A 55,082-nucleotide genomic window follows, 5' to 3' on the forward strand; every position below is an offset into this window, starting at 1 on the left:
TCGCCGCCGACCTCTCCGCCCACGACCGCCTGCGCCGCACCCTGGAGCAGACCCTGGTCTTCGCCCGTGCCTGCGCCGCCGCCCTCTACACCGTGAGCGAGGGCGAGGGCGAGGGCGAGGGCGGGGACGGCGCCCTCGCCCTCGCCGAGTCGGTCGGCGTGCCCCGCACCCTGTACGGCCTGCGCGACGCCTATCCCCTCACCACCTCCTCGCCCCTCGCCGAGGCCCACGCCGACGGCCACCCGCGGTGGCTCACCGCCGCCGACCTCGCCCGCCGCGCCGACCCGCGCTCCCTGCCGCCCCTCGGTGACTTCTTCCTCGGCGTCCTGCCGCTGCGCGACGGCGGCTGCCTCGTCGCCGTGCGCGAGGCACCCGAGGGCTTCGAGGCCGAGGACCGAGCCTGCCTGACCGCGATCGCCGAGGCCCTCACCACCCGCCCGCCGGCCCCCGGACCACCCGCCGAGAGCGGTCGGGACACCCCGCGCGCGGCCTCCTTCAGCCTCGCCATGGACACCGGCCGCATCGAGGTCGACGACGCCGTGCTCGACCTCTTCGGCCTGAGCCGGGACGCCTTCGACGGCCGGGTGGAGACCCTGCTCGCCTCCACCGTCCCCGAGGACCTGCCCTCCCTGATGTCCCTGGTCGAGCCCGACCACGTGTCGCTGGGCGAGCGCGAACTGGAGTTCCGCATCCTCCAGCCCTCCGGGGAGCCGCGCTGGCTGCGGATGCGCGGCCGGATGCTGCCCGCCGAGGAGACGGGCGGGGACGCGTCCCGCCCACCGCCCCGCCCCTCCCGTCTCGTCGGCACCGTCGCCGACGCCTCCACCCTGCGCCCCGGCGTCAGCGACGTCACCCGCATCCAGCGCCTCGCCGCTGCCCTCGCCACCGCCGGAACCGTCCGCGGTGTCGGCGAGGCGGTCGCGACGGCGCTGCGCGTCCCGCTCCGCGCCGACCGCCTCGCCCTCGCCGAACTGGAGGGCGACCGCCTCGTCGTCACCGTCCTCGACCCGCCGGAACCCGGGGCCTGGCCCGCCCTGTGGCGCTCCGAGTGGCGCTCGGAATGGCCCGACGCCCCCGTCCGCGCCATGCCGACACTCGCCGCCGCCCTCCGCGAGGGCCGCATCACCATCCGGCCCGCCGGCGCCGTCCTCGAACCCGCCCTCGCCGAGGTCGGCCCGGGCGGGCTCGCCGTGCTGCCGCTGCCCGCCGGCGGCCGGCTGGCCGGTGCCTGCCTCCTCGGCTGGGACGCCCCGCACGACTTCGCCCCCGACGAGCGGGCCCTGCTCACCGCCGCCGCAGGCCTTGCCGGACAGGCGCTGCTGCGCGCCCACGCCTTCGACGCCGAGCACGAACTGATCGGCATGCTCCAGCGGACCCTGCTGCCGCGCCGGCTGCCCCGGCTTCCCGGCGCCGAGGCCGTCGCCCGCTACCTGCCGACGACCGCGGGCCTGGAGGTGGGGGGCGACTGGTACGACGTGATCCCGCTGCCCGACAACCACGTCGGCCTCGTCATCGGCGACGTCCAGGGCCACAACGCCTCCGCCGCGACGGTCATGGGACAGATGCGCACCGCGCTGCGCGCCTACGCCGTCGAGGGCCACCCCCCGGACGTCGTCGTCTCGCACGCGAACCGGCTGCTGGTGGGCCTGGAGAGCGATCTGTTCGCGACATGCTGCTACATCGACATCGACCTGGAGGAGGGGGCCGCCTGGTGCGCACGGGCCGGCCACCTCCCACCGGTGCTGCGGCTGCCCGACGGACGGACCGAGACGGTGGAGTTCGAGGGCGGTCCGCCGCTCGGCGTGGTCGCCCAGGCGGACTACCCCATGTCACCGCTGCGGTTCCAGCCGGGCACGGTGCTCGCGCTGACCACCGACGGCCTGGTCGAGTCCGCCGAGGTCGACCTCGACACCGGACTCGAACGGCTGGCCGCGCGGCTCGCCGCCGGGGACCCCGCCCGGCTCGATCAGGCGGCCGACGCCCTGCTGACCGACGCCAACCGCAGCGACGACGTCGCCCTGCTCCTGCTGCGCTACGACGGCATGGCCCAGCGGCCGCTGCGCGAGAGCTGGTCGGTGTGGCGGGTGCCCGAGGCGGTGCGGCACGCCCGCCGGTTCGCCCGGCGCGTGCTGCGCGCCTGGGGCGTGGGGGAGGAGGCCGACGCCGCGATGCTGGTGGTCTCGGAACTGGTCACCAACGGGCTGGTGCACACCGACGGCCCCGTCCGCCTCGACCTCATCCTGATCAACCACCGGCTGCGGATCGCCGTCGCCGACTCCTCGCCGCGCACCCCGATCAAGCCGACGGGCCTGGGCTGGGAGGCGACGGGCGGCCGCGGCATCCTCCTGGTCGAGGCGATGTCGGCGGCATGGGGCTCGGTCCCGGCGAGCGGCGGCAAGCAGGTGTGGGCGGAACTGGCCCTGGAGCCGGAGCTCCAGGGCCCGGCGTCCGACTGAGAGCGCCGCCCCCGGCTGCTGCTGCCGCTCCCCCTCGCGCCCGCGTGGGACGCTGGAGGCGTGCGCCTGCTGCTGATGTCCGACACCCACCTGCCCAAGCGGGCCCGGGAGCTCCCGGCCGCGCTGCTCGCCGAGCTGCCGCGCGCCGACGTCGTGATCCACGCCGGTGACTGGGTCGACGAGGCCACGCTGGACCTGCTGGAGAGCCGCAGCGCCCGGCTGCTCGGGGTGTACGGCAACAACGACGGGCCCGGACTGCGGGCCCGGCTGCCCGAGGTGGCCCGGGCCGAGCTGGAGGGGCTGCGGTTCGGCGTCGTGCACGAGACCGGCGAGGCGCGGGGACGGGAACGCCGGTGCGCCGCGCGCTTCCCCGACCTCGACGTCCTGGTCTTCGGGCACAGCCACATCCCCTGGGACACCACGGCACCGGGCGGGCCGCGCCTGCTCAACCCCGGTTCGCCCACCGACCGCCGCCGCCGGCCGCACTGCACGTACATGACGGCGAGGGTCACCGCCCGCGACGGGCTGACGGAGGTGGAACTCCACCGCCTCCCGCCGCGGACGGGGACGGGCGCGGCCCGCGGCTGACCGCGGGCCGTGCCCCTCACCGCCTCACCTCAGCCGCCGGACACCCCCGTCCAACCCTGCGGCACATGGGCCAGCCGGACCCGCTGCGGGTGGTCGCCGACCGGGACCGACAGGCGCTTTTGGCCCGTGGCGAAGTCGATCGCCGTGACCTGGTCCGCGCCGCTCTCGGAGATGACGCAGTCCTTGCCGTCCCCGCCGACCGTCGCCCAGTACGGTTTGGACGCCGTCACCAGGGGGCCCTCCTGGAGCGTGGCGCGGTCGACGACCGTGGCGTAGTCGTCCATCGTCCCGGCGACGCACAGCTTGTCGCCCGAGGGACTCATCGACAGCCCGTGGTGACGAGAGTCGTTGACCATGGTCGTGCGGTCGTCGCTGGTCGAGGAGTTCTTCGGCAGGGTCTTCATCCGGGTGATCCGGTCGGTGGCGACGTCGTACTCGAAGAGGCCGTTGAAGAAGGACACCTGGAAGTAGAACTTCGACTCGTCCGGGGAGAACACCGCCGGGCGGACCGCGTCCGAATAGTCCTTGAGACCGAAGGCGTCCAGCCGCTGCCGCATGTCGATGACCTTGACCTGCTTGAACGTGGTGGCGTCGACGACCGTGATGTGGCGGTCGCCCTTCGTCCAGTCCCAGATGGGGTCGTCCAGCGCCGTGTTGACGTCGCCGATCGACATGTTCCAGATGTACTTGCCGTCCTTGGTGAAGATGTTCTCGTGCGGCTTGTCGCCGGTGGCGAACTGGCCGAGCTGCTTCCCGGTGGTGATGTCCAGGACGTGCACCTTGTTGGCGGTGGAGGCGGACACCGCGACGCGGGTGCCGTCGGCGGAGACGGCCATGTGGTCCGCGCGGTAACCCTCCACAGGGAAGCGCCAGTTGATCCTGCCGGTGGTCAGGTCGAGGGAGACGACGTCGGCGAAGCTGGGGCGGGAGACCACCATCGACTTCCCGTCGGGGGTGGCGTACATGTCGTCGACGAACTGGTCGTGGCCCTCGCCGACGCTGTTGCGGATCGCCTGGAAGTAGATCCACTTGATCGGGTCGGCGTTGATCTCGGCCATGCGCTGTGCCTTGTCGGGCACGACGTTGACGCTGCCGATCTTCGCGTAGGTGCCGGAGGAGTGGATGACGTCGGCGGTGCCGTCCCAGTTGTTGCCGACGAACATGACCTCCTGGAGCAGCCCGGCGTCGGCCGCGGTGGCGCTGCCGACGGCGGGCCCGAGGGCGGTCAGGGAGAGGGCGGCGGCGAGGGTGAGGAGGAGGCGGGGTCTGCGGGCGCGTGTGGACATGGGGGGTCCTGTCGTTGGGGAGAACATGACAACGGACTTCGGACTTACTGGAAAGTAAGGAAGAGGGGGGTGCGACACAAGGGTCCGCGCACGACAAATCGGCGGCCGTCCGCGCGGCGTGGCCGCCCACGCCGCACCTGATTGACATGCGGGGCCGTCCGCTCCAGCCTGACCTGGCGGTTCGGATCGGTTCGCAGCAGTCGAAGGGGCACGCAATGGTGGAGTCGCTCGGGGTTGCCGTCGTCGGGTTCGGGTGGATGGGACGGGTGCACAGCCAGGCCTACGCCCGGGTGCGGCACCACTTCCCGGACCTGCCCCTGCGCCCCCGGCTGGTCGCCGTCGCCGACGAGGTGCCGGGACGCGCCGAACAGGCCGCCGAGCAGTACGGGTTCGCCACCGCCACCCGCGACTGGCGCGAAATCGTCGGCGACCCCCGCGTCGGGGCGGTGAGCATCGCCGCGCCCAACTTCCTGCACCGCGAGATCGGCACCGCGATGGCGAAGGCGGGCAAGCACCTCTGGATCGAGAAGCCGGTCGGGCTCACCGCCGCCGACGCCCGCGCCGTCGCCGATGCCGTGGCGGGCGCCGGCGTCCAGGGCACCGTCGGCTTCAACTACCGCAACGCCCCTGCGGTCCGGCACGCCCGTGAGCTGATCGCGGAGGGCGCGGTCGGGAGGGTGACCCATGTCCGCATCCGGCTGTTCAGCGACTACGCCGCCCACCCCGACGCGGCACTGACCTGGCGTTACGAGCGGGAGCGCGGTGGCAGCGGGGTGCTGGGCGACCTCGCCTCGCACGGCGTGGACCTGGCCCGTTTCCTCCTCGGCGAGATCGAGGCACTCGTCGCCGACACCGCCGTCTTCCTGACCGAGCGGCCCCGGCCCACCGGGGCCACCACCGGGCACCAGCGGGTGGCGGGCGGGGGGCGGGGCCCGGCCGGGGACGCCGAGACCGTCACGGCCGTCGGGGTCGTCGGGACCGTCGGAGCCGTCGGGACCGTCGAGAATGAGGACTACGTCAACTGCCTGCTGCGCTTCGCCTCCGGCGCGCGCGGCGTCCTGGAGGCCTGCCGCGTCTCGGTCGGCGAGCAGAACGCCTACGGCTTCGAGGTGCACGGCACCAGGGGCGCGCTGTTCTGGGACTTCCGCCGGATGGGGGAGCTGGGGGTGAGCTCCGGGACGGCGTACCAGGACCAGCCGGTGAGCACCGTGCACGTAGGCCCCGGCCACGGCGAGTACGCGGCCTTCCAGCCGGGCGCGGCGAACGCCATGGGCTACGACGACCTCAAGGTGATCGAGGCCCACGGTTTCCTGCGGTCGATCGCGGAAGGGCGCGCTCACGGGCCGACCCTCGCGGACGCCGTACGCAGCGGGGAGGCGCTGGACGCGATGGCACGGTCCGCGGAGCGGGGAGGCTGGGTGGCCCTGTGAGCGCACACCCGGTGGGGTGGCACCGAACCTGTGCGGCCCGGTGCCACCCGTGCGGGGGTGACTCCATGCTCGGCGCCAACCACCGCGCGGATCAAGCGACTTGAGGAGCTTCTGAGCTGTACCGCACGGTACGGTGCGCGCTCACCCGTCCTGGGTCACATGGGCGGTGAGGAGGCGCAGCAACCGCTTCGCCGTGGCGTCCTCCTCCGCCGTCAGCCCCATCGCGTCGCCCATCGCCGTGGGCACGGCGGCCGCGCGCTCGCGCAGGGCCGTGCCCGCCTCGGTGAGGTGCAGGGCGACCGAACGCTCGTCGTCCGGGCGCCGCTCCCGGCGCAGCAGCCCCGCCGCCTCCAGCCGCTTCAGCAGCGGGGAGAGGGTGCTGGACTCCAGCTGCAGGGCCTTGCCCAGTTCGCTCACGGTGCTGCCGTCCCGGTCCCACAGCACCAGCATCACCAGGTACTGCGGGTAGGTCAGTTCCAGCTCCTCCAGCAGCGGCCGGTAGCGCGCGGTGACGGCGCGCGAGGCGGCGTAGAGGGCGAAGCAGAGCTGGTCGTCCAGGAGCAGGGAGCCCGGCGCCGGGGGTGTCTCCCGCGGCTCCTCGTCGTGCGTGTCTCTCGCCGTCATCGCCTCATCGCCTCGTCGTCCTCCTCGCGGCGGTCCGGCCGCCGGGTCCGGTCCCTGTGCCTGCCGTCCCTGTGCCTGCCGTTTCCGTCTGTCCGATTGTATCGCTCACAAGAACGTCGACCACGAATCAGTTGCGCACGACTTAATCGAGCGCTACTGTCATGTCTGTGCCGCCGCCCCGGCGAAAGCAGACCGGCGGGGCGTGCCCGCGGCACCCGACCCGAGGAGAACGACATGAGCGACACCACCGGAACCCGTCCCGTCCTGGAGCCCGCCGCGCAGGCGTTCGTCGAGGCCACGGCCAATCCGCCCTACCTCTTCGACCTCGGCCCGGTGGAGGGCCGCAAGACCGTCGACGAGGTGCAGTCCGGCGAGATCGAGAAGCCGGCCGTCGACGAGGAGTGGATCACCGTCGCCGGCGGCCCCACGGGCAGCGTGCGGGCCCGCCTCGTCCGCCCGGCGGGCGCCGAGGGCACCCTCCCCGTCATCCTCTACATCCACGGCGCCGGCTGGGTGTTCGGCAATGCCCACACCCACGACCGCCTGGTCCGTGAACTCGCCGTCGGCGCCGGCGCCGCCGTCGTCTTCCCCGAGTACGACCTCTCACCCGAGGCGCGCTACCCGGTCGCCATCGAGCAGAACTACGCCGTGGCCCGGTGGATCGTGAGCGAGGGCGCCGCCCACGGCCTGGACGCCGGCCGGATCGCCGTCGTGGGCGACTCCGTCGGCGGCAACATGAGCGCCGCGCTGACCCTCATGGCCAAGCAGCGGGGCGACGTGCCCCTGGTCCAGCAGGTGCTGTTCTACCCGGTGACCGACGCGTCCTTCGACACCGCCTCCTACCACCAGTTCGCCGAGGGCTACTTCCTGCGCCGGGACGGCATGCAGTGGTTCTGGGACCAGTACACGGCCGACGAGGCCGAGCGCGCTCAGATCACCGCCTCGCCGCTGCGCGCCACCACCGAGCAGCTCACCGGTCTCCCGCCGGCCCTCGTCGTCACCGGCGAGGCGGACGTGCTGCGCGACGAGGGCGAGGCCTACGCGAACAAGCTGCGCGAGGCGGGCGTCCCGGTCACCGCGGTGCGCTACCAGGGCATCATCCACGACTTCGTCATGCTGAACGCCCTGCGCGGCACCCAGGCCGCGGGCGCGGCGATCGCCCAGGCGATCGGCACGCTGCGGACGGCCTTCGCCGCGGTGTGAACCGGTCGGCCGACAGGGGTGGGGCGCCTTCCCGCGGGAAGGCGCCCCACCCCTGTCGGCCGCGCGGATGGCGGGCGCGGAACGCACCGGCGGCTGGACGGCCGGTCGGGACGGTCAGTCGCCGGCCGGGGACCTCTCCTCGGCGCCGAGAACGCGCAGGATGTCGACCAGTGTCGTCATCTGCTCCTCGCTGAGCGGGCTGAACAGCTCCTCCGCCGCCACCTCGTAGCCGCTCGTCCAGTCCTGGGCCAGCGCGGCCCCCTGTTCCGTCACGCGCAGCCGTACCGAGCGGCGGTCCCGCGGGCTGGTCTGCCGTTCGAGCAGGCCGTCCCGGACCAGCGCGTCGACCAGGGTGGAGGCGGTCCCCTGGGCGATGCCGACCGCGAGCGCGAGCTCGGTCAGCCGCACGGGCTGCGACCGTGCCACCTCCACCACCAGGCGGGACCTCGGTGTCGACACCCCGTGCTCGCCGAGCCGTTCGTTGAAGTGGCGTACGAGGACCTTCGCCGTACGGCTGAACTCGTCGGCCACCTGAGCCGCGGTCGGGTTCCTTCTCGCCTCCGGCACCGCCCACCTCCTGCCTGCCCGCGCTTGACGCGCCCATCCTACGGCGGTTACATAGGCGTAGATGCATCGACGCCGAACTATTAGTCGTCGAAGCATCCGGTGTGGCGCTCGAAGCCGCCCGCCGGACGCCCTGCGGTGCGCCGCACGGAACCGGGCGACGACCGACGTCCCCGGGCCGACCACGAGGAGTGGGAAACATGAAGATCTTCGTCACCGGCGGCAGCGGTTTCGTCGGCAGCGCGCTCGTCCGCCGCCTTCTCGTCGAGGGACACCAGGTCCTGGCACTGGCCAGATCAGGTTCGAGCATCCAGCGGGTGAGGGCGGCCGGGGCCGAGCCCGTTCCCGGCGACCTCGCAGAGCTCGGCCGGGACGACTCCCCGGCGCCGGAGTGGCTCGCCCGGCTGCGGGAGACCGACGCGGTCGTGCACGTCGCCGCCCACATGGAGTTCTGGGGGCCCGACGCGCTCTTCGAACGCGCCAATCAGGTGCCGACCGTCGCCCTGCACGCCGCCGCCGTGGCGGCCGGCGTACGTCGCTTCGTGCTCGTCAGCGCCGCCTCGGTGTCCACCGGAAGCCAACGCCGCCCCGTGGTCGACGAGTCGACACCCGAAGGCCGGCCCAACATCGCCTACAGCCGGGTCAAACTGGCCACCGAACGCGCCCTCCTGCGCGCCCCCGCGGGAAACACCGAACTGGTCGTCCTGCGCCCCCCGTTCATCTGGGGCCCGGGCATGGCGGCACTCGAGGACATGGCCGAGGCCGTCGCGGCCGGACGCTTCGCCTGGATCGACCGGGGCACCCACACCATCGACTTCGTGCACGTCGAGAACCTGGTCGGCGCCGTGGTCCGCGCCCTCACCCAGGGGCGCCACCAGGGGATCTACTACGTCACCGACGGCACGCCGATGTCCGTCCGGGACTTCCTCACCCCCCTGCTGGCGACCCGCGGCGCGGACCTCTCCTCGATCCGCAGCGTCCCGCTGGCCGTGGCCGCTCCGATGGCGGCGGTGATGGACCGCACGGCGCGGCTGCTCCGCCGCAGCTCGGCACCCCCGCTCACGAACTGGCTCGTGAGCTTCGCCGGCCGTGACCGCAGCTACGACATCACGGCCGCACGGACGGAGCTGGGCTACGAGCCCGGGACGACGCTGGAGAAGGGGCTGGCGGAGATGGCCGGCGCGTGAGCCGGGCGGGACGGCCGGGTGCCCGGCAGGGGCGAGATCCGCACGGGCCGTCGTGCCGGCGCCCGGCTCCCTCAGGAGCGCGCCAGGAGGTGGAAGTCGAACGAGTAGCAGGACGCCCGGTACTGGTGGCAGCCGTACTCCAGGGCCCGGCCGGTGTGGTCGTAGGCCGTGCGGCGCATGGTCAGCAGGGCGGCGCCCTCGGGTTCCTCCAGGCGGGCCGCCTCCTCGGCGCCGGCCGAGGCCGCGCCGACGGACTGCCGGGCGCTGTGCAGGGTGAGGCCGGCCGCCCGCAGCAGCCGGTACAGACCGGTCGCCTCCAGCCGTCCGGTGTCCAGCTCGAGCAGCCCCTGGGGGAGGAAGTTGGTCAGGTGCGCCACCGGCCGGCCGCGGGTGAACCTGAGCCGTTCCAGGTGGTGCGCCGGGGCCCCCTCGGCGAGGCCCAGCGCGGCGGCCGCCGCCGCCGGAGCCGGAGCGACCTCGTTGCGCAGCACCCGGGTGGTGGGGGACTGCCCCGCGGTCTCCAGGTCGTCGTACAGACTGCTCAGCTCCAGCGGGCGCCGCACACGGGTGTGCACCACCTGGGTGCCCACACCCCGGCGGCGCACCAGCAGCCCTTTGTCGACCAGCGACTGCAGGGCCTGGCGCACCGTCGGCCGGGACAGCCCCAGCCGGCCGGCCAGGTCCACCTCGTTGCCGAGCAGGCTGCCCGGGGCGAGCGCCCCCCCTTCGATCGCCGCCGTGAGCTGCTGGGCGAGCTGGTGGTAGAGCGGGACGGGGCTGGCGCGGTCCAGGACGAGACCGAGGTCGCCGGGGGGCGCGGAGGGCCGCGTCCCGGGTGCCGCCGGGGTCATGAGTGGCTCGGGAAGCCGAGGTTGATGCCGCCGTCGGCCGGGTCCGGCCAGCGGGTGGTGACGGTCTTGCCCCGGGTGTAGAAGGCGACGCCGTCGCTGCCGTAGATGTGCAGGTCGCCGAAGAGGGAGTCCTTCCAGCCGCCGAAGGAGTGGTGGCCGACGGGCACCGGGATCGGCACGTTGACGCCCACCATGCCCGCCTCGACCTCCAGCTGGAAGCGGCGGGCGGCCCCGCCGTCGCGGGTGAAGATCGCGGTGCCGTTGCCCCAGCGGGAGCTGTTGATCAGCTCGACCGCCTCCTCGTACGTCTTGGCGCGGACCACGCACAGCACCGGCCCGAAGATCTCCTCGCGGTAGGCGTCCGCCGTCACCGGCACCCGGTCGAGCAGCGAGACGCCGGTGAAGAACCCGTCCTCGTGGCCGGGGACGGTGCAGCCGGTGCCGTCGACGACGACCTCGGCGCCCTGCGCGGCGGCGCCCGCCACGTAGGCGGCCACCTTGTCGCGGTGCTCGCGGGTGATCAGCGGGCCCATCTCGCTGGCCGGGTCGTCGCCGGGTCCGATGCGCAGCGCCTTGGCCCGTTCGGCGATCCGGGCGACCAGCTCGTCGCCGACGCCGCCGACGGCGACCACCACCGACACCGCCATGCACCGCTCGCCCGCCGAACCGTAGGCCGCGTTGATCGCCTGGTCGGCGGCGAGGTCTAGGTCGGCGTCGGGCAGCACCAGCATGTGGTTCTTGGCGCCGCCGAGGGCCTGCACCCGCTTGCCGTGCTCGACCGCCTTGAGCTGCACGTACCTGGCGATCGGGGTGGAGCCGACGAAGGACACGGCGGCGATGTCGGGGTGTTCCAGGAGCCGGTCGACGGCCGGCTTGTCGCCCTGCACCACGTTGAACACGCCGTCCGGCAGCCCCGCCTCGGACAGCAGCGCGGCGAGCCGCAGCGAGGCGGAGGGGTCCTTCTCGCTCGGCTTGAGCACGAAGGTGTTCCCGCAGGCGATCGCGACGGGGAACATCCACATCGGCACCATCGCCGGGAAGTTGAACGGGGTGATCCCGGCGACCACGCCCAGCGGCTGCCGCAGGGTGGCCACGTCGACCCGGGTGGACACCTCGGTGGACAGCTCGCCCTTGAGGTGCGCGGGGATGCCGCAGGCCAGTTCGACGATCTCCATGCCGCGCGCGATCTCGCCGAGTGCGTCGGAGTGCACCTTGCCGTGCTCCGCGGTGATCAGGGCGGCGATCTCGTCGCGGTGGGCGTCGAGCAGCTCGCGGAACCTGAACAGGATCGTCGTGCGCCGGGCGAGCGAGGTGCGGCTCCAGCCGGCGTAGGCGGCCTTCGCGGCGGCGACGGCGGTGTCCACCTCCTCCACCGAGGCGAAGGCGACCCGCCTGGCCTCGGCCCCGGTGGCCGGGTTGTAGACGGGGCCGGACCGGCCCGAGGCGGACTCGACGGGCCGGCCGTCGATCCAGTGGCTCACGGTGCCGGTGTGCGGGGCGGTGTGTACGGGGGCGTTCACGGGCGGGGCCTTTCCGTGCGGAGGAGACGGAGGAGAAGCGCGGGGAGGGGACGGGGCGCGGTCAGAGGTGGTGTCGGCGGGCGGTCACCCGGCGGTCGTAGCGTTCCCGGGCGGCGAGGGCGGCCTCGCGGCCCGAGACCGCGGCGACCGGTACGTCCCACCATGCCTCGGCCGGGGGCGCCGTCGCCGCGGGATCGGTCTCGACATACACGCAGGTCGGCCGGTCGGAGGCACGGGCCGCCGTCAGGGCCTCGCGCAGCTCCCGCACGGTCTTGGCGCGCAGGACGTCCATGCCGAGGCTCGCGGCGTTGGCGGCGAGGTCCACGGGCAGCGGGTCGCCGGTGAAGGAACCGTCGGCGGCGCGGTAGCGGTAGGCGGTGCCGAAGCGTTCGCCGCCGGTCTCCTCGGACAGGCCGCCGATGGAGGCGTAGCCGTGGTTCTGCAGCAGCACCAGGTTGACCGGCAGCCCCTCCTGGACGGCGGTGACGATCTCGGTCGGCATCATCAGGTACGTGCCGTCGCCGACCAGCGACCACACCACCACCTCCGGGGCCGCCTGCTGCACGCCGACGGCGGCCGGGATCTCGTAGCCCATGCAGGAGTAGCCGTACTCCAGGTGGTACTGGCGCGGCGAGCGGGCCCGCCACAGTTTGTGCAGGTCACCGGGGAGCGAACCGGCCGCGTTGATCACCACGTCGGTGTCGCCGACGACGGCGTCCAGGGCGCCGAGCACCTGCGTCTGGGTGGGCACCGCGTCGTCCTCGGCGTCGAACGCGGCGGCCACGACCCGCTCCCAGCGCTCCTTGCCCGCCCGGTACTCCGCCTCGTACGCGGCGTCGACACGATGGTCGGCCAGTGCCGCCGTGAGCGCCGTCAGGCCGCTGCGGGCGTCGGCGAGGAGCGGGCGCGCGGCGAGCTTGTGGGCGTCGAAGGCGGTGATGTTGAGGTTGACGAACCGGACGTCCGGGTGCTGGAAGAGGGTCCCGGAGGCGGTGGTGAAGTCGGAGTAACGGGTGCCGACGCCGAGGACCAGGTCGGCCTCGCGGGCCAGCGCGTCGGCCACCGCGGTCCCGGTGTGGCCGATGCCGCCGAGGTCGGCGGCGTGGTCGTGGCGCAGTGACCCTTTGCCCGCCTGGGTGGACGCGACCGGGATGCCGGTCACGTCCACCAGTGCCTTCAGTGCCTCCTCGGCCTCGCTGTGGTGGACCCCGCCACCCGCCACGAGCAGGGGCCGGCGCGCGCCCCTGAGGAGCCGCACCGCCTCGGCGAGTTCCGCCGGGTCGGGCTCGGGCCGCCGTACGTGCCACACCCGCTCGGCGAAGAACTCCTCGGGCCAGTCGTACGCCTCGGCCTGCACGTCCTGCGGGAGGGCGAGGGTGACGGCGCCGGTCTCGGCGGGATCGGTGAGCACGCGCATCGCCTGGAGCGCGGAGGCGAGCAGTGCCTCCGGGCGGGTGATCCGGTCGAAGAAGCGGGAGACCGGACGCAGGGCGTCGTTGACGGTGATGTCCGCGCCCGAGGGGTGCTCCAGTTGCTGCAGCAGCGGGTCGGCGGGCCGGGTGGCGAAGTGGTCGCCGGGCAGCAGGAGCACGGGCAGCCGGTTGATGGTCGCGAGGGCGGCGCCGGTGACCAGGTTGGTGGCGCCGGGCCCGATGGAGGTGGTGACGGCCTGCGCGGAGAGCCGGTTGAGCTGCCGGGCGTACCCGACGGCCGCGTGCACCATCGCCTGCTCGTTGCGGCCCTGGTGGTAGGGCATCGCGTCCGCGTACTCGAGGAGCGCCTGGCCCACCCCCGCGACGTTGCCGTGGCCGAAGACGCCCCAGGTGCCGGCGATCAGCCGGTGGCGGGCCCCGTCGCGTTCGGTGTACTGCGCGGACAGGAACCGCACCAGTGCCTGGGCGACGGTCAGACGGACGCGCGGGGATGGGCTCATCGAAACCTCACCGGGGAGTTGAAGGAACCGACGGGAGCGAGTGCGGACGCGGCGGGAACCGCTGGAGGGACGGGAACCGCGGCAGAGACGGCGGGAGGGACGGGAACCGCGGCAGAGACGGCGGGAGGGACGGGAACCGCGGCAGAGACGGCGGGAGTGGCGGGAAGAGCGGCAGTGGCGGGAGCGGTGGACATCGGGTGCGCGGTGCCGGCGGTCACAGCAGTCCCACCGCCGTGTCCACCGCCGCCTCCACACTGCCCGAGGCCGGGTAGAGCAGCGAGCGGCCGACGACCAGCCCCTGCACGGTCGGCAGGCGCAGCGCCTTGCGCCATCTCTCGTAGGCGGCGTCCTGGTCCGGGCCGACGTCGCCGCCGAGGAGCACCACGGGCAGCGTGGACGTCGCCAGGACCCCCTCCATGTCGTCCGGGTCCTCGGTGACGGGCAGCTTGAGCCAGGTGTAGGCGGAGGTGCCGCCGAGCCCGGAGGCGATGGCCAGGGAGCGGGTCACGGCCTCGGCGCCCAGGTCGTTGCGGACGCCGCCGTCCACCCGGCGGGAGAGGAACGGCTCGACGAACACCGGCAGCCGCCGGGCGGCCATGGCGTCGACCGCGCGGGCGGCGGACTCCAGGGTGCGCAGCGAGCCGGGGTCCTCGTAGTCGATGCGCAGCAGCAGCTTGCCCGCGTCCAGTCCGAACCGCTCGATGTCCTCGGCGCGGTACCCGGTGAAGCGGTCGTCCATCTCGAAGGCGGCGCCCGCCAGACCACCGCGGTTCATCGAGCCCATGACGACCTTGTTCTCCAGGGCCCCGAGCAGCAGCAGGTCCTCCAGGACGTCGGCGCTGGCCAGGACGCCGTCCACGCCCGGCCGGGACAGCGCGAGGCACAGCCGGTGCAGCAGGTCGGCGCGGTTGGCCATGGCCAGGCGGTCGCCGCCGACGCCGAGGGCACCCCGGGCGGGATGGTCGGCGGCGACGATCATCAGTCGGCCGCTGTCGCCGACCAGCGGCCGCCGGGCGCGCCGGGCCGCAGCCTCGGCTATCGCCTCGGGACGGCGGGCGCGCACCGCGACCAGGTCGGGGATGCTGATGCTCAAGGGGGTGACTCCGTTTCGGGCCGGCGCCGGTGGGCCGGGGTGGGGGAGCGGCACGGGCCGCGGGCGGGGCGGGGACGGGGCGGCGTCGGCCGGCCGCGCGGGGGAGGATGCCTCCCCGTTACGGCCCCTCCCGGCCGGTGAGGAGGTGCTCGATCTCGGCGGCGGTCGGCATCGCGGCGGAACAGGCGAGCCGGGAGGCGACGAGCGCGCCGGCCGCGTTGGCGCGGCGCATGGTCTCCTCCAGCGGCAGGCCGGACAGCAGGCCGTGGCAGAGCGCCCCGCCGAACGCGTCGCCCGCGCCGAGACCGTTGACGACCTCCACGGGCACCGGCGGCACCTCGGCCTCCTCGCCGTCGCGGTGGACGGCGAGGACGCCCTTGGGGCCCTGCTTGACCACGGCGAGTTCCACGCCGGCGGCCAGCAGGGCCTCGGCGCAGGCGCGCGGCTCGCGCACCCCCGTGGCGATCTCGCACTCGTCGAGGTTGCCGACGGCGACGGTGGCGTGCTTCAGGGCCTCCGCGTAGGAGGGGCGGGCGGTCTCCGGGTCCTGCCAGAACATCGGCCGCCAGTCCAGGTCGAAGACGGTGGTGCCGCGTCCGGCGCGGGCCCGGAGGGCGGCGAGGGTGGCCGAGCGGCTGGGCTCCTCGCTCAGTCCGGTGCCGGTGACCCAGAAGACGCGGGCGGCACGGATCGCGGGAAGGTCCAGTGCGTCGGCGGTGAGGTACAGGTCGGGGGCCTTGGGCCGGCGGTAGAAGTACAGCGGGAAGTCGTCCGGCGGGAAGATCTCGCAGAACGTCAGGGGCGTCTGCTCGCCCGGGACCGGGGTGACGTACCGGTCGTCGACGCCGAAGGCGCGCAGCTCGGTGTGCAGATAGGTGCCGAAGGGGTCGTCGCCGGTGCGGGTGATCACGGCGGTGGCCAGGCCCAGGCGCGCGGCGGCCACCGCGACGTTGGCGGCGGAACCGCCGAGGAACTTGCCGAACGATTCCACCTCGGGCAGTCGCACCCCGGTCTGCAGCGGGTAGAGATCGACTCCGATGCGCCCCATGGTGAGGAGGTCGAAGGTGACGACGGGCTCGGGCTCGGAGGGCAGGGACATCGCGTGGCTCCTCGTCGGCTGGAGGGCGGGGGCGGGGGCGTCGGGGCCGCGCCGATGTCACACAGGTGTAGGCGCCCTCGAACCGCATGTCAAGAATTTGTACTGACATACGGACCTGTGCCTGAACTGATGTCTTAACAAAGTATTGACAGTGGGGTATCACAAGGGTTTGTATCCCGTCCCAACACCCCTCCACGACCACCTGCCACGGCCCGGGTACTCTGCCCCGGACCTGTGAGCGGGCACCGACGCCCGCCGCCGTCCCGTCACCCGCCCCCGGCCGCACAGTGAGGTACTGGAAGACATGGACCGCTCGAGAGACCCCCGTTCCCGCAGAGCCGCGCTCATCGCCACGGCCGCGATATCGGCCCTGCTGATAGCCGGCTGTTCCAGCAGCTCGGGAGGCAAGAAGGCGGAGGACGACGCCAAGGGCGCCTCCGCGGGCAAGGCGGACACCCCCGCCATGAAGGTCGCGCTCGTCACCCACCAGGCCCCCGGCGACACCTTCTGGGACATCGTCCGCAAGGGGGCCGAGGCCGCCGCCGCCAAGGACAACATCAAGCTGGTCTACTCCTCCGACCCCAGCGCGGGCAACCAGGCCAACCTGGTGCAGAACGCCATCGACCAGAAGGTGGACGGCATCGCCGTCACCCTCGCCAAGCCCGGCGCGATGAAGGACGTCATCGGCAAGGCCGGCAAGGCGAACATCCCCGTCGTCGGCCTCAACTCGGGCCTCGCCGACTGGAAGAAGCTCGGCCTGCTGGAGTTCTTCGGGCAGGACGAGAGCGTGGCGGGCGAGGCCTTCGGCAAGAAGCTGAACGAGGTCGGCGCCAAGAAGGCCGTCTGCGTCGTCCACGAGCAGGGCAACGTCGGCCTCACCCAGCGCTGCGACGGCGTGAAGAAGACCTTCGAGGGCGACGTCGAAAACCTGTACGTCAACGGCACGGACATGCCGTCCGTGAAGTCGACGATCACCGCCAAGCTCAAGCGGGACAGCGACATCGACCACGTCGTCACGCTCGGCGCGCCCTTCGCCATGACCGCCACGCAGTCCGTCGGCGACGCGGGCAGCAAGGCGAAGGTCGCCACCTTCGACCTCAACAAGAACCTCACCGGCGCCATCAAGAAGGGCACCATCGAGTTCGCCGTCGACCAGCAGCCCTACCTCCAGGGCTACCTCGCCGTGGACTCCCTGTGGCTGTACAAGAACAACGGCAACTACAGCGGCGGCGGCGAGCAGCCCGTGCTGACCGGCCCGGCCTTCGTCGACAAGTCCAACGTGGACCGGGTCGCCGAGTTCGCCGCGAAGGGCACCCGGTGATGGACGTGACCCAGCAGGCAGCGCCGGCGGCGGACACGCCGCCGGCCTCCGGCACGGGGCAGCGGGACGGCCGCACCCGGCAGCGCTCCCTGGCGCTGCGGCTGCTCGCCCGGCCCGAGGTCGGCGTCTTCCTCGGCGCCGTCGCGGTGTTCGTGTTCTTCCTCGTTCAGGCCCCGACCGTCCGCCAGGGCAGCTCGATGGCCACCGTGCTCTACCAGGCGTCCACCATCGGCATCATGGCGCTGCCGGTGGCGCTGCTGATGATCGGCGGCGAGTTCGACCTGTCGGCGGGCGTCGCCGTGATCAGCTCCGCGCTGACCGCGGCCATGATCAGCTTCCAGCTCACCATGAACGTGTGGGTGGGCGTGCTGGTGGCGCTGGTGCTCTCCCTCGCCGTCGGGGCCTTCAACGGCTGGATGATGGTCCGCACCGGACTGCCCAGCTTCCTGGTCACCCTCGGCACCTTCCTCGGCCTCCAGGGTGTCAACCTGGCCGTCACCAAGCTGGTCACCGGCAACGTCGCCACCGACGACATCAGCGACATGGACGGCTTCGACCAGGCCAAGAGCGTCTTCTCCTCCTCCTTCCACCTGGGTGACGTGCAGGTGAAGATCACCGTGGTCTGGTGGCTGGTGTTCGCGGCGCTGGCCACCTGGGTGCTGCTGCGCACCAAGTACGGCAACTGGATCTTCGCGGTCGGCGGCAACAAGGACAGCGCCCGCGCGGTCGGGGTCCCGGTGACCTTCACCAAGATCTCGCTGTTCATGCTGGTCGGCTTCGGCGCCTGGTTCGTCGGCATGCACCAGCTGTTCGCGTTCAACACCGTGCAGTCCGGCGAGGGTGTCGGCCAGGAACTGATCTACATCGCCGCGGCCGTGATCGGCGGCTGCCTGCTCACCGGCGGCTACGGCTCCGCGATCGGACCCGTCTTCGGCGCCTTCATGTTCGGCATGGTGAGCCAGGGCATCGTCTTCGCCGGCTGGAACCCCGACTGGTTCAAGGCCTTCCTCGGTGTGATGCTCCTCGGGGCCACCCTCATCAATCTGTGGGTCCGCCAGTCGGCGACCCGGAGGTGACACCCATGACCACCGCTGACCCCCAGAAGACCACCGCCGTGGCGGAGAAGGACCCCGCCGGCGGCCCGGCCCCCGAGGGCGCGGGGCCGCTCGTCGAGCTGCGCGGCGCCGGGAAGTCCTACGGCAACATCCGCGCCCTGCACGGGGTGGACCTCGCCGTGCACCCCGGCCGGGTGACCTGCGTGCTCGGCGACAACGGCGCCGGCAAGTCCACCCTCATCAAGATCATCTCCGGGCTGCACCAGCACACCGAGGGCGAAGTCCTCGTCGACGGGACCCCGGTACGGTTCAACACCCCCCGCGAGGCCCTCGCCAAGGGCATCGCCACCGTCTACCAGGACCTCGCCACCGTGCCGCTGATGCCGGTGTGGCGGAACTTCTTCCTCGGCTCCGAGATGACGAAGGGCCCCTGGCCCGTACGGCGCCTCGACATCGCCCGCATGAAGCGGACCGCCGACGAGGAACTGCGCAACATGGGCATCGTCCTCGACGACCTGGAGCAACCCCTCGGAACCCTCTCCGGCGGCCAGCGCCAGTCCGTGGCCATCGCCCGCGCCGTCTACTTCGGCGCCCGCGTCCTCATCCTCGACGAACCCACCGCCGCCCTCGGCGTCAAGCAGTCGGGCGTGGTGCTCAAGTACATCGCGGCCGCGCGCGAGCGCGGCCTCGGCGTCATCTTCATCACCCACAATCCCCACCACGCCTACCTGGTCGGCGACCACTTCAGCGTGCTGCGTCTGGGCACCCTGGAGCTGTCCGCCGCCCGCAGCGAGGTGAGCCTGGAACAGCTCACCAACCACATGGCCGGCGGTGCGGAACTGGACGCGCTCAAGCACGAACTGGAACGGGCCGGCGGCGTGGACGTCGAGGCGCTCCCCGGGGCGCCGGACGCCGGGGAACCGGCCGGGACACCCTCGGAAGGGACCGCCTGACATGACCGGAACCGACTCGCCCGCTCCCGTCCTGGACCGCATCCGGGTCGGTTCCGCCCCCGACTCCTGGGGCGTCTGGTTCCCCGAGGACCCCCGGCAGGTGCCCTGGCGGCGCTTCCTCGACGAGGTCGCCGAGGCCGGGTACTCCTGGATCGAACTGGGCCCCTACGGCTACCTGCCCACCGACCCGGCCCGCCTCGGCGAGGAGGTGGCCCGCCGGAACCTCAGGGTCTCGGCGGGCACCATCTTCTGCGGTCTGCACCGGGGGCCCGCCGAGTGGGACGGCACGTGGGAGCAGGTGAGCCGGGTCGCCGCCCTCACCCGGGACATGGGCGCCGGGCACCTCGTCGTCATCCCGTCCTTCTGGCGCGACGACAAGACCGCCGAGATCCTGGAGCCCGCCGAACTCACCGCCGAGCAGTGGGGCCACCTCACCCGGGGCATGGAACGCCTGGGTCGGGAGGTGAAGGAGACGTACGGCCTCGACATCGTCGTCCACCCGCACGCCGACACCCACCTCGACACCGAGGAGCACGTCGCGCGCCTCCTCGACGCCACCGACTCCTCGCTGGTCAACCTGTGCCTGGACACCGGGCACTACGCCTACTGCGGCGGCGACAGCGTCAGGCTGATCGAGACCTACGGCGAGCGCATCGGCTATCTGCACCTCAAGCAGGTCGATCCGGAGATCCTCGCGGGGGTGGTCGCGGAAGGGGTGCCCTTCGGGCCCGCGGTGGCCCGCGGGGTGATGTGCGAGCCGCCGGGGGGTGTCCCGGAGCTGGGGCCGGTGCTCACCGCCGCACAGAAGCTGGACGTGGACCTGTTCGCCATCGTCGAGCAGGACATGTACCCCTGCCCGCCGGACAAGCCGCTGCCGATCGCCGTGCGGACACGGAGGTTCCTGCGCTCCTGCGGGGCGTGAGCCTCAGGCGTGACGGCCGGGCCCCATCGGGTCGTCGAAGGCCTGTGCGTCGCCCCTGCCGTAGCCGCGGCTCCGGCGGTGGCGACGACGGCCGCGGTGGGCGCTGCTCACGGCGGTGGCCATGGCCAGGCTGAAGATCAGGGCGAGGGCGAGCCCCGCGCAGAAGAGCGCCAGGGCGTTCATCGTGGCGATGTGGTTGCCCAGCACCGACACGGAGTACTCGGGGCCGCCCCCGAGGTTGTCGGCGATCGCGAGACCGGTGAAGGCCGCGGTGGCCGCGAGCAGGAGCAGTCCGAGGACCAGCATGCGAGTCATCCCCTCGACATCGGGAGTTCTGTCCGGTTGCTCGGGGTTCTCCCGGTTGTCCGGGACATCCCGTTTCTCCGGGTACCCAGCCGGGAGGAAACCTGCCGGGAGGAAACCTGCCGGGAGGAACTCGCCGGAGGGCCGTCCGCCGGAGGGCCGCCCGGCGGCGGTGAGTCCGCCGGTCGCGGTCTAGGCCGCCAGGTAGTGGTGCGCGTCCGCCCCGCGCCACTTCACCCACGCCGGGTCGTCGAGCAGTTCCTCCGCATCCGGCAGACCCGCCCGGCCGAGGAACTCGACCAGGTCCTCGTCGGAGAAGGCCACCCCCAGGCTCTCCCCGCGCGCCGTCACGCGCCTGCCCCCCGACCCCAGCGGGGGATGAACGATTACAGGTGCGCGCCCGGACATGTATCCAGCATCGTCCCGTCCGCCGCGCCCCGCATCCGCACGGCCCGGCGACACCAGGTGGTCCCTCCCGCCGAAGGGGTGCGAAAACGCCCGGAACCGCGCGAGGATCATGGGGTGGGCCGGTGCGGTCCCGCGGCGGGCACCGCCGCCCGCACCGGCGCGGCAGCGAGGGAAGGCAGCAGCACCATGGCGCAGGAAGTACGCGGCGTGATCGCACCCGGCAAGGACGAACCCGTCCGCATCGAGACGATCGTGGTGCCGGACCCCGGCCCCGGCGAGGCGGTGGTGAGCATCCGGGCCTGCGGCGTGTGCCACACCGACCTGCACTACAAGCAGGGCGGGATCAGCGAGGACTTCCCGTTCCTGCTCGGCCACGAGGCCTCCGGGATCGTCGAGTCGGTCGGCGAGGGCGTCACCGACGTGGCCCCCGGCGACTTCGTGATCCTCAACTGGCGCGCGGTCTGCGGCCAGTGCCGGGCCTGTCTGCGCGGCCGTCCCTGGTACTGCTTCGACACGCACAACGCCAAGCAGAGGATGACCCTCGCCTCCACCGGCCAGGAACTCTCCCCGGCGCTCGGCATCGGCGCCTTCGCCGACAAGACCCTCGTCGCCGCCGGCCAGTGCACCAAGGTCGACCCGGCGGTCGCCCCGGAGGTGGCCGGACTGCTCGGCTGCGGGGTCATGGCGGGCATCGGCGCCGCGATCAACACCGGCAACGTCGGCCGCGGCGACACCGTCGCCGTCATCGGCTGCGGCGGAGTCGGCGACGCGGCGATCGCCGGGGCCCGCCTGGCGGGCGCCGCGAAGATCATCGCCGTGGACATCGACCCCCGCAAACTGGAGACGGCGAAGAAGCTGGGCGCCACCCACCTCGTCAACTCCCGTGAGAGCGACCCCGTCGAGGCGGTCCGGGAGATGACCGGCGGCTTCGGCGCCGACGTCGTCATCGAGGCGGTCGGCCGCCCGGAGACGTACACGCAGGCCTTCTACGCCCGCGACCTGGCCGGCACCGTCGTCCTCGTCGGCGTGCCCACCCCCGAGATGAAGCTCGAACTGCCGCTGCTCGACGTGTTCGGCCGCGGCGGCGCGCTCAAGTCCTCCTGGTACGGCGACTGCCTGCCCTCCCGGGACTTCCCCATGCTCATCGACCTGCACCTGCAGGGCCGCCTCGACCTCGGCGCCTTCGTCACCGAGACGATCGCGCTCGACGGCGTCGAAGAGGCCTTCGAGCGGATGCACCACGGCGACGTGCTGCGCTCGGTGGTGACCTTCTGATGACCGCGCGCATCGACCACCTCGTCACCTCCGGCCGGTTCAGCCTCGACGGCGGCACCTGGGACGTCGACAACAACGTGTGGATCCTCGGCGACGACCACGAGGCACTCGTCATCGACGCCGCGCACGACGCCGACGCGATCCTCCAGGCCCTCGGCGGGCGGCGGCTGCGGGCCATCGTCTGCACCCACGCCCACAACGACCACATCGGCGCCGCCCCCGCACTCGCCGAGCGCACCGGCGCCACGATCTGGCTGCACCCCGAAGACCTGCCGCTGTGGAAGCTCACCCACCCCGACCGGCTGCCCGACCGGTGGCTGGACGACGAGCAGGTCCTGGAGGCGGCCGGCGCCGACCTGACCGTGCTGCACACGCCCGGACACGCCCCCGGCGCGGTCTGCCTGTACGAGCCGGGACTCGGCACGGTCTTCACCGGCGACACCCTGTTCCAGGGCGGCCCGGGCGCCACCGGACGCTCCTATTCGCACTTCCCGACCCTCGTCGACTCCATCCGCGACCGGCTGCTCACCCTGCCGCCCGAGACCGTGGTCCGCACCGGCCACGGCGACAGCACCACCATCGGCGCCGAGGCCCCGCACCTCCAGGAGTGGATCGCCCGCGGGCACTGATCACGACCGGGCACTGTGCCCGATGATCGGCGCGGGGTACGTTCAGGACCATGACTGCGAGGCACGCGGAGCGGTTCGAGGGGTACGGCGCGCTGGTCACGGGCGCGGCACGGGGCATCGGGGCGGCCGTCGCGCGGCGGCTCGCCGAGGAGGGCGCCCGCGTCCTCGTCACCGACGTGGACGCGGAGGCGGCCGCCGGGACGGCCGCCGGGCTGCGCGCCGAGGGACTGGCCGCCGAGGCGTACGGGTGCGACGTGGCGGACCGGGCCTCGGTGGAGGCCGCCGTCGCCCGCGCCGTCGAGACCTTCGGCTCCCTCGACGTGCTGGTCAACAACGCCTACCACTGCAGCCCGGACGCCCCGCTGTTCGAGGACGAGGACGAGGAGAGCTGGTCCCTCGACCTCGACGTCACCCTCACCGGCGCCTACCGGTGCGCCAGGGCCGCGATGCCGCACCTGGCTGCCTCCGGACGCGGTGCCCTCGTCACCATCGGCTCGGTCAACGGGCTGCAGGACTTCGGCAACCACGCCTACAGCGCCGCCAAGGCGGGCCTCATCTCCCTGACCCGCACGCTCGCCGGGCACGCCGGACCGCGCGGGGTCCGCGTCAACCTCGTAGCCCCCGGTACCGTCCGCACCCCCGCCTGGGCGGACCGCCCCGAGGACCTGGCCGCCGCCGCCCGGCTGTACCCGCTGGGCCGGGTCGGCGAACCGGAGGACATCGCGGCCGCCGTCGCCTTCCTCGCCTCCCGCGACGCCGCCTGGATCACCGGCACCACCCTGTGCGTCGACGGCGGTGTGACGGCGGTCAACACCGGCTTCAAGGGTGTCGCGCACCGGACCTCCTGAACGCCCCCGACCGCCGCCCGCACCCGGGCGCCGCCGCGTGCAACCACCGGGCGCCCTGGCGTGTCTACCAGGACGAGTCCGTACCGCCCCGGAGGTACCGGGACCGGCAGGACGGGGCAGGGGGAAACACAGCATGGGGGACATCCGCAGACGGACCGCCGTCGCGCTCGGCGTCACCGGGCTGGTGGCACCGCTCGCGCTCACGCTCGGGTCCGCGCCCGCGAGCGCCGCGAGCTGCACGAGCTCGACCGGGCCGTACCAGAAGAAGGTGGAGAAGTTCCTGGGCAGGCCGGCCGACGGCAGGCAGTCCGCCGCCGACTGCCGGGCGATCCGGGCCTTCCAGTCCAAGCACGGCATCACCCCCACCATCGGGTACGCGGGCCCCGTGACCTGGGGCGTCATGGATCTGATGAATAAGCAGAAGGCCGTCGGCCACAACCCGAACAGGGCCGGCCGGTGCCCCGTCAACAAGGGCCGCATCGCCTGCGTCGACCTCACGCTCCAGCTCAGCTGGATCCAGGACGGCAGCCGGCTCGTGTACGGTCCGGTCCCGGTGCGGACCGGGCGCAACGGGTACGAGACCCGCACCGGACTCAAGAAGATCTACTGGCGGCACATCGACCACGTGTCGTCGATCTACCACGTGCCGATGCCGTACAGCCAGTTCTTCGACGGCGGCGAGGCCTTCCACTCGGTCGGCGTCAGCATGTGGAACCCGCCCGGCTCCCACGGCTGCGTCAACATGACGACGAAGGCCGCGAAGAAGTACTGGTCGCTGCTGCGCAACGGCGACGACGTCTACGTGTACGGGCGCAAGCCGGGCACCTGAGGCACGTGGGGCGTGTGTGGCGCCTACGGTGCGCAGGGGGCGCGGGAAGTGACGCGCGCCACCTGTGCACCGGTGCTGAGCTGGGGTGATGAGCTTCACGCACCCAATTGCCGGAATACGTAGCATTGCTCACAACGCCTTCACGAGCGGACTCGTATGCTTCACGGCATGTCCATCACTCCTGAACCGGCCGTCGAGAGGTCGGCCGACGAGGTAAACGACGAGATCCGCGCCCTGTGGCGCCGGTCCGGCGGCACGCTCACCGGCGAGCAGCGCGAGGAGTACCAGCGGCTGGTCACGGAATGGGCCACCGCGGTGCCCCGCCCCCGTAGCGCCGCCTGACCCCGGCGGCCGCCCGGGCGCTCAGCTCCAGCTGCGGGCGTACTGCCTGCGGTAGGCCTCCCGGTCCCGCTCCGAGCGGATGTACCGCGCCGCCACCCACGCCACCATGCTCCCCGCGAGGACCAGCAGCCCCGGGCCCACCGTCCCCGGATCGGTGAGCCGGGCGGCGAGCGAGGGGGCCGCCCCCGCACCGACCTGCTCGACCGCGCCGGGGTTCGCCGACCCGGGGGCGATCACCGCTCCCTGGGAGGCGGAGGCCGAGGGCTCCGGCGCACCGGCCGCCGCCGAGGACGGCTTCCCGCCCGAGCCGTCCCCCGCCAGCCGCACGCCCAGCGCGCTCATCGCCGTCCGGAGCGGCTGGAAGAACGTCGTCCCCCCGCTCTCGCAGTCCCCGCTGCCGCCCGAGGTGACCCCCAGCGCGAGCCCGTCGGAGAACAACGGCCCCCCGCTGTCACCCGGTTCGGCGCACACGTCCGTCTCGATGAGCCCGGTCACCGTCCCCTCGGGGTAGTTGACCGTCGCGTCCAGCCCGGTCACCTTGCCGTCGCGCAGCCCGCTCGTGCTGCCGCTGCGGAACACCCGCTGGCCCACCGCCGCGTCTCCCGCCCCCGCGATGCGCACGCCCTTGCCGCCGCCGATCGCGATCACGTTGGTGTCCGCCCCGGCCGACTGCCCGTTGCCGTACCGGATGAGCGAGAAGTCGTTGCCGGGGAAGCGGGAGGACACCGTCTGGCCGAGCTCGGTCGCGCCCCCCTGGTCGGCGAACCACACCGCGCCCTTGGGCCCGCAGTGACCGGCGGTGAGGATGAAGGAACCCTGCCCGTCGGTCACGTTGTACCCGGCCGAACAGCGGCCGCCGGTGGAGAACATGGGCTGCGCCCCGTTCAGCCTGGTGGTGAACTCGGTCTTCGTCCGTTCCATCCGCACCCTGCCGCCCAGGGAATCGGCGAGTCGCGTCAGCCGCGACCAGTCACCGGCGGAGACGGTGGGGTCCGCCCGTACCACGACCTCGTTGCGGGTGTAGTCCACGGACCAGGCGGTGCCCGTGACCCGGGGCGCCGTGCGCAGGCTCTTCGTGGCGGACCTCAACTCGTCCATGCTGTGCCGCACCACCTCGGCACGGGCCCCGGCCTCCCGCACCGTCCCGGCCGCCCCCGCGTCGGTCACGGCGACCACGGGGCGGCCGTCGGCGCCGATCCAGGTGCCGGCGGTGCGCCCGGTGCCGAGCCGGGAGACGAGCCCGGCGCCCCGCGCGGCGGCCGACTCGACGGAGGAACCGGCGGCGTGCGCGCCGGGCGCCGGTGTGCCGCCGGCCGGCTCGGTGGCCATGGCCTGGGTGACCATCAGGCCCCCCAGGAGAATCCCGCCGACGGCCGACAGCCGTATCCCGCGTCGGACGATCCGTCGTCGTACGTGCCTCATGCAGGGCTCCCGAACCGCTGAACACCGCCGGCGGGCCACCACCGTACGGAGCGCCCCGGTCGTCGGGCGCCGTCCCTCCATACGTGCGCCCGTACGCCCGCGTTCAGTACCGCGCGGGCCGGGTGGGGCAGGTGCGCGGCGGACGGGGCCGGGGGCGGCCGGGCGGGAGGCTGGGCTCCCCGCCGTCGGCGGCCGGGCGCCCGAGCCCGCTTCCCGCTTCCGCGTTCGCCGTCCGCTTCCGCCTCCCTCAGCCGAAGGGGCCGGCCAGATCCCTCAGCCGCCCCACCGCGTCCACCCGGGCGGCATGGGTGGTGGCCGTGGGGACGACGCTCAGTGTGGTGACGCCGGCCTCGCGGAACGCGGCCACCCGCTTGCGCACCACGTCCTCGGTGCCCACCAGGGAGACCGCCCGCGCCAGTTCCTCCGGGACGGCCTCGGCGGCCTCCTGCCGGCGTCCGGCGAGATACAGCTCCTGCACGCGCCCGGCCTCCTCCGGGTATCCGAAGCGGCACATGAGGTCGTGGTAGAAGTTGCGGCGGCGGGCGCCCATGCCGCCCGCGTACAGGGCCATGTCGGCGCGGACCGCCGCCAGGGCACGCGACTCCTCGGCCGCGCCGATCGCCAGGTGCACCGGGGCGACGACGTCGAGCGCGCCCAGCGCGGGAGCGCGCCGCGCGGCGCCCTCGGCCAGCGCCCCGCCCCACACCTGCCCGGCCCGCTCGGGGTGGAACCAGATCGGCTCCCAGCCCTCGGCGATCTCGGCGGCCAGGGCGACGCTGCGCGGCCCCATCGCGGCCAGCACGATCGGGATCCGGTCGCGCTCGGGCCGGTTGATCAGCTTCAGCGGCTTGCCCAGCCCCGTTCCGCCGTCCTCGGCGGTCAGCGGGATGCGATAGTGCCGGTCCCGGTACGTCAACGGCTCGCGCCGCCACACGGTCCGGCAGATGCCGACCACCGCGCGGGTCCGGGCCAGCGGCGCGTCGGCCGGCACCCCGTGGAAACCCTCGACCACCTGCGGTCCCGACACACCCAGCCCGAGCACGAACCGGCCGCCGGACACGTGGTCGAGGCCGGCCGCCGTCATCGCCAGCAGCGCGGGCGTGCGGGTGGGCAGCGGCAGGACGCCGGAGGCGAGCTCCACGCGTGCGGTGACCGCCGCCAGATACCCCAACTGACTGACCGCGTCCCAGCCGTAGGCCTCCCGGACGGTGACCCGGTCCAGCCCGGCCCGCTCGTAGTCGACCAGCCGGGCCGCCGTCTCCCGGAAGCCGCTCCCCGCGTACGGCAGTGCCATCGCGATCCGCATCAGTGCTCCCCTCCCGGCCCGCCGGCCCGCTCCGTGTCCGCCGCGCGCCGCGCGTCGCCGACCACGTCAGTGCCCCATGCCCAGGCCGCCGTCGACGGGCAGCACGGCCCCGGTGATGTACCCGGCCTCCTCCGAGGCGAGCCAGCGCACCGGCCCCGCCACGTCCTCGGGCTCGGCGTGCCGCCCGAGCGGCACCCCGGCGAGCATCTGCTCCTTGCGGGCGGCGGAGACGGTCTCGGCCATGTCCGTCAGGACCAGCCCCGGGGCGACCACGTTCACGGTGATCCCGCGCCCGCCCAGCTCCCGGGCCAGCGACCTCGCCATGCCCACCATGCCCGCCTTGCTCGCCGCGTAGTTGGCCTGGCCGACGGCACCCGACAGCCCGGACACCGAGGACATCAGCACGATCCGGCCGCGCCGCATCCGCAGCATGCCGGGCACCGCGCGCCGCACCACCCGGTAGGCGCCGGCGAGGTTGGTGTCCAGCACCCGGGCGAACCGCTCCTCCGGCATCCGCAGCAGCAGCGCGTCGTCGGTGATGCCGGCGTTGGACACCAGCACCTCCACCGGGCCGTGAGCGGCCTCGGCCTCCGCGAACGCGGCGTCCACCTGGGCGGCGTCGGTGACGTCGCACTTGACGCCCAGCATCCCGGGGGGCGCCCCGGAACCCCGGTGGGTGACCGCCACCCGGTCGCCCTGGCGGGCGAACGCCTGGGCGACGGCGCGGCCGATGCCGCGGTTGCCTCCCGTGACCAGCACGGATCGTGCCATCGTCGAGCCTCCTCGATCAGTGGGGCGGAGCGGGGACCGCACCGGTGTCCCGCAGGCGTACGACCGCTTCGCCGCGCACGGTCACGGGGCCGTCCTCCAGCCGTACGGTGAGGTCGAGCCGTGCCGTGCGGGGCCCGTCGCTCCCGTCGGCGGGCGGATCGACGGAGACGACCCGGGCGGTGCAGCGCGGCCTGGCGTGCACCGGGGTCGGCGCGCGGAAGGTCACCCGGAAGGACACCAGGTCCTTCACGGGCACCCGGGCGGTGAGCATCCGGCCCAGGAACGCCATCGAGAGCATGCCGTGGGCGATGACGTCCTCGAGCCCGGCGGCCACCGCCGCGTCCGAGTCGATGTGGATCGGGTTGTGGTCGCCCGAGGCCCCGGCGTACAGGGCGAGCATCGCCCGGGTCACGGGCGGTGGCACCAGCTCGGGCAGTTCGGTGCCGACGGCGAGGCCGGCCGGGTCCACCCTCACGAGGCAGCCCCCGTACTCCGCGCATCCCGCGCGGCGGGGTCCTCGCGGACCGCGAGGACCTGGCGGAGGTCGGCCACCGGGGTGCCGTCCCGCCGGGTGACGGCCGTCTCCGTGGCGAGGAGCTGCAGACGTGCTCCCCGGTGGGCGCGGACGGACACCAGGACCGGCGCGAAGATGAGCCGGTCACCGGCGTGCGCCGTCGAGTGGTAGACGAAGCCCTGCTCGATGTGGAGGACCCGCGCCATCTCGACTCCCATCGCGGCGAGTGTGCCCTGCGAATGCTCCAGTTCCAGGCCGAACAGGAAGGTGGGCGGGACGGGCAGGTCCGGATGGCCGGCCGCACGCGCCGCGTCGACGTCGTGGAAGACGGCCTCGTCCAGACCCACCGCGGCGGCGAAGGATCGCAGCCGGCCGCGCTCGACCTCGGCGTCGAAGCGCGGATGGCGGGTGCCCGCGTACGAGGGGTCGATCACCGGATGATCACCTGCCGTTCCCGCTCCCGGCTCGCGTGCAGCAGCTCGCGGTTGCGGACCGTCTTCCCGTTCGCGGTACGCGGCAGCTTCCGCACGAAGTGCAGCGCCTTGGGCAGCTTGTGCGGGCTCAGCCGCTCTCGGCACCAGGCCAGCAACTCACCCTTGGCCAGCGTCGGTTCGGCGACGAGATGGGCCTCGATCGCCTCGCCGTACACCACCACCGCGTCCGTCACCGACGGATGCGCCAGCACCACCGACTCGACCTCGGTGAGGTCGACGTTGAGGCCGCCGATCATCACCGTCGAGTCGTTCCGGCCGAGGATCTCCAGGACCCCGTCCTCCGGCCGGACCCGGCAGCGGTCGTGGGTGTCGAGCCAGCCGTCCGCGTAGCGCCCGGACCGGTCCGCGTGCAGATACGGGTCCTCGGGGAGCCGCACCCGCAGGGTGCCGTCCGCCACCTCGGTCCGCATGCCGGGGGCGGGGGTGCCCACGGCCGGCGGCGCGGCCCGGCCGGTCAGGTCGGTGGCGATGATGCCCGCCTCCGTCATGCCGTAGGCCTGCCCGATCCGTACACCGAAGGCCTCCTCGAAGCGCGTGAAGACCTCGGGCCGCAGCGGTTCCCCGCCGGACACCGCGAGCCGCAGGGACGGCAGGCCGCCGGGGCGGCCGACCCGGCTCAGCAGGTCGAAGTGGACCGGCACCCCGAACAGCGCGTGGATCTCCCGCTCCGCGAGCAGCCGCAGCAGCTCGCGCGGCTGGGTGCTGCCGCTGAAGTGCAGCGAGACGCCGGTCCGCAGGCTGTGCAGCACGCCCCCGATGAGCCCGAAGGAGTACGCCATCGAGCTGAGCAGGAGCAGGCGTTCACCGCGCCCGGGCATGTCGGGCAGCCGGGCGAAACGCTCCAGTTCGTCGAGCAGCGACCGCCCGGTGCGCCCGATGACCTTGGGCAGGCCGGTGGAGCCCGAGCTGAACTGCACCAGGCGGTGGGCACTCTGCGCGGGCCGGCCCGAGCGGCGGGGCAGGACCACGATCTCGCACTCCTCGCGGAACGGCGCCGACAGCGGCACCGGTCCCTCGACGGCGAGGTGGAACTGCGGTTCGCACAGGTCCAGCAGCCGGGTGGTCTCCGCGGGGGTGAGCCGGGGGTCCATCAGCATCACCTGGGCGCCCGCCGACCAGGCGGCGAACACCGTCCACAGCAGGGTGAAGCTGGGCAGGAGCTGGACGGCGACGGTGCTGTCGGGGCCGATGCCGTGGGCCGCCAGGACCTCCCGCGTGCGGGCCGTCTCCTTCCGCATCCGGCCGAAAGACATCGCCCGTCCGGCATGCCCCCAGACCTCCTCGTCCAGGTCGTCGCCGGTGAGCGCCGTGTCGAGCCATCGCCCGAAGTCCGGGGCGGCCGAGTCCACAGCCATCGCATCCTTTCCTTCCGTGTGCGCGAAGTGCGCGAGCGCGCGTGTGCCGGGCGCGGGGCCGGGCGGGGCCGGGCCGGGCCGGCGGAGACGGGGCGGATCCGTCTCCGCCGCGACCGTTCTCCGGGCTACTTCTCGATGCAGAACTCGCCGACCGGCCAGCCCACATGGCGCTTGTCGTCGGCCAGGTAGCCGAGGAGCTGGTCCCCGGCCTTCAGTTCGGTGACGTTCAGGACGGCGGCCCCCGGGCCCAGCACCCGTACGTGCCAGTCGTCCTGGACGGTGAGGCTGACCTCCGTACCGGACTCCGACACCGCCCGGATGGTCAGCATGGGGCGGGACTCCAGCTTGACCCGGCCCACCACGATCCGGCGGGTCTTGCCCTCCGTGGTGACACCGAGCACCGTGCTGCCCGCCTGGAGCTCGCTGAGGTAGTTGGTGCGGTTGTCCTCGCCCAGGACGTAGGAGTGCAGGGCGCCGGCGTTGACCCGGAAGGGACGCGTGGGCATGTACGGCAGCGGGTGGGTCTCGCTGACGCACAGGACGAACCCGTGCGCGTACGAGCCGACGAGGATGCCCTCGTCCTGCCCGAAGTGCGAGCAGGTGTCGACGCACACCCGGTCGCCCAGGCCGTTGTGCTCGATGGACCGCACGGTGAGGGTGGTGAGCGACAGATCGGGGCTGCTGCCGCGGAGCAGCCCGGTCAGACCGAACACGTCATTGGCGTCCTTGGGCGCCAGGAGCAGCCCGTCGGAGCCCTTCTCCAGGACGTCGACGACGATGCCCGCCTCCTCCAGGTCGCCGGCCTCGCAGATGAGCCGGCCCGGGCTGTGGTCGGCGGCGGCGATCACGATCTCCAGCGGGATCTTGGTCGGGTCGCGGAACTTCACGAGCGTGTTGGGCAGCGCCCGGGCCGCCTCGCAGGCGACCTTGAGGGTGGCGTCGTCGACGACCTCCACGAACGCGGCCGTGCGGGCCGGGTCGCTCTCGCTCTCCAGCTTGAGCTTGTCGAGCTCGGCGGCGGTGCCGACCCGGGTCAGCACGATGTCGGCGACGTCGGCGGCCTCGGCGGGCAGCGGGTCGCCCGGCGCGGGGAGCAGCACCTTGGTGACGGTGGGCGGCAGGGTGCGCAGAACCTCGAGCCGGTCGTCGAGCACTCCTTCGAGGCGGGCGTGGACGGCGGCGTCGACCACGCCGGCACGCAGGTCGTCGTGGGTGGAACGCAGGTCGATCCAGGCGAACTTCACGGGAGAACCTTCCGGTGGTGGTGTGAAGCGGAGCTGAAAACTGAAAGCCGAGAAATGGGAGTCGGGAGTCGGGAGCTGGGGGATCGGGGTCAGGGGCGGGTGGGCGCGGGGGTGGTGTCGTCGTAGACGTGGAAGCCGCGCCCGGTCTTGCGGCCGTGCCGGCCCTCCGCGACCAGCCGGTCCAGCAGGCCGGGGGTGGCGAAGACCGGGTGGGTGTACTCCTTGGCCAGCCCGGCGGCGACCTCGCGCAGCACGTCGAGCCCGGCCTGGTCGGCGGTGGCCAGCGGTCCCATCGCGTGCCCGAAGGCGAGACGGCAGGCACGGTCCACGTCCTCGGCCCGGCAGATGCCCGTCTCCACCAGGCGGACCGCCTCCAGGACGAAGGCGATGATCAGACGGGTGGTGACGAAACCGGGCAGGTCCTTCTCCACCACCACGCAGCTCTTGCCGATCCCCTCGGCGAAGGAGCGCGCCGCGGCGACGGTGGCGTCGGTGGTCTCCCGGCCCCGCACGATCTCGCACAGCTCCATGCGCGGCACGGGTGAGAAGAAGTGCGTGCCCACGACGGAGCCCGGCCGGCCGGTGGCCGCGGCGATCTCGGTGACGGGAATGCCGGAGGTGTTGGTGGCCAGCAGGGCGCCCGGCGGGCAGAGCCGGTCCAGCTCGGCGAAGACGCGCCGCTTCAGGTCGACGTCCTCGGCGACCGACTCCACGGCGACCGCGCAGCCGGCGACGTCCCCCAGGTCCGTCGTGGTGCGGATCCGGGCGAGCGTCGTGCCCGGATCCTCCGCCCGCGCGCCCCCGCCGCGCGCGGCCGCCCGTTCCAGGGAGGCGCCGATGCCGGCGAGGGCCCGGCGCAGGGTGGCCTCCCGCCGGCTGTGGAGCACCACCTCGTGTCCCGCGGCGGCGGCGACCTGGGCCAGCCCCGCGCCCATGACGCCCGCCCCCACCACGGCGACGGGTGTGCTGCTGTCGATCGTCATCAGACGTCCTCCGTCGTTGTCCGGTGCGGGAGTCAGGCGCCCTGCGCGGCCGTGGGCCGCGGCGCCGACCCGGCGGCCTCGCGTTCCTCCCGCATCCGCTCCCAGATGCGCAGGCCCCGCTCGGCGAGACCCCGGTGACCGCGGAAGATGCGCGCCATGATCTGCGCGCAGTCCCGCGCGTCGCGCACCTGACGGGTGGTCACCGTGCCGTGCTCGGCGATCGTGAGCACGTTGTTGACCAGGGAGACCTTGCCGCCGCGGATGCCACGCGAGCACATCAGCGTGCGGGTGGTCTCCGAGACGGTCTCCCCGTCGAGGTGGAAGGCGACCGACTCCTCGAAGTCCTCCACCGTGTGCGCCTCCGGCACGAACCGGTAGAGCGGCAGCCACTCCCGCTCGCCCCGGCGCTGGACCACGTACCAGCCGTCCTCGGCCCGCACGCGGTACACCCAGCCGTCCTGGCGCTGCTCGCCGGGGACCAGCTCGATGGGGTCGACGTAGACGAGGTGGGTGTAGCTGGCGTCCACCAGCCACTCCCTGCCGTCCAGCCGGACCAGCATGATCAGGTGGTCGCCGCCCTTGCTGAAGTACTCGCGGTGCGGGACCCAGATGTGCGCGGCCAGCACGGTCACGTCGAAGCCGATCTCCCGCAGGTGGTGGGAGAGCAGCCCGTTGGCCTGGAGGCAGAAGCCGCCGCCGTGCCGGGTCACGATCTTGTCGTAGACGCCCGCCCGGTCGATGACCGGACGGATGCCCTCGGGCCCCTCCAGGGCCTCGAAGGGCACCTCCAGGACGTGCTTGCGGCAGATCTCGCGCAGCACGTCGAGGGTCGGCTCCAGCGGGCCGTGATAGCCGATCCGGTCCCAGTACGGGTCCCGTGGCGGCCGGTGAGACTGCATGGCGGTTCAGACCTTCCTGCCGGTGGGCGCGGGGGTTTCGGTGACGGGGCCGGCCGGTCCAGGCGGGCCGGCGGGGCGGGCCGGGGGGCGCGCGGTGCGGCGCAGGGTGCAGGTGAGGCGGGCCGTGCACACCCGGCGGGCGTGCGTGTCGGTGACGTGGACCTCGTAGGTGGCGACGTCCTCGCCGCGGTGCAGAGGGGTGCAGACCCCGGTGACGCTCCCCTCCCCGGTGACCTCCTCGTGGTGCGCCAGGGACAGTTCCTGGCCCAGCACGATGCCGCCCTCCCCGAGGTCGAGCGCGGCGGCGACCGAGCCGAGCGTCTCGGCCAGGACGGCCAGGGCGGCCCCGTCGAGCCGCCCGTACCGGTCGCGGTTGCCCGCGAGGGGCAGGGTGCCGACGAGCCGGCCGGTGCGCCACTCGGTGATCCGCACGCCGAGGGTGCTGGTGACCAGTTCGGCCGGGTCCAGCGAACCGAGCCGGATCGGCAGCCCGGGCGGCACGACCGGGGCCCCGGCACGGGTCCGCGCGGGTGTCTCCACGACGGTCGGCTCCTGGCTCCGCACGGGATTCCTCGCGCTGTTCCTCACGGGGCGGCGAGGAAGTCCTGCGGGGCGTTCCAGCGCATCAGCGCGCCGCCCACGCTCAGCCCGGCCCCGAAGGAGACCAGCACCACCCGGTCGCCGGCGGTGATCCGGCCGTCGTCCACCGCCTCGCGCAGGGCGAGCACGGAACCGGCGGCCGAGGTGTTGCCGAAGCGGTCCACGTTGATGGACGTCCGCTCGTACGGCAGGCGCAGGGCGTCCATGATCCCCTCGACGATGCGCCGGTTGGCCTGGTGGAGCACCACCATGTCGAGGTCCTCCGGAGTGAGGTTCTCCTCCTCCGCCAGCTTGCGGACGAAGCCCGGGATGTTCTCCAGGGCGAAGTTGCGGATGTCGCGCCCGACGATGCGGATGAAGTTCTGCCCGAAGGCGGAGTGGACCTCCTTGCCCTCGGCGTCGGTGACCGGGTCCCGGGAGACCAGCGCCGAGTGGTAGCCGCTCGGGTCGTTGCTCAGCACGGTGGTGGTGACGCCGCTGCCGGGCACCACCGGCTCGACGAGATAGCAGGCCGCGGCGTCGCCGAAGATGACCGCGGTCATCCGGTCGGTCGGGTCCAGCAGCTTGGTGACGGTGTCGGCGAGCACCACGGCGACCCTGCGGTAGGCGCCGGAGCGCACGTACTTGGAGGCCACGTCGAGCGCGAAGACGGAACCGGCGCAGCCGCCGCTGTTCACGTCGAAGGCCACGGCCTGGGTCAGCCCCGCGTGCCGCATGACGGACACCGCGGTGGCCGGCGCCATGAGGTCGGGGGTGACGGTGCCGCAGATCACCAGGTCGATCGAGTCCGGGTCGACGCCGGAGCGGGTGCACGCGTCGAGGAGCGCGCTCGCGCCCATCGTGGCGGTGGTGTCGCTCTCCGCCGCGAACCGCCGGGAGTGGATGCCGATCTTCTCGGTGATCCACTCGGCGCTGGTGTCGATCATCCGCTCCAGGTCGGCGTTGGTGACGACCCGCTCGGGCAGGTACTGGCCGATGGCCCTGATGCCCACGCCGCACGGCTGTGCCTCGGCGGTCCTCGGGTGGTCGGACATGATGGCTCCTTCGTGTCGGGCGGCGTGCCGTGCGGCGCACGGGCAGGTGTGCCGGTGTGCGGGGGGCGGCGCCGTGCCTGGTGGCGTGGTGGGGGACGGGCGGGAGTGTCCGGGTCAGCGCGGGCCGGGGGCGGGCGGGGCCAGCCTGCGGTAGCCGCCGCCGTAGAAGACCAGCGGCTCCGCCTCGGCCGGACCGTGGTGCAGCGTCTCGACCCGGCCCAGGACGATGACGTGGTCGCCGGCCCGTACCGTGCCGTCGACCCGGCACTCCAGGGCGGCCAGCGCGCCCTCGACGACCAGGCAGCCGTTGTCCCCCCGGCTCCCGCCGAGTTCCTCGTGGGCGTCGGCCCCGGTCGGCCGGCTCCGGCCGGCGAAGCGCGCGCAGGACTCGCGTTGCGCGCTGGACAGCAGGTTCACGGTGAAGTGCCCGGCCCGCAGCAGCGGTTCGAGGACCGTGCTGTCCTCGCCGAGGCAGACCGACAGCAGTTGCGGGTCCAGGGACACGGAGGTGACCGAGTTGACGGTCACCGCCCGGGTCAGCGGTCCGCACCCCTGCGTCAGGATGGCGACCCCGGTGGGGAACCGACCCATCGCGCGGCGGTAGGCCTCGCCGTCGGGCGCCTCCCGCCGGACCGCGGGGGCATGGCCGCTCGGGCTCGTCGAGGTGGGCATCAGACCGGGGCGCCGCGCTCGCCGATCAGCTCGGCCATGGCGCCGATCGTCGGGGTCTGGAGCAACTCGTCGTCGGTGACGCTCACTCCGAGGTCCTTCTCCAGGATCAGCGAGAGTTCGACGACGGACAGCGAGTCGAGGCCGAGCTGCTCCAGGGTCGCCTCGGGGGTGACCTTCTCCGGATCGACCTTGAACGGGCCGACGAGGATGTCACGCAGTGCTGTGAACATGGTCGGGTCGTCTCCTTGGGTACGAATCTCCGTGTGGGAGGTGGATGGCGTGGCGCGGGGCGGCCGGCGCTCTCAGCCGGCCGACAGCTTGGGCCAGGTGAGCGTGGTCGCGCCCCAGGCGAGACCGCCGCCGAAGGCGGTGAGCAGGGTGCGGTGCCCGGCCTCCAGACCGCCGTCCGCGGCGGACTGGGCCAGCAGCAGCGGGATGGAGGCGGCGCCCGTGTTGCCGACCTCGGCGATGTTGGAGAGCTGGTGCTCGGCGGGGATGCCGAGCCGGTCGGCCACCGCGTGCAGGATCCGCGCGTTGGCCTGGTGCGCGGCCAGCCGGTCGACGCCCCCCATCGACCAGCCCGCGGCCGCGACGGCCTGGCGCGAGGCGGTCGCCATCCGGTCCACGGCGTGCCGGAACGTGTCCCGGCCCTCCATCTGGAAGAACTGCTCGCCCGGCGCGTGCGTCGGGGCCAGCGAGCGCTGCCGCGAGCCGCCCGCCGGTACCCGGATCAGATGGCTGAGGGTCCCGTCGGTGCCCAGCACCACCGGGCCGAGCGCGCCGGGCTCCTCCGGCCGGCCGGCCCGCAGCACGACGGCCCCCGCGCCGTCGGCGAAGATGACGGCGGTCGAGCGGTCCGTCGGGTCGACGATGGTGGTGAACGCGTCCGCCCCGATGAGCAGGACGCGTTCGGCGACGCCGGTGGCGATCAGCCCCGCCGCGGTCGCCAGCCCGTACAGGAAGCCGGTGCACACGGCGGAGACGTCGAAGGCGGGGACCCCGGCCAGGCCGAGCCGGGCGGCCACGTCGGGGGCGGTGGCCGGGCAGATCCGGTCGGGTGTCGTGGTGGCCAGGACGACGGCCCCGGCCCGGTCGTCGCCGGAGGAGTCCAGCGCCCGCCGTCCGGCCTCCACCGCGAGGTCGGAGGTGGCCATGCCGGGGGAGACCCGGTGCCTGGTCCGGATGCCGGTGCGGGTGCGGATCCATTCGTCGGAGGTGTCGAGATGGGCGGAGAGGTCGTCGTTGGTGACGACGTGCGGGGGCACCCAGCCCCCGACGCCGGCCAGTACCGCGGCCCTGTCCTCCACGGGCTCGGTCGTGCTCATGCGGACTCCTCGGAAAGTGCGGGCTCCCTGGAAAGTGCGGACTCCCCGGTGGGCGCGGGGCGAGCGGACGGGCCGGCGGCCCGCCGCAGCCGGCAGGTGAGCCGGGCCGAGGCGATCCGGTTGCCGCGCCGGTCGTGGACGGCCACGTCGTAGGTGCCGAACGCGTCGCCGAGGTACAGCGGGGTGCACACCCCTTCCACCCAGCCCTCGCCGCGGGCCGCCCGGTGGTGGGTGCAGGACAGCTCCTGGCCGGTGACCCGGCCGCCGGGGCCGGCCTCCAGGGCGGCGGCGTGCGTGGCGAGCGCCTGCGCGAAGGCCGCGCTGGCCCCTCCGTGCAGGAAGCCGTACATCTGGCGGTTCCCCGTCAGGGGCATCCGGGCGACGAGCCGCCGGGGGTCCTCCTCGACGATCTCGATGCCCATGCGCGCCACCAGCGTGCCGGGGGCGGATTCGGCGGCCGTCATGCCGGACCTCCCGGCGCGGCGGGCGCGGCGGGCGCCGCGGCCCGGCCCGCCGGGGCGACCACGTAGCCGTACCGGCCCGGCACACGGACCGGGCGCGGCACGGGCCCGCCCTCCGGCGGGCGCACGGCCTCGGCGGCCGCCACCAGGGGCGCCAGCCAGCCGAAGCGGGCGTGGCGGGCGTCCGCCGGGGCCCGGTCCGCCGGGGAACCGCTCCCCGCGCCGGCGCGCAGGAGCACCCGCCCGGTGCCCTCGTCCGTGCGGGCGAGCAGCAGGGCGACGGCGCAGTCCCCGTCGGGCAGCGGGTCCGGACCGTCCGGCCCGGTGATGCGCCGGTGGATCCAGGTGGCCCGCTCATTGGCGGCGAGCTCGACGCCGACCAGCAGCACGCGGTCGATGTCCTCCTGCTCCAGCATCAGATCGGCGGCCGAGAGGGCCTCGCCGGCTCCGTCGCGGGCGACCGAGAGGCACTCGACGGGGCCGGTGATGCCGTACGACTGGCCCAGTCGCCCGAGGATCGAGGTGGTGACGGACTGGAAGAACAGCAGCGGGCTGTGCACCTGGCCCTCGGTCAGCCGCCGGGTGGCCGTGTCCAGCGTCACCGTGTCCCCGAACATCGTGGCCAGGACCGTCCCGGTACGCGGCCCGGCCGCGCCGACGAGGTCGTCCGCGGAGCCGGGCGCGCCCAGGCACTCGGTGGCCACGCTGTGCACGAGGGGGCTGAAGCGGGAGGTCACGAAGCCGGTGACGCGGGGCAGTTCGACCGGTGCCGCGCCGGGCAGCCCGGTCGCCGCGCCGCCCCAGGGGGTGCGGCAGGCCGCCGAGAGGAGGGCGCGCGCCGGGGCGGACGGGCCTGCCGTCCGATGGGTGCGCGGGTGGGTGTCCGGGACGGTCACGGCGCCTCCAGTACGAGTGCGGCGTCCACCCCGCCGAAGGCGGCGTTCAGGGACAGCGCGTGGGTGATCCGGGCCGGCCGGGCGGTGTCCCGCACGTGGTCCAGGTCGCACGCGGGGTCGGGCTCCAGGGTGCCGAGGGTGGGCGGCAACAGGCCCTCGCGCAGGGCGAGCATCGTGATGACGGCCTCCACCGCCCCGGTTGCCTCGAGCATGTGACCGGTGCTGCTCTTGGTGGAGCTCACCGGAACGCCGTGGACGCCCTCGCCGAACACCTGGTGCAGCGCCGCGGTCTCCGCCACGTCGTTGAGCGGGGTGCCGGTGCCGTGCGCGTTGACGTAGCCGATCCGCCCGGGCTCCGCGCCCGCCCGGCGCAGCGCGGCGCGGGCCGCCCGGGCCAGTCCGTCCCCCCGCGGATGCGGCTGGATGACGTGGTGGGCGTCGGCCGCCATGCCCCAGCCGGTGAGCCCGGCGAGGACGCGGGCGCCGCGGGCCCGTGCCCGGTCGGCGGCCTCCAGCACCAGGACGGCGACCCCGTCGCCGTGCAGCAGCCCCTGGCGGCCGGCGTCGAAGGGGCGCACGGCGTCCTCGGGGGACAGCGCACGCCCGGAGTCGAACTTGGCGAACACGTCCTCGGTGACCAGGTAGGCGCCCCCGCACACCACCGTGTCGGCGAGGCCGCGGCGGATCAGTTCCGCGCCCCGGGCGAGGGCGTTGGTGCCGGCCACGCAGGCGTTCACGAAGGCCGTCCGGGGCGCCCCCAGACCCAGTTCGCGGGCGAGCAGCTCGGGCAGGCGGGCGGGGAGGCTGTCGAGGGTGCGGGGGTCGGCGGCGGTGCGCGCGCCGGTGCCCGACCAGAAGTCCGGGGCGGCGGAGTGGTCGCCGTTGGTGCCGAGCAGCACCGGGGCGCCGGCGCCGTCCGTGCCGGCCATCTCCAGCGCGGCGGCGGCGCAGGCGACCAGGACCTCGAACTGTCCCGGTGTCACCCCGGGTTTGACCGGCACCCCGGGGATCTCGGGGCCCTCGCCCTCGTAGGTGGCGGCATGCCCGGCCCGGTAGGGCGTGGGGTCGAAGCGGGTGACCGGGGTGAAGCCGGGCCGGCCCCCGAACACCCCGTCCAGCAGGGCCTGTTCACCGAAGCCGAACGCGGTGAGGACCCCGTGGCCGGTGATCGCGACGTCATGAGCCATGAAGGATCTCCGCAGAGGTGTGGGTGCCCTCCGCCGCCTCGGCGAGGAACCGGCGCAGGTCCCGCACCGAGGCGCAGGAGGCCAGGCCGTTCTCGTCCTCGACGGACACGGTGATGCCGTGCTGCTCGTCGAGGAGGTGGGCGAGCCAGACGAGGGTGAGCGAGTCGAGGACGAGTTCGGTGTCGTCGTCGAAGGAGTCGGTGGTCAGCAGCCCGCAGTCGCGCAGCAGCGCGCCGAGGGCGGTGTCGTCCGTCACCGGCCGGCTCCGTCGGCGACCGCCGTGCCGCGCAGGGCCACCACGGCGTCCACGAACTCGCCGAGGGTCGCGTCCTGCTGGGCGTCGCTGTCCGCCTCGGGGACCTCGATGCCGTAAGCGCTCTCGAGCTGGATCATGAGTTCCAGCCGGGACAGCGATTCCAGGCCGAGGCCGTTCTCGCCGAGCGGGGTGTCGTCCGTGACGTTCTCGGGCAGCGGCAGGTTCATCACCTCACGGATGGTGGTGAGGACGAACTCGCGGATCTCGTCGCGCATGTGTCTTCCTTCCGACGCGGGTGGGCTGCGGTTTCCGCCGGGAGACGGGACGTCAGACGGCGGCGTCGACGCCGAGTGGCCCCACCGGCGGGTCGGCGTGCACCACGGAGGCCAGGGCCTTGAGGGCGGCGGTCGGGGAGGGGCTGAGGAACACCCGGCGGCCGACGGCCAGTCCCGCGCACCCCGACTCCACGGCGGCGGTGGCGAAGGCGGTGAGGTCACCGTCCTGGTCGCCGCCGCCGGCCACCAGGACCGGGATCGGGCAGCTCGCGGTGACCGCGGACAGCTCCGACAGGGGCAGCGGTGAGGTGGTCTTCACCAGCGTGGCGCCCAGGTCGGCCGCCACGTTGACCGCGTGGGCGAGGAGCGCCGGGTCGTGCGGGTCGGCGATCCGGGGCCCGCGCGGGTAGACCATGGCCAGCAGCGGCACCGACCACTGCTGGCAGGCCTCGGCCACCGTGCCGAGGTCGGCGAGCTGGCGGGCCTCGGTGTCGGAGCCCATGTTCACGTGCACGCTGACCGCGTCGGCGCCGAGACGCACCGCCTCCTCCACCGCGCCGACCAGCACCTTGGCGTCGGCGTCGGGGGAGTGCGGGGTACTGGCGCTCAGGTGCACGATCAGCGCGCAGTCGCGCAGCAGGGCCGGGTCGACCGTGCGGGCCCGGCCCTTGTGCACCACGATCGCGTCGGCGCCGCCCGCGACCACGGAGGCGACCAGGTCGTTGAAGCGCGAGGCCGGAACGATCGGCCCGTCGGCCACCGAGTGGTCCATGGGCACGAAGAGGAAGCGTCCGTCCCGGTGCCGTGACAACCGGGCCAGGCGGACCGCCGCCCCGGTGTCGAGTGCCACCATCGTCCATTCCCCCTGTCCGCCCGCACAGGCGTCGGCTGTTGGTGATCCGAGTCTGTGGCGGGCGGGCCGGGCGTGGAATCCTCGAACGGGGTGGCCCTCCGGCAGGGGCAACGGGAGCACGCCCGAGGAGGTGGCCGGACAGGCAGCGCGAGGGGGCCCGGTCGGGCAGGGCGGTGGGGGAGGCGGAGCCGTGAGGCGGTCCGGTGCCGGGCGTGCACGCGAGGCGCCCCGCGCGGAGGACGCGTGCTGCGTCGTCCGCGCGGGGCGCGTGAGGGGTGATGCGGAGGAATTGCGGGGGTTGCCGTGGCCCGGGGCTCCGCGGAGCCGGAGCCGACGGGTGCGACGGGACCGGCGGCTACTCGGACAGCACGGGTGCCGTCCCCGGACGCGCCGCGGACCCGTCGGCCTCGTCGGCAGCGGCGGCCGGGCGGCGGCCCGGCAGGAAGAAGGCCGGCACCAGCGCGAGCGCCGTGAAGGCCAGCGCCCACCAGAACGGCGCCCGGAAGGACGAGGCCAGCCCGTGGGCGACGGCACTGCCGGGCGCGACGGCCGCCAGGCCCGGCACCTCCTCGGGCAGATGACGCAGGGCCTCGTTCTGGAGGACCACCGTGAGCACGGCCGTGCCCAGCGAGGCGCCGATGCGCTGGAAGACGTGGAAGGCACTGGTGGCCCGGGGCACCACCTCCTTGGGCACGCTGCTGAAGGCGGCCGTCATCGTCGGCATCATCGAGGCGCCGAGCCCCAGACCCCGCACCACCAGCGCCGCGCCCAGCAGGAAGCGGCTCGGATCGGCGTCGATGACGACGTAGGGCAGCGTGCCCACGCCGACGAGGACGACACCGGCCAGGGTGACGGTGCGCACGCCGAGGGCCACGGTCAGCCGCTGCAGCAGGGACACCGCGACGAGGTAGCCGAGGCTCTGGGGGAGCAGCATCAGGGCGGACTCCAGCACGCTGGTGCCCTGGACGACCTGGAAGTACAGCGGGAGCGGGATGAGGACGCCGTACATCGCGACGGCCATGACCATGCTGGCCAAATTCCCGGCCGCGAAGTCCCGTACGCGGAACAGCCGCAGGTCGAGGACGGCCTCGCTGCGCCGGCGCAGGGCGTGCGCGACGAAGGCGGTGCCGAGCACGACCCCGGCGCCCAGTCCCGCGAGGGCGCGCGTCCCGGTGAACCCGCCGGCCGCGCCGGCCTCGGAGAACCCGTAGATCAGCCCGGCGAGGGCGGGAACGAGCAGCACCAGGCCGAGGGTGTCCAGGACGGCGTCCTTCGTCGGGGCGATGACGTTGCGCACCCGCCACAGGATCAGGCCGATGGTGGCCAGGCAGAACGGCACGTTGATCAGGAAGATCCACCGCCAGCTCGCGTGGTCGACCAGCACACCGCCGAGCGAGGGGCCGACCAGCGGGGCGAACAGGGCGGGCACGGTGACCAGGGACATCAGCTTGGTGAGGCGGCGGGGCCCGGCCGCCTGGGCGATGAGGGCCTGGCCGACGGGGAGGGCGAGGCCGCCGCCGATGCCCTGGAGCACCCGGAAGCCGATCAGGCTGGGGGCGTCCCAGGCGAGCCCCGAGAGCAGGGAACCGAGGAGGAACACCGCCTGGGAGAAGAGCAGTGTCTCGCGGGCCCCGAACCGGGCCATCGCCCAGGCGCCGAGCGGGAGCGTGGCGGTGATGGCCAGCAGATAGCCCGTCACCACCCACTGCACGGTGGCGATCTCGGCGTCGAAGGCCGAGGCCAGCGGACCGATGGCGACATTGGTGATGGTGGCGTCGAGGAGCCCGGCGAAGCTGCCGAAGGCCATGATGGCGGCGAGCCACCACAGATCGGGACCGATGCGTTCGGACTCCTCCGCCGGGGTCCGTTCCTGCTGGGTCGTCACGTCGGTCTCTTTCTCTTGTCGCGGGTACGGACAGGGGCGCGTGAGCCGGCCGCGCACGGGGTTGCCGGTGTGCAGTGGGTCACGAACGATGACGCTCAGCGTTCCACAACATATGTTGGATTGGCAACATGTGTCGGGTAGGGCCGCCGGAGGGTGCCCGGCCGGGGTGCCCGTACGGCGGGCCGCGTTCGGTCACGGCGTCCGGCCACGGCGTTCGGCCACGGTGTTCGGGGCCGTGGAAGGACCGGTCCGTTCGGGGGGCGAAAGCCCGGGCCCCCGGCGACAGACTCGGCACGATCGTCACGAGCGCCACGACTTCCGTGAGTGAGGAGCCCCATGGACCGGATGAGCTTCGGAGCCTTCTTGTCGCCCCTGCACCCGCTGGGCGAGGACCCCGCCCTGAGCCTGTGGCGGGATCTGGAACTCGCCGAGTGGCTCGACCGGCTCGGCTACGAGGAACTGTGGGTGGGTGAACACCACTCGGCCGGCTGGGGGACCGTCGGTTCGCCCGAGCTGTTCCTCGCCACCGCCGCCGAGCGCACCCGGCACATCCGCCTCGGCACCGGCGTGGTGAGCCTGCCCTACCACCACCCCTTCATGGTGGCCACGCGCGCCCTCCAGCTCGACCACCTCACCCGCGGCCGGTTCACCCTCGGCGTCGGGGCCGGCTCCATCCCCACCGACATGCACTTCCTCGGCATCGACCCGGCGGACACCCGGCGCCGCACCGCCGAGTCCCTGGACGTCATCCGCCAACTGGTCGCCGGGGAGGGCCCCGTCACCCGGGAGACCGACTGGTTCCGGCTGCGCGACGCGCGGCTGCACCTGCGGCCGAGCACCCCGGCCGGACTGCCGATGGCGGTCTCCAGCGCCGTCTCCCCGTTCGGCATGCGGCTGGCCGGCCAGTACGGCATCGCCCCGCTGTCCTTCGGCATCCCGCCGAAGCCGGGCAGCCGGATCGGCGACCTCGTCGGCCAGTGGCAGCACGCCGAGGAGTCCGCCGCCGAGCACGGCCACAAACTGGACCGGGCCGAGTGGCGGGTCGCGCTGACCGTGCACGTGTCGGAGAGCCGGGACCGGGCCCTGGACGAGATCGTCGACGGCTGGACCCGGTACCGCAACGAGTACTGGGCCCTGCTCGGCACCCCGCCCGTCGCCTCACGCGCCGAGGCCCGCGCGCTGCTGGAGGAACTGATCGAGCAGCGCGGCACCCTCGTCGGCTCCGTCGACGAGGTCACCGAGGCCATCCGGGACGTGCAGCAGGAGACCGGCGGCTTCGGGCGCCTGCTGGTCAACGTGATGGACTGGGCGGACCGCGAGGCCACCCATCGCAGCCTCGAACTCCTCGCCCGCTTCGTCGCCCCTCGGTTCAACGGCTCCCTCAAGGGCGTCACCGACTCCTACACCTGGACGGCGGACCTCGCCCGCGCCCTCTCCGGCAGGTGACCCGCGGACCACACCACGACGGGCGCTGCCCGGCACCCCGAGGGATGCCGGGCAGCGCCCGCCGCCGTACGCCCTACGGCGCGAACCGGGCCGCGAGCTCCCGCTTGAGCACCTTCCCGCTCGGACCCAGCGGGAAGGAGTCCACGAACTCCACGCGCCGCGGGTACTTGTGGCCGGCCAGCCGTTCCCTGCTCCACGCCACGATCTCGGCACCGAGCCGCGCGGTGCCGTCCGTGCCGGGCGGGGTGCGCACCACCGCGCACACCTCCTCGCCGTAACGGGGGTGGGGCACGCCGATGACCGCGACCTGCGCGATCGCCGGATGCCGGGACAGCACCTCCTCGATCTCGCGCGGATACACGTTGTACCCGCCCCGCACCACCATGTCCTTCTTGCGGTCCACCAGGGTCAGCCGGCCCTCCTCGTCCAGGACGCCCAGGTCGCCGGTGCGGAACCAGCCGTCCACCAGCACCTCGGCGGTGGCCTCGGGGCGGCCCAGGTACCCGGCCATCACGTTGTGCCCGCGCACGACGACCTCGCCCACCTCGCCGGGCGGCAGCGGGACGACCTCCGCCGTGTCGGCCGCGGTGACGGCCACCCGGACGCCCCACACCGGCAGGCCCACGGTGCCGGGACGCCGGGGCAGGCCCGGCTGGTTGTAGGCGACCACCGGCGAGGTCTCCGTCAGGCCGTAGCCCTCGTACACCGGGCAGTCGAAGACCTCCTCGACCTCCTCCAGCACCTTCACCGGCAGCGCGGACCCCCCGGAGTAGGCGCGGGCGAGGAGCGGCCGGCCGGGCGCCCGCCGCGCGCGGGCGGCGTCGAGCAGCGCCAGGTACATGGTGGGGACGCCCATGAACACCGCGCGGGGGTGACGGCACATCAGCTCGAGGGCCTCCTCCGCGTCGAAGGAGGGCATCAGCACCATCGTCGCCCCCGCCCGGAAGCACACCCCCATGCCGCAGATCTGCCCGAAGGTGTGGAACAGCGGCAGCGGGCAGAGCAGCACGTCCCCGGCGTGGAAGTCGAAGGGGGAGAGCATCGTGACGCCGATGTTCATCGTGAGGTTCAGATGCGTGAGCACCGCGCCCTTGGGCCGGCCCGTGGTACCGGAGGTGTACAGGACGACGGCCGCGTCGGCGGGGGCGCGCGGCAGGTACGTCTCCACCGGCGCGGACCGCTCGGCCAGGAGGTCGAGGCGGCGCGCCGCCGGCTCCCCCGGGGCGAGGACGGTCAGCACCTCGACGCCCGCCATCTCGGCCGCCTTGGTGCCCTCGCCGAGGAAGGCGCCCCCGCAGACCAGCAGGCGGGCCCCGCTGTCGCGCAGCACGTAGGCGATCTCCTCCGCCTTGAGCAGCGCGTGCACCGGCACCACGACGGCACCGGCCGCGAGGGCGCCGAAGTAGGCCATGGCGAAGTGCGGTGTGTTGGACAGCAGGAGGGCCACCCGGTCACCGGGCCGGACCCCCCGCTCACCGAGCACGGCCGCGTAGCTCCGCGCCCGGTGCCACAGCCGGGCGTACGACACCTCCTGCCCGTCGAAGACGATCGCCGGGTGGTCCGGGCGTCGGGCGGCCGGCTCGGCGAGCACGGCGGCCAGCGAGAGGGACATGGGTCATCAACTCCGTTCCGCCCGGCCGGTCATGCGCCTCCGGGCGAGGGTGCCGGGACGGGACGGGGCGGGCGCCGCGCGCCCGGCACGGACGCGCGGGCCCGCCGGGGGTCAGGCGCCGCGGACCCCGCCGCGCGGGATGCCCAGTTCCTGCCAGATGCCGTCCAGAGCCTCGGCGAACTTCTCCACGTCACCGAGGGTGTGCGTCGCGGAGGGCGCCACCCGCAGGATCTCCTCGCCCGCCCGGACGCTGGGCGCGTTGATCGGCTGCACGTAGATGCCGTGCCGCTCCAGCAGGATCGCCGAGGCCCGGCGGCACTGCGCGTCGTCCCCGACGAACACCGACACGATGTGCGACTCGTCCGAGACGAACGGGATCCTCCGCTCGCCCAGCAGCCGGTGCAGCAGCCCGGCGTTGGCCGCGAGCCGGTCCCGCTCCGCCTCCGAGGAGCGCAGGTGCTGCACCGCCGCCAGCGCGCTGGCCGCGGTGGCCGGCGGGAGCGAGGTGGTGAAGATGAACGGCCGGGACAGGGCGCGCACCGCGTCCACCAGGTCGGCCGGACCGGCGATGTACCCGCCCGCCGTGCCGAATCCCTTCGCGAGCGTGCCCATGAACACGGTGAACCGGTCGGCGATGCCCTCCCGGGCGGCGATGCCGGCGCCCTGCGGGCCGTACATGCCCACCGCGTGCACCTCGTCGACGAACGTGGCCGCGTGGAACTCCTCCGCCAGGTCCGCGAACTCGGCGAGCGGCGCCACGTCCCCGGACATCGAGTACACCGACTCCAGCACGATCAGCTTGGGCCGCTCGGGATCGGCGGCGGCCAGCAGCTCCCGCAGGTGGGCGACGTCGTTGTGGCGGAAGATGCGCTTCTCGGCGCCGCTGTGCCGCAGTCCGTCGATGATCGAGGCGTGGTTCAGCGCGTCGGAGAAGACCAGCGTGCCCGGCGCCCGGCCCGCGAGCACCGTCAGCGCCCCGTCGTTGGCCGTGTAACCGGAGGAGAAGACCAGCGCCGCCTCCTTGCCGTGCAGCTCGGCCAGTTCCTGTTCGAGCAGCACGTGGTAGAAGTTCGTGCCGCCGATGTTGCGGGAGCCGCCCGAGCCGGCGCCGAAGGCGTCGACGGCGTTCTTGGCCGCCTCCAGCACCGAGGGGTGCTGGCCCATGCCGAGGTAGTCGTTGCTGCACCAGACGCTGATCTCCACGTCGGAGGGGGCGTCCTGCAGCCGGGCGAGAGCACTGGGGAAGCGGCCGGCGCGGCGGCCGATCTCCAGGAAGTCCCTGCGCTGCCCGCCGAGGGCCTCCAGTTCACCGGCGAAGTGGTCCAGGAGTCGGTTCATGGCGTCAACTCACCTCTCGTACGGGGGTGTTCGAATGGGTGGTGCCGTGCCAGGCGAGACGGAGCCGGCGCTTGTCCGGCTTGCCCCCGGCGTTCAGCGGCAGCGCGTCGAGGATCAGGACCTCCTCGGGCACGTGCCCGGCGCCGAGGCCCGCGGCGAGGTGCGCCCGCACGTCCTCGGCCTCGATCCGCGCACCCGGCCGGGGCACGACGGCGGCCTTGAGGTGCTCGACGAGATCGGGGTCGCGCACCGCGAAGACGGCGGCCTGCGCGATGCCGGGGAGCGTGAGGATCCGTCGCTCGACGACCGCCGGATGGACCAGCACCCCGTCCGTCTTGACCACGTCCGCGATCCGGCCGAGCAGGGACAGGCAGCCCCGCTCGTCGATCCGGCCGAGGTCGCCGGTCCGGTACCAGCCCCGGCGCAGCGTGCGCATGCTCAGCGCCGGGTCGGCCCAGTAGCCGTCCATCAGGTGCGGGGAGCGCACCCACACCTCGCCCGTCGCGCCCGGGGGGAGCTCCTCCTCGGTCTCGGGGTCGTGGACGGCGATCTCGTTCTCGGGGAACGGGCGGCCCACGGTGGAGTGCAGCCCGGGATCCTGGTGGTCGCCGGGGTGCAGCAGGGTGATCCGGCCGCTCTCGCTGGTCCCGTAGCCCTGCACCAGCACCGGCCCGAGCAGACGGACGGCCTCGGCGACACGGGCGGGCGCGGCGGCGCTGCCGGTGTAGATGAGCTGGCGCAGCGCGGACAGGTCGGCCTCCCGCAGCGGCGCGTGGTCGAGCAGCTGGTACAGCTGCGCGGTGGCCATGAAGGTGTGGCTGATCCGGTGCCCGGTCAGTGCCCGCAGGACGGGCTCCGGCGCGAACTCCTCGTGCAGGACGACGGTGCCGCCGCCGGCCAGCACGGCGTCCGCCATGGTGGCCACGGTATGGCTCAGCGGGGTCGTCACCAGCAGCCGGGCGGCCGTCCCCGCCTCGCCGGTGAAGGCCTGCCCGGTCACCTCCACGAGGTTGTCCCAGGCCGCCGCCGACAGCCTGATCCCCTTGGGACGGCCGGTGCTGCCGCTGGTGAACCCGATCACCGCCAGGGCGCGCGGTCGCCACGGCACGGCGGCCGGCTCCCGCACGTCCCCCGAGGCACCGGCCTCGGCGAGGGCGACACGGCCCCGGGCGCGCTCGGCGAGTTCCCGGGCGCGGCCGGCGTTCTCCGCGTCGGTGAACAGCACCCGGACCCGGGTGTCGAGGAGGATGCGGAGCTGTTCCCCGACGGGCAGCGCCGGCCCGGAGGTGCCGGGGTTGGTGGACCGCACGTGACAGACGGCCGCGCCCAGCAGGTGGGCCGCGTAGCGGACCCGCAGCATGTCGGGACTGTTGGACGCGGTCAGGACGCCCACCACGGCGCCCGGCCCGGCGCCCAGCTCCCGCAGTCGCGCGGCCGTCACGGCGACCGAGGCGGCGAACTCGCCTCCGGTCAGGGCCTGTTGCCGCCAGTGCACGGCGATGCGATCCGGCTGGGCGGTCAGCGCGGACAGTACCCGCGCGACATAACCGTCGTGCGGTGCCCACCAGCCGTCCGGTAGAGCCATGGTCGACCTCGATTCGATGCGTGCTGCGGTGAGTGGTGCGGGGGCGTGGACGAGCCGGGCGAGCCGGTCGCCTCGGCGGTGCGGGTGCGTGGGGTGACGGCGTCCTCAGCGGGCGCCGGCACCGAGCTGCTCGGCGAGCTCCGGCTGCAGCGTCGTCATCACCTCGACGAAGTCCTGGTGGGCGCCGCGCCGCGGCGGCTCGGCCTCGTAGGAGCGCAGCGCCGGGGTGTTCCACTGCAGTTCCTGCAGCCGCTCCACGTACGGCCGGCGGATCCGCTCGTACGCCTCCACCCGCGTGGGGTCCTTGTGCGCGAGCGCCTCGTCCACCGCGCGGGCCAGCGAGGCGGCGCTGTGCAGGGACTGGTTGAGTCCCTGCCCGCCGAGCGTGTGCATCCCGTGCGCGGACTCGCCGAGCAGCAGCACCCGGCCCCGGCGCCAGGACGCGGCCTGCCACATCGCGAAGTCGATCCGGAACACCGGGGAGGTGCGGTCGCGGACCTCGCCGAGCCAGTCGGCGAGCTCGGGGTCGACCGTCTTGATCTGCCCGGCGAACACCTCCGGGTCCGCCTGCCCGAGAGCCTCGCCCTGCTCCCGGTCGGGGCACCACACGACGGCCATCGAGTCGCCCGGCGTGGGCACGGTGAACAGCGCCTGCGGGGCCGGGTGCCGCACGAGCAGCACGGGCTCGCGCCTCGGCACGACCGGCGCGGCCACCAGCCAGCCCGGACGCCCGAACGGTGTGTCGCGGACGGTGATGCCGCTCAGGTCGCGCAGCGGGGAGTGCCGGCCGTCCGCGGCGACCGCGTACCGCGCCCTCACCCGCTCCTCGGCCCCGCCCCCGGCACCGTCACCGGTGGTGCCTGCGGTGGTGTCGGCGAAGGTGAGGAGGACACCGCCCTCGTCCTGGCCGAGGGCGGTCACCCGACGGCCGGTGCGCACGGTCGCGGACGGTTCGGCGCGCAGCCGGGCGAGCAGCGCCTGCACCAGCGTGCCGGTCGGCACCGTCAGCCCGTAGGGGCGGGCGATGCCGGGGAGGTCGTAGTACCGCCAGCGGGAGAGGAGCCCGTCCCGCCCGTGGTCGTCGGCGCCGAGGATGCGCTGACCGGCCCCCAGCAGTTCCTCCTCGACGCCCTCCCCGGCGAGCAGGCCGAGGGTCGGCGGGGCCACCAGGGGGGAGATGCCCGCGCCGGCCGGCTCGAACTCCGCCTCGGGGGCCACGAGCAGCACCGAGCGGCCGGCCCGCGCGCAGAGCAGCGCCGCGAGGAGCGCGGTCGAGCCGCCGCCGGTCACGCACACGTCCACCTCGGCCCCGGGGCCGCCGACTGGGTTCCGATCGCTTGCGGTCATCGGGTTCCTCCGTTGTGTGGCCGTCACTGGTCGGCCATCCTCACGAAGCCCCCGCCGGGCGCCCAGACCCGTCCGGGCGGGCCGTTCGGGGCGCCCGCCCGGCGGCGCCCGTCCGGCCGCCCCGGACCACCGGGCGGGCGCGGCCGGCCGGGCACCGCCCCTCGGCCCGGCCGGATCACTCTGCGACACCTGTTGGGTACAGGTGTAATCTGGGCGAATGCCCGACACGACGACAGACCACGGCGCCAAGCGCGTCGATCCGCGGGTGCTGCGGACCCGGGCGCTGCTGCGGTCGGCGGCACTCGAACTGGCCGCCGAGCGCGAGCTGTCGGGCATCACCGTGGCCCACGTGGCCGAACGGGCGACGGTGAACCGCGCCACCGTCTACCAGCACTACAGCGACCGGGACGCGCTGCTGCTGGACGCCATGGAGGACGAGCTGACCGCGCTGGTGGCGGTGCTCGCCCGCTGCCCCCTGGTGGACGGCCCGGTCAGGACACCGCCGGCCTTCGCCGACGTCTTCCGGCACGTGGAGTCCCAACTCGTGCTCTACCGGCGCATGCTGGGCCCCTGCGGCTCCGCCCGGTTCCTGAACCGGCTGCAGCAACTGGTCGCCGAGGAGGTGGCGCGGCAGCTCACCGCCTCCCCGGCCGGGCCGCGGAACGGCGCCGGCACCGCGCTGCGGGCGCACTGCGCGGCCGGCGCCTTCATCGGCGTCCTGCGCCACTGGCTGCTGGCACCGGAACCGGTCGAGGCCGCCGCCATGGCCGAGGGCGCGTGGCACGCCCTGTCCTCGACGGACTGATCCCCACCGGGAACGGCCCGGGGGAGGGGCGCCGGCGCGGGGACGTCAGGCCAGCAGTCCCTGCTGCAGTGCCACCGAGACCGCCTGGGCACGGTTGGAGCAGTTGAACTTGGCCAGCAGGTTGGCCACGTGGCGCTTCACCCCGTGCTCCGAGATGCCGAACCGGTGCGCGATCATCCGGTTGCTCAGCCCCTCCGCGATGAGCCCGAGGACCGCCTGCTCCCTCGGCGTGAGCTGGACCCGGGGGCTGCGGTGCGTGCCCCGGCTGCGGCCGGCGTGCCGGATGAAGAGCCGGGCGAGCGTGTCGGGTATCGGCAGCTTGCCCCGTTCCAGCCGCCGCAGTGCCTCCGCCATCGAATCCGGCGTCAGGTCCTCCTGCATCACATAGCCGTCGAACGGGATGGCGGCGATCCACGGAATGTACTCGGGCTCCGCGCTGTCCAGCAGCAGCAGCGACTTCACGTCCGACCGGGAACTCTCCCCGACCAGTTCGGCCAGGCGCGCCTCGCCGTAGGCGGCCGAGACGATCAGCAGGCCGAACCGCTCGGCGCGCAGCAGGGCCGCGGCCTCCTCGGGAGCGGGGCAGGCCACCACGGCGCGTCCGTGGCCGGGACCGTCGAGCAGGCTGCGGACCCCCCGGCGCGCGACCTCGTTCGGCAGGACCGTGAGCACCGGCCGGGCGGCTGTCAGAGCGGTGGGCGCGGTGGGTGAGGCGGGTTGCGTCTGAACGTACGACATCGGTCATCCCCCTAATACGAACTGGACCCATCTGGTGGTGCGTTGCGGATCTGTCCCGGAGCCGGTGGCGGTGCGCCGTGTCACGCGCGTGCCCTCGGGTCTCCCCGGGGACCAGTGCTCTCTCCGGCCCCGGGAGAAGCATGTCAGCGACCCGGCCCGGACCGTAGAGGCACAGTTCCACTCCCGGTCCACTGGACAGTCACCGGATCCCCGCCGCCCGCTCCGCGAGCCAGGCGTCCGCCCGCCGCCGCCCCTCCCGACGGGCGGGCTGCAGCACCGACAGCCGGGTCACCTCGCGCACCCAGGCGCTGCGGAAGACGTACTCGTCCGAGCCCGGGATGGAGCTGCGGTCGGCCCGGACCAGGAAGTGGCGGCGTTCGAGATGGGCGAGCCACCGCTCGCACTCGGCCACCTCCCGCCCGCCCACGGCCGCGACGGCCTCCGACCAGAACCGGGGCCCCTGGACCGAGGCGTCCCGCAGCACCGCCTTGGCCTGCGGGCGCAGGGCGTCGATGTGCTCGGTCACCACCGCCCTGACCCGCTCGGGCAGATGCTCCGGCCACGCGCCGCAAACCTCCGCCCGCTCCGCCGGCGAGGGCCGCCCGAACAGGGCGGCGTACTCCACGACGAAGAGCGGAATGCCGCCCGTCACCGAGGTGAGGTCGGACCGGTCGAGGGTGCGCCGCACGCCCCACTGCTCCCACAACCGGCTCACCAGGCGCGCCGAGGCGTCCTGGCTCAGGGGTTCCAGGTGCATGGTGCTCGTCGTGCGGTAGCCCCCGCCGCCCCAGGTGGGCCGGCGTTCGATCAGGTCGGGACGCGCGGTGGTGACGACCAGCAGCGGGATCCGGGCCGAGGACTCGGCCAGGCCGTCGACGAAGTCCAGCACCCCGTCGTCCGCGAGGTGCAGGTCCTCCAGGACGAGCACCAGGGGCCGCTCCGCCGCGAGCGCCTCCAGCATCCGCCGGCAGGCGGCGACCGCCTCGCCGTCGAGGACGCCGCCGGTGTGCGCCGGGGCGACCAGGGCGCGCAGATGGCCGAGGACCGTCTCGCGGTCCACCACCCGCGGGCCGAGCCAGCGCCGCAGCGCCGCCGAGAGCTTGTCGTCGACGGTGTGCGGCGGGTCCGCCGGGTGCAGACCCGCGCACAGGCCGACCAGTTCCCCGAGCGCGGTCCGGCCGGTGGGGCGGCCGAGGACGGGCATCCGCAGCCGCAGCAGGTGCGCGTCCTCCGCGCGCGCACCCACCAGCCGGGCGAACTCCTGGACCAGCCTGGTCTTGCCCACGCCGGGTTCGCCGAGCACGCTGATCTGGTGCGGCCTGCCGGTGCGCACCGCCTGGTTGAACAGGGCGGTCAGCACGTCCAGTTCGGCCTCGCGTTCCACCAGCGGGGCCCTCGCACCCGGCGCGGCCGGGGACCGGCCGAGGGCCGCCACGGCGGCGGAGGCCGAGCCGCTGTCCAGCGGGTCGCCGAGCCCGGCGGTGACCAGCCGGGCGGCCCGGCGGGTGGCGTCGCACAGTTTGATGTGGCCAGGCTCGGCGGACTCCAGCTGGCGCAGGCACTGGTCGAGCAGGGCGCCGACGACCATGGGCGCGGCGTCCTGGCCCGCCTCGGTGAACCGGACCAGCGCGTCCCCGGTCGACACCGCCACCCGCACCCGTCCCGCCCCGGGTACGACGCCGAGGGGCAGGGCGAGCCGCAGCAGCCGGTCGTGCACCGCGTGCCCGGCGCGCACGGCGCGCAGCGCGTCGTCCACCCGGCTGCGGAACACCCCGAAGAGCATCAGCAGCGTGGAGCCGATCCGGCCGGCCACGGTTCCGCCGTACCGCGCGGCCTCCTCCGCGACCACGGCCGACACCTCGCGGAAGCGGATGTCGAAGGCCTCCGCGTCGTCGCCCCCGACGGCGGCCGGCGGCTCGACCCGCACCAGGACGGCGCTCAGCCGTTTGCGTTCCCCCGCCGCGTGCCCCGGCGGGGCGTCCTCCCCGGTGGGCGTGGCGAGCACGGGGGCCGACGGGAGGGCCTCGGTGACCAGCGCCGAGGGGGGCGCACCGGGCGGCGGGCGGAACACGGTGCGGGTCGCCGCCGGGGGCGCCGACCGGTCCGCCGCGAGGTCCGCGGCGACCTCCTCGGGCGGGGCGAGGGGCGGGACCGTCTGCGCCGGTGCGGGCGGGTCGATGGCCGGGTCCCGGGTGCGCACCGCCCGCTCGAGGTCCCGCAGTTCCCGGGTGGGCTCGCTGTCGAACCTCTCGGCGATCAGGTCCCGTTGGCGCCGGTAGAGCTCCAGGGCCTCGACGGGTTTGCCGTTGCGGTGCAGCGCGAGCATGAGGAGTGCGCACAGCCGCTCGTTCAGTGGGTCGGCCTCGGCGAGGAGACGTAACTCGCCGAGCACCGTCTGGTGCCGGCCGCAGCGCAGTTCGGCGTCGGCGCGGTCCTCACGGATCGCCTGGCGCTCCTCGGACATCGCGGCGAGTTCCGGCCAGGAGGCCCCGGCCTCCACGAGATCCGCGAGGACCGCGCCGTTCCACTGCGCCAGCGCCTGGCGGAAGGACTCGGCCGCGGCGGCCGGCGAGCCGGCGGCCAGTTCGCGCCGTCCCTGCTCGGCCAGCCGCCGGGAGCGGTGCAGGTCGATCAGCTCGGGGTCGACGCGCAGCAGATAGCCGGGCGCGTGGGTCAGCAGGACCACCTCGTCGTCCGGCCCGTTGCCCCGGGCGAGTGCGGTACGGAGCGCGGAGACGGCGTTCTGCACCATCTTCCGGGCGGTGACGGGCTTTCTGCCCGGCCACAGGGCGTCGACCAGCCGGCTGGTGGCGACGACCTGGTTGGGGTGCAGCAGCAGATAACCTAGCACCGCCCGCTGCTTCGTCCCGGGCACCGGGATGGCCCGGCCGTCCCTGCCCTGGACGGCGAGCGGCCCCAGTACCCGGAACCGTACGGGCTGCGGATCGTCCGGGCGCGGCACTGCGACCCCGGAACGCTGGTCCTGGCTGAGCATGAGTACTCCTGGCATGGCGCGACGACATGGACTGTGGGGAGAGGGAGCGCGCGGTGGCAGGGAGC

The 55,082-nt window shown here is 73.9% G+C and carries 53 protein-coding genes (1 of these 53 only partly in view); 16 read left to right on the forward strand and 37 right to left on the reverse strand.

The window, feature by feature from the left end; translation table 11 throughout:
• Positions 1-2,456, forward strand: the 3' portion of a protein-coding gene (locus OHB09_RS30325; RefSeq protein WP_319118956.1) for a SpoIIE family protein phosphatase. Its footprint begins 70 nt before the window's first position; 2,456 of the gene's 2,526 nt are visible here — the last part of the coding sequence; the start codon falls outside the window, past its left edge; the stop codon is at positions 2,454-2,456.
• 60 nt (positions 2,457-2,516) lie between these two features.
• Entirely contained in the window at positions 2,517-3,044 is a 528-nt protein-coding gene (locus OHB09_RS30330; RefSeq protein WP_191853562.1) for a metallophosphoesterase family protein, read from the forward strand.
• Positions 3,045-3,073: 29 nt separating this feature from the next.
• Here the strand turns inward: OHB09_RS30330 and OHB09_RS30335 are convergent, their stop codons facing one another.
• The gene (locus tag OHB09_RS30335; RefSeq protein WP_328922854.1) at positions 3,074-4,330 is read right to left on the reverse strand and encodes a YncE family protein; all 1,257 of its coding nucleotides are present in this window, start codon (positions 4,328-4,330) and stop codon (positions 3,074-3,076) included.
• A 215-nt stretch (positions 4,331-4,545) separates the two neighbouring features.
• Here OHB09_RS30335 and OHB09_RS30340 point away from each other — a divergent pair, with 215 nt between their 5' ends.
• Entirely contained in the window at positions 4,546-5,760 is a 1,215-nt protein-coding gene (locus tag OHB09_RS30340) for a Gfo/Idh/MocA family protein (protein WP_328922855.1), read from the forward strand.
• A 141-nt stretch (positions 5,761-5,901) separates the two neighbouring features.
• Here OHB09_RS30340 and OHB09_RS30345 read toward each other — a convergent pair whose 3' ends face one another.
• The gene (locus tag OHB09_RS30345; protein WP_191853565.1) at positions 5,902-6,384 is read right to left on the reverse strand and encodes a MarR family winged helix-turn-helix transcriptional regulator; all 483 of its coding nucleotides are present in this window, start codon (positions 6,382-6,384) and stop codon (positions 5,902-5,904) included.
• Positions 6,385-6,618: 234 nt separating this feature from the next.
• Between OHB09_RS30345 and OHB09_RS30350 the strand changes: the two genes are divergently transcribed.
• Complete coding sequence (locus OHB09_RS30350) at positions 6,619-7,587, forward strand: alpha/beta hydrolase (RefSeq protein ID WP_006139223.1); 969 nt, start codon at positions 6,619-6,621, stop codon at positions 7,585-7,587.
• Positions 7,588-7,701: 114 nt separating this feature from the next.
• On the opposite strand, the gene OHB09_RS30355 is transcribed toward OHB09_RS30350, so the two are convergent.
• Positions 7,702-8,154, reverse strand: coding sequence for a MarR family winged helix-turn-helix transcriptional regulator (locus OHB09_RS30355; protein ID WP_191853566.1), 453 nt, complete (start codon positions 8,152-8,154; stop codon positions 7,702-7,704).
• 197 nt (positions 8,155-8,351) lie between these two features.
• On the opposite strand from OHB09_RS30355, the gene OHB09_RS30360 reads away from it, so the two are divergent.
• Positions 8,352-9,338 carry an NAD-dependent epimerase/dehydratase family protein gene (locus tag OHB09_RS30360; RefSeq protein WP_191891628.1) on the forward strand — a complete coding sequence of 329 codons (987 nt, stop codon included), beginning with the start codon at positions 8,352-8,354 and terminating at the stop codon, positions 9,336-9,338.
• Positions 9,339-9,409: 71 nt separating this feature from the next.
• On the opposite strand, the gene OHB09_RS30365 is transcribed toward OHB09_RS30360, so the two are convergent.
• From OHB09_RS30365 to iolC, 5 genes are all read right to left on the reverse strand, one after another.
• Positions 9,410-10,189 carry a GntR family transcriptional regulator gene (locus tag OHB09_RS30365; RefSeq protein WP_006139220.1) on the reverse strand — a complete coding sequence of 260 codons (780 nt, stop codon included), beginning with the start codon at positions 10,187-10,189 and terminating at the stop codon, positions 9,410-9,412.
• Positions 10,186-11,709 carry a CoA-acylating methylmalonate-semialdehyde dehydrogenase gene (locus tag OHB09_RS30370; RefSeq protein ID WP_006139219.1) on the reverse strand — a complete coding sequence of 508 codons (1,524 nt, stop codon included), beginning with the start codon at positions 11,707-11,709 and terminating at the stop codon, positions 10,186-10,188. The genes OHB09_RS30365 and OHB09_RS30370 overlap by 4 nt, the downstream gene beginning before the upstream one ends.
• Positions 11,710-11,770: 61 nt before the next feature.
• The gene (iolD, locus tag OHB09_RS30375) at positions 11,771-13,642 is read right to left on the reverse strand and encodes a 3D-(3,5/4)-trihydroxycyclohexane-1,2-dione acylhydrolase (decyclizing) (protein WP_319351226.1); all 1,872 of its coding nucleotides are present in this window, start codon (positions 13,640-13,642) and stop codon (positions 11,771-11,773) included.
• A gap of 214 nt (positions 13,643-13,856) precedes the next feature.
• Positions 13,857-14,735, reverse strand: a complete 879-nt coding sequence (locus tag OHB09_RS30380) for a Cgl0159 family (beta/alpha)8-fold protein (protein ID WP_006139217.1) — start codon at positions 14,733-14,735, stop codon at positions 13,857-13,859.
• Between the two features lie 118 nt (positions 14,736-14,853).
• Complete coding sequence (gene iolC / locus OHB09_RS30385) at positions 14,854-15,834, reverse strand: 5-dehydro-2-deoxygluconokinase (protein ID WP_191891630.1); 981 nt, start codon at positions 15,832-15,834, stop codon at positions 14,854-14,856.
• Between the two features lie 304 nt (positions 15,835-16,138).
• Here iolC and OHB09_RS30390 point away from each other — a divergent pair, with 304 nt between their 5' ends.
• Genes OHB09_RS30390 through OHB09_RS30405 form a run of 4 tightly spaced genes read left to right on the forward strand, consistent with a single transcriptional unit; the run spans position 16,139 to position 20,085 of the window.
• Positions 16,139-17,155 carry a sugar ABC transporter substrate-binding protein gene (locus OHB09_RS30390; RefSeq protein ID WP_191853570.1) on the forward strand — a complete coding sequence of 339 codons (1,017 nt, stop codon included), beginning with the start codon at positions 16,139-16,141 and terminating at the stop codon, positions 17,153-17,155.
• Entirely contained in the window at positions 17,155-18,231 is a 1,077-nt protein-coding gene (locus OHB09_RS30395) for an ABC transporter permease (RefSeq protein ID WP_176945162.1), read from the forward strand. Before OHB09_RS30390 ends, OHB09_RS30395 begins: the two co-directional genes overlap by 1 nt.
• Before the next feature lie 5 nt (positions 18,232-18,236).
• On the forward strand, positions 18,237-19,163 hold the full coding sequence (locus OHB09_RS30400) for an ATP-binding cassette domain-containing protein (protein ID WP_006139213.1): 927 nt from the start codon (positions 18,237-18,239) through the stop codon (positions 19,161-19,163).
• A 1-nt stretch (position 19,164) separates the two neighbouring features.
• A complete protein-coding gene (locus tag OHB09_RS30405) occupies positions 19,165-20,085 on the forward strand; it encodes a sugar phosphate isomerase/epimerase family protein (RefSeq protein ID WP_319351227.1) in 921 nt (306 codons plus the stop codon).
• Between the two features lie 3 nt (positions 20,086-20,088).
• On the opposite strand, the gene OHB09_RS30410 is transcribed toward OHB09_RS30405, so the two are convergent.
• Both OHB09_RS30410 and OHB09_RS30415 read right to left on the reverse strand, forming a co-directional pair.
• Positions 20,089-20,391 carry a hypothetical protein gene (locus tag OHB09_RS30410; protein WP_093598197.1) on the reverse strand — a complete coding sequence of 101 codons (303 nt, stop codon included), beginning with the start codon at positions 20,389-20,391 and terminating at the stop codon, positions 20,089-20,091.
• 189 nt (positions 20,392-20,580) lie between these two features.
• Complete coding sequence (locus OHB09_RS30415; protein WP_176945163.1) at positions 20,581-20,796, reverse strand: hypothetical protein; 216 nt, start codon at positions 20,794-20,796, stop codon at positions 20,581-20,583.
• A 186-nt stretch (positions 20,797-20,982) separates the two neighbouring features.
• Between OHB09_RS30415 and OHB09_RS30420 the strand changes: the two genes are divergently transcribed.
• The 5 genes from OHB09_RS30420 to OHB09_RS30440 all read left to right on the forward strand — a co-directional run bounded on the left by OHB09_RS30420 (position 20,983) and on the right by OHB09_RS30440 (position 24,719).
• Positions 20,983-22,071, forward strand: coding sequence for an S-(hydroxymethyl)mycothiol dehydrogenase (locus OHB09_RS30420; RefSeq protein WP_040894560.1), 1,089 nt, complete (start codon positions 20,983-20,985; stop codon positions 22,069-22,071).
• Positions 22,071-22,700 (forward strand): MBL fold metallo-hydrolase, encoded by a 630-nt coding sequence (locus OHB09_RS30425; protein WP_328922856.1) that lies wholly within the window; start codon positions 22,071-22,073, stop codon positions 22,698-22,700. The genes OHB09_RS30420 and OHB09_RS30425 overlap by 1 nt, the downstream gene beginning before the upstream one ends.
• Positions 22,701-22,750: 50 nt before the next feature.
• Positions 22,751-23,548: an SDR family NAD(P)-dependent oxidoreductase gene (locus OHB09_RS30430; RefSeq protein WP_328922857.1), complete on the forward strand. Its 798-nt coding sequence runs from the start codon at positions 22,751-22,753 to the stop codon at positions 23,546-23,548.
• A gap of 133 nt (positions 23,549-23,681) precedes the next feature.
• Entirely contained in the window at positions 23,682-24,377 is a 696-nt protein-coding gene (locus OHB09_RS30435; protein WP_006139206.1) for a L,D-transpeptidase family protein, read from the forward strand.
• Positions 24,378-24,533: 156 nt separating this feature from the next.
• Positions 24,534-24,719: a hypothetical protein gene (locus OHB09_RS30440; RefSeq protein ID WP_006139205.1), complete on the forward strand. Its 186-nt coding sequence runs from the start codon at positions 24,534-24,536 to the stop codon at positions 24,717-24,719.
• A 21-nt stretch (positions 24,720-24,740) separates the two neighbouring features.
• Here the strand turns inward: OHB09_RS30440 and OHB09_RS30445 are convergent, their stop codons facing one another.
• From OHB09_RS30445 to OHB09_RS30545, 21 genes are all read right to left on the reverse strand, one after another.
• Positions 24,741-26,141 carry a S1 family peptidase gene (locus OHB09_RS30445; protein WP_006139204.1) on the reverse strand — a complete coding sequence of 467 codons (1,401 nt, stop codon included), beginning with the start codon at positions 26,139-26,141 and terminating at the stop codon, positions 24,741-24,743.
• Between the two features lie 247 nt (positions 26,142-26,388).
• Positions 26,389-27,447, reverse strand: coding sequence for an LLM class F420-dependent oxidoreductase (locus OHB09_RS30450; RefSeq protein WP_191891634.1), 1,059 nt, complete (start codon positions 27,445-27,447; stop codon positions 26,389-26,391).
• Positions 27,448-27,513: 66 nt separating this feature from the next.
• Complete coding sequence (gene fabG, locus OHB09_RS30455; RefSeq protein ID WP_006139202.1) at positions 27,514-28,218, reverse strand: 3-oxoacyl-ACP reductase FabG; 705 nt, start codon at positions 28,216-28,218, stop codon at positions 27,514-27,516.
• A gap of 16 nt (positions 28,219-28,234) precedes the next feature.
• Positions 28,235-28,693: a MaoC/PaaZ C-terminal domain-containing protein gene (locus tag OHB09_RS30460; RefSeq protein ID WP_328922858.1), complete on the reverse strand. Its 459-nt coding sequence runs from the start codon at positions 28,691-28,693 to the stop codon at positions 28,235-28,237.
• Complete coding sequence (locus tag OHB09_RS30465) at positions 28,690-29,166, reverse strand: FAS1-like dehydratase domain-containing protein (RefSeq protein WP_191853576.1); 477 nt, start codon at positions 29,164-29,166, stop codon at positions 28,690-28,692. Before OHB09_RS30465 ends, OHB09_RS30460 begins: the two co-directional genes overlap by 4 nt.
• Positions 29,163-30,581 carry a class I adenylate-forming enzyme family protein gene (locus OHB09_RS30470; protein ID WP_328922859.1) on the reverse strand — a complete coding sequence of 473 codons (1,419 nt, stop codon included), beginning with the start codon at positions 30,579-30,581 and terminating at the stop codon, positions 29,163-29,165. Before OHB09_RS30470 ends, OHB09_RS30465 begins: the two co-directional genes overlap by 4 nt.
• Positions 30,582-30,706: 125 nt before the next feature.
• Entirely contained in the window at positions 30,707-31,825 is a 1,119-nt protein-coding gene (locus OHB09_RS30475; protein ID WP_006139198.1) for a 3-dehydroquinate synthase II family protein, read from the reverse strand.
• Positions 31,826-31,914: 89 nt separating this feature from the next.
• A complete protein-coding gene (locus OHB09_RS30480; RefSeq protein ID WP_006139197.1) occupies positions 31,915-32,808 on the reverse strand; it encodes a 3-hydroxyacyl-CoA dehydrogenase family protein in 894 nt (297 codons plus the stop codon).
• A gap of 32 nt (positions 32,809-32,840) precedes the next feature.
• Positions 32,841-33,707, reverse strand: coding sequence for an arylamine N-acetyltransferase family protein (locus OHB09_RS30485; RefSeq protein WP_006139196.1), 867 nt, complete (start codon positions 33,705-33,707; stop codon positions 32,841-32,843).
• A 6-nt stretch (positions 33,708-33,713) separates the two neighbouring features.
• Positions 33,714-34,271: a hotdog fold thioesterase gene (locus OHB09_RS30490; protein ID WP_328727810.1), complete on the reverse strand. Its 558-nt coding sequence runs from the start codon at positions 34,269-34,271 to the stop codon at positions 33,714-33,716.
• Between the two features lie 20 nt (positions 34,272-34,291).
• Entirely contained in the window at positions 34,292-35,341 is a 1,050-nt protein-coding gene (locus OHB09_RS30495; RefSeq protein WP_319118945.1) for a 3-oxoacyl-ACP synthase III family protein, read from the reverse strand.
• Between the two features lie 114 nt (positions 35,342-35,455).
• Positions 35,456-36,013, reverse strand: a complete 558-nt coding sequence (locus tag OHB09_RS30500; RefSeq protein ID WP_093598212.1) for a flavin reductase family protein — start codon at positions 36,011-36,013, stop codon at positions 35,456-35,458.
• A complete protein-coding gene (locus OHB09_RS30505; RefSeq protein WP_006139192.1) occupies positions 36,013-36,243 on the reverse strand; it encodes an acyl carrier protein in 231 nt (76 codons plus the stop codon). The genes OHB09_RS30500 and OHB09_RS30505 overlap by 1 nt, the downstream gene beginning before the upstream one ends.
• 72 nt (positions 36,244-36,315) lie before the next feature.
• Positions 36,316-37,338, reverse strand: coding sequence for a beta-ketoacyl-ACP synthase III (locus tag OHB09_RS30510; RefSeq protein WP_006139191.1), 1,023 nt, complete (start codon positions 37,336-37,338; stop codon positions 36,316-36,318).
• Positions 37,335-37,802: a PaaI family thioesterase gene (locus tag OHB09_RS30515; protein ID WP_006139190.1), complete on the reverse strand. Its 468-nt coding sequence runs from the start codon at positions 37,800-37,802 to the stop codon at positions 37,335-37,337. The genes OHB09_RS30510 and OHB09_RS30515 overlap by 4 nt, the downstream gene beginning before the upstream one ends.
• Complete coding sequence (locus tag OHB09_RS30520; RefSeq protein ID WP_191853578.1) at positions 37,799-38,695, reverse strand: beta-ketoacyl-[acyl-carrier-protein] synthase family protein; 897 nt, start codon at positions 38,693-38,695, stop codon at positions 37,799-37,801. The genes OHB09_RS30515 and OHB09_RS30520 overlap by 4 nt, the downstream gene beginning before the upstream one ends.
• On the reverse strand, positions 38,692-39,882 hold the full coding sequence (locus OHB09_RS30525) for a beta-ketoacyl-[acyl-carrier-protein] synthase family protein (protein WP_006139188.1): 1,191 nt from the start codon (positions 39,880-39,882) through the stop codon (positions 38,692-38,694). The genes OHB09_RS30520 and OHB09_RS30525 overlap by 4 nt, the downstream gene beginning before the upstream one ends.
• Complete coding sequence (locus tag OHB09_RS30530; protein WP_191891638.1) at positions 39,872-40,138, reverse strand: hypothetical protein; 267 nt, start codon at positions 40,136-40,138, stop codon at positions 39,872-39,874. The genes OHB09_RS30525 and OHB09_RS30530 overlap by 11 nt, the downstream gene beginning before the upstream one ends.
• Positions 40,135-40,413: an acyl carrier protein gene (locus OHB09_RS30535; protein WP_093598228.1), complete on the reverse strand. Its 279-nt coding sequence runs from the start codon at positions 40,411-40,413 to the stop codon at positions 40,135-40,137. The genes OHB09_RS30530 and OHB09_RS30535 overlap by 4 nt, the downstream gene beginning before the upstream one ends.
• Positions 40,414-40,465: 52 nt before the next feature.
• Positions 40,466-41,266 (reverse strand): 2-amino-3,7-dideoxy-D-threo-hept-6-ulosonate synthase, encoded by an 801-nt coding sequence (locus OHB09_RS30540; RefSeq protein WP_006139185.1) that lies wholly within the window; start codon positions 41,264-41,266, stop codon positions 40,466-40,468.
• Between the two features lie 355 nt (positions 41,267-41,621).
• The gene (locus OHB09_RS30545) at positions 41,622-43,151 is read right to left on the reverse strand and encodes an MDR family MFS transporter (protein ID WP_093598231.1); all 1,530 of its coding nucleotides are present in this window, start codon (positions 43,149-43,151) and stop codon (positions 41,622-41,624) included.
• 336 nt (positions 43,152-43,487) lie between these two features.
• Between OHB09_RS30545 and OHB09_RS30550 the strand changes: the two genes are divergently transcribed.
• Positions 43,488-44,597 carry an LLM class flavin-dependent oxidoreductase gene (locus OHB09_RS30550; protein WP_006139182.1) on the forward strand — a complete coding sequence of 370 codons (1,110 nt, stop codon included), beginning with the start codon at positions 43,488-43,490 and terminating at the stop codon, positions 44,595-44,597.
• 73 nt (positions 44,598-44,670) lie between these two features.
• On the opposite strand, the gene OHB09_RS30555 is transcribed toward OHB09_RS30550, so the two are convergent.
• The 4 genes from OHB09_RS30555 to OHB09_RS30570 form a co-directional block, all read right to left on the reverse strand.
• On the reverse strand, positions 44,671-46,209 hold the full coding sequence (locus OHB09_RS30555) for a long-chain-fatty-acid--CoA ligase (RefSeq protein WP_093598237.1): 1,539 nt from the start codon (positions 46,207-46,209) through the stop codon (positions 44,671-44,673).
• A 111-nt stretch (positions 46,210-46,320) separates the two neighbouring features.
• Positions 46,321-47,547, reverse strand: coding sequence for a 5-aminolevulinate synthase (hemA, locus tag OHB09_RS30560; protein ID WP_006139180.1), 1,227 nt, complete (start codon positions 47,545-47,547; stop codon positions 46,321-46,323).
• A 4-nt stretch (positions 47,548-47,551) separates the two neighbouring features.
• Positions 47,552-49,132: a class I adenylate-forming enzyme family protein gene (locus OHB09_RS30565; RefSeq protein WP_328922860.1), complete on the reverse strand. Its 1,581-nt coding sequence runs from the start codon at positions 49,130-49,132 to the stop codon at positions 47,552-47,554.
• A gap of 105 nt (positions 49,133-49,237) precedes the next feature.
• Complete coding sequence (locus tag OHB09_RS30570; protein ID WP_328922861.1) at positions 49,238-50,479, reverse strand: FAD-dependent oxidoreductase; 1,242 nt, start codon at positions 50,477-50,479, stop codon at positions 49,238-49,240.
• Positions 50,480-50,696: 217 nt separating this feature from the next.
• On the opposite strand from OHB09_RS30570, the gene OHB09_RS30575 reads away from it, so the two are divergent.
• A complete protein-coding gene (locus OHB09_RS30575) occupies positions 50,697-51,284 on the forward strand; it encodes a TetR/AcrR family transcriptional regulator (RefSeq protein WP_006139176.1) in 588 nt (195 codons plus the stop codon).
• A gap of 45 nt (positions 51,285-51,329) precedes the next feature.
• Here OHB09_RS30575 and OHB09_RS30580 read toward each other — a convergent pair whose 3' ends face one another.
• Both OHB09_RS30580 and OHB09_RS30585 read right to left on the reverse strand, forming a co-directional pair.
• Positions 51,330-52,022, reverse strand: coding sequence for a helix-turn-helix transcriptional regulator (locus OHB09_RS30580; RefSeq protein ID WP_006139175.1), 693 nt, complete (start codon positions 52,020-52,022; stop codon positions 51,330-51,332).
• Positions 52,023-52,221: 199 nt separating this feature from the next.
• Positions 52,222-55,032 carry a BTAD domain-containing putative transcriptional regulator gene (locus OHB09_RS30585; protein ID WP_191853583.1) on the reverse strand — a complete coding sequence of 937 codons (2,811 nt, stop codon included), beginning with the start codon at positions 55,030-55,032 and terminating at the stop codon, positions 52,222-52,224.
• Positions 55,033-55,082: the final 50 nt, after the last annotated feature.

It is taken from the genome of Streptomyces griseoaurantiacus (assembly GCF_036189845.1).
GTDB lineage: Bacteria > Actinomycetota > Actinomycetes > Streptomycetales > Streptomycetaceae > Streptomyces > Streptomyces griseoaurantiacus.

What these genes read in the sequence shown, in the direction of transcription:
- OHB09_RS30335 (WP_328922854.1), bottom strand. Translation starts at nt 4,330, where the DNA reads ATGTCCACACGCGCCCGCAGACCCCGCCTCCTCCTCACCCTCGCCGCC.
- OHB09_RS30340 (WP_328922855.1), top strand. Translation starts at nt 4,546, where the DNA reads ATGGTGGAGTCGCTCGGGGTTGCCGTCGTCGGGTTCGGGTGGATGGGA.
- OHB09_RS30345 (WP_191853565.1), bottom strand. Translation starts at nt 6,384, where the DNA reads ATGACGGCGAGAGACACGCACGACGAGGAGCCGCGGGAGACACCCCCG.
- OHB09_RS30350 (WP_006139223.1), top strand. Translation starts at nt 6,619, where the DNA reads ATGAGCGACACCACCGGAACCCGTCCCGTCCTGGAGCCCGCCGCGCAG.
- OHB09_RS30360 (WP_191891628.1), top strand. Translation starts at nt 8,352, where the DNA reads ATGAAGATCTTCGTCACCGGCGGCAGCGGTTTCGTCGGCAGCGCGCTC.
- OHB09_RS30365 (WP_006139220.1), bottom strand. Translation starts at nt 10,189, where the DNA reads ATGACCCCGGCGGCACCCGGGACGCGGCCCTCCGCGCCCCCCGGCGAC.
- iolD (WP_319351226.1), bottom strand. Translation starts at nt 13,642, where the DNA reads ATGAGCCCATCCCCGCGCGTCCGTCTGACCGTCGCCCAGGCACTGGTG.
- iolC (WP_191891630.1), bottom strand. Translation starts at nt 15,834, where the DNA reads ATGTCCCTGCCCTCCGAGCCCGAGCCCGTCGTCACCTTCGACCTCCTC.
- OHB09_RS30390 (WP_191853570.1), top strand. Translation starts at nt 16,139, where the DNA reads ATGGACCGCTCGAGAGACCCCCGTTCCCGCAGAGCCGCGCTCATCGCC.
- OHB09_RS30395 (WP_176945162.1), top strand. Translation starts at nt 17,155, where the DNA reads ATGGACGTGACCCAGCAGGCAGCGCCGGCGGCGGACACGCCGCCGGCC.
- OHB09_RS30400 (WP_006139213.1), top strand. Translation starts at nt 18,237, where the DNA reads ATGACCACCGCTGACCCCCAGAAGACCACCGCCGTGGCGGAGAAGGAC.
- OHB09_RS30405 (WP_319351227.1), top strand. Translation starts at nt 19,165, where the DNA reads ATGACCGGAACCGACTCGCCCGCTCCCGTCCTGGACCGCATCCGGGTC.
- OHB09_RS30410 (WP_093598197.1), bottom strand. Translation starts at nt 20,391, where the DNA reads ATGCTGGTCCTCGGACTGCTCCTGCTCGCGGCCACCGCGGCCTTCACC.
- OHB09_RS30415 (WP_176945163.1), bottom strand. Translation starts at nt 20,796, where the DNA reads ATGTCCGGGCGCGCACCTGTAATCGTTCATCCCCCGCTGGGGTCGGGG.
- OHB09_RS30420 (WP_040894560.1), top strand. Translation starts at nt 20,983, where the DNA reads ATGGCGCAGGAAGTACGCGGCGTGATCGCACCCGGCAAGGACGAACCC.
- OHB09_RS30425 (WP_328922856.1), top strand. Translation starts at nt 22,071, where the DNA reads ATGACCGCGCGCATCGACCACCTCGTCACCTCCGGCCGGTTCAGCCTC.
- OHB09_RS30430 (WP_328922857.1), top strand. Translation starts at nt 22,751, where the DNA reads ATGACTGCGAGGCACGCGGAGCGGTTCGAGGGGTACGGCGCGCTGGTC.
- OHB09_RS30435 (WP_006139206.1), top strand. Translation starts at nt 23,682, where the DNA reads ATGGGGGACATCCGCAGACGGACCGCCGTCGCGCTCGGCGTCACCGGG.
- OHB09_RS30440 (WP_006139205.1), top strand. Translation starts at nt 24,534, where the DNA reads ATGCTTCACGGCATGTCCATCACTCCTGAACCGGCCGTCGAGAGGTCG.
- OHB09_RS30445 (WP_006139204.1), bottom strand. Translation starts at nt 26,141, where the DNA reads ATGAGGCACGTACGACGACGGATCGTCCGACGCGGGATACGGCTGTCG.
- OHB09_RS30450 (WP_191891634.1), bottom strand. Translation starts at nt 27,447, where the DNA reads ATGCGGATCGCGATGGCACTGCCGTACGCGGGGAGCGGCTTCCGGGAG.
- fabG (WP_006139202.1), bottom strand. Translation starts at nt 28,218, where the DNA reads ATGGCACGATCCGTGCTGGTCACGGGAGGCAACCGCGGCATCGGCCGC.
- OHB09_RS30470 (WP_328922859.1), bottom strand. Translation starts at nt 30,581, where the DNA reads ATGGCTGTGGACTCGGCCGCCCCGGACTTCGGGCGATGGCTCGACACG.
- OHB09_RS30480 (WP_006139197.1), bottom strand. Translation starts at nt 32,808, where the DNA reads ATGACGATCGACAGCAGCACACCCGTCGCCGTGGTGGGGGCGGGCGTC.
- OHB09_RS30485 (WP_006139196.1), bottom strand. Translation starts at nt 33,707, where the DNA reads ATGCAGTCTCACCGGCCGCCACGGGACCCGTACTGGGACCGGATCGGC.
- OHB09_RS30495 (WP_319118945.1), bottom strand. Translation starts at nt 35,341, where the DNA reads ATGTCCGACCACCCGAGGACCGCCGAGGCACAGCCGTGCGGCGTGGGC.
- OHB09_RS30500 (WP_093598212.1), bottom strand. Translation starts at nt 36,013, where the DNA reads ATGCCCACCTCGACGAGCCCGAGCGGCCATGCCCCCGCGGTCCGGCGG.
- OHB09_RS30505 (WP_006139192.1), bottom strand. Translation starts at nt 36,243, where the DNA reads ATGTTCACAGCACTGCGTGACATCCTCGTCGGCCCGTTCAAGGTCGAT.
- OHB09_RS30510 (WP_006139191.1), bottom strand. Translation starts at nt 37,338, where the DNA reads ATGAGCACGACCGAGCCCGTGGAGGACAGGGCCGCGGTACTGGCCGGC.
- OHB09_RS30515 (WP_006139190.1), bottom strand. Translation starts at nt 37,802, where the DNA reads ATGACGGCCGCCGAATCCGCCCCCGGCACGCTGGTGGCGCGCATGGGC.
- OHB09_RS30525 (WP_006139188.1), bottom strand. Translation starts at nt 39,882, where the DNA reads ATGGCTCATGACGTCGCGATCACCGGCCACGGGGTCCTCACCGCGTTC.
- OHB09_RS30535 (WP_093598228.1), bottom strand. Translation starts at nt 40,413, where the DNA reads ATGCGCGACGAGATCCGCGAGTTCGTCCTCACCACCATCCGTGAGGTG.
- OHB09_RS30540 (WP_006139185.1), bottom strand. Translation starts at nt 41,266, where the DNA reads ATGGTGGCACTCGACACCGGGGCGGCGGTCCGCCTGGCCCGGTTGTCA.
- OHB09_RS30550 (WP_006139182.1), top strand. Translation starts at nt 43,488, where the DNA reads ATGGACCGGATGAGCTTCGGAGCCTTCTTGTCGCCCCTGCACCCGCTG.
- OHB09_RS30555 (WP_093598237.1), bottom strand. Translation starts at nt 46,209, where the DNA reads ATGTCCCTCTCGCTGGCCGCCGTGCTCGCCGAGCCGGCCGCCCGACGC.
- hemA (WP_006139180.1), bottom strand. Translation starts at nt 47,547, where the DNA reads ATGAACCGACTCCTGGACCACTTCGCCGGTGAACTGGAGGCCCTCGGC.
- OHB09_RS30565 (WP_328922860.1), bottom strand. Translation starts at nt 49,132, where the DNA reads ATGGCTCTACCGGACGGCTGGTGGGCACCGCACGACGGTTATGTCGCG.
- OHB09_RS30570 (WP_328922861.1), bottom strand. Translation starts at nt 50,479, where the DNA reads ATGACCGCAAGCGATCGGAACCCAGTCGGCGGCCCCGGGGCCGAGGTG.
- OHB09_RS30575 (WP_006139176.1), top strand. Translation starts at nt 50,697, where the DNA reads ATGCCCGACACGACGACAGACCACGGCGCCAAGCGCGTCGATCCGCGG.
- OHB09_RS30580 (WP_006139175.1), bottom strand. Translation starts at nt 52,022, where the DNA reads ATGTCGTACGTTCAGACGCAACCCGCCTCACCCACCGCGCCCACCGCT.
- OHB09_RS30585 (WP_191853583.1), bottom strand. Translation starts at nt 55,032, where the DNA reads ATGCCAGGAGTACTCATGCTCAGCCAGGACCAGCGTTCCGGGGTCGCA.